Raw genomic sequence first — 54,171 nt, forward strand, 5'->3', positions numbered from 1 at the left:
GTGACGCTCACGCCGGAGCCGCGCGCGTCACCGAGGTCAACAACCTCGTCACCCGGTTCTTCGACGCGCAGAAGATGATGCGTCAGTTGCCGTCCTGGCCGGGTCGGCCGTCAGCTCGTGAGCTTCTCGATGATCAGCTCACGGGCCCGGCCGGCGTCGGCCTGACCGCGCGTCGCCTTCATGACCGCGCCGACCAGCGCGCCCGCCGCCGCGACCTTGCCGCCACGGATCTTGTCCGCGACGTCCGGGTTGGCGGCGATGACCTCGTCGATGACCGAGCCGAGCTGGCCCTCGTCGCTGACGACCTTCAGGCCGCGCTTCTCGACGACCTCGTCCGGCGTGCCCTCGCCGGCGAGCACGCCGTCGAAGACCTGCCGGGCCAGCTTGTCGTTGATGCTGCCCTCGGCGACGAGCGCGCTCACCCGCGCGACGCCGGCCGGGGTGACCGGCAGCGAGGCCAGGTCGACACCCTGCTCGGTGGCCCGCCGGGACAGCTCGTTCATCCACCACTTGCGGGCCGCGGCCGGGTCGGCGCCCGCGCGCACGGTGTCCTCGATCAGATCGAGCGCGCCGGCGTTGACGATGTCCTGCAGCTCCTTGTCGGCGACGCCCCACTCGTCCTGCACCCGGCGGCGGCGGGCGGCGGGCAGCTCCGGAAGGCCGGCGCGCAGCTGCTCGACCCACTCGCGCGACGGCGCCATCGGCACCAGGTCGGGCTCGGGGAAGTAGCGGTAGTCCTGCGCCTCCTCCTTGCTGCGCCCGCTCGTCGTCGTGCCGGTGGCCTCCTGGAAGTGCCGGGTCTCCTGGATCACCTTGCCGCCCGCGTCCAGGACGCCGGCCTGCCGCTCGATCTCGAACCGGACGGCGCGCTCGACGGAGCGCAGCGAGTTGACGTTCTTGGTCTCGGTGCGGGTGCCCCACTCGGACGCGCCCTTGGGCATCAGCGAGACGTTCACGTCGCAGCGCATCGAGCCCTGCTCCATGCGCACGTCCGAGACGCCGACCGCGCGTACGAGCTCACGCAGTTCGGTGGCGTACGCCCGCGCGACCAGCGGCGCCTTGTCGCCCGTCGCGACGATCGGCTTGGTCACGATCTCGACGAGCGGGATGCCGGCCCGGTTGTAGTCGACGAGAGAGTGGTCGGCCCCGTGGATCCGGCCGGTGGCACCGCCGACGTGCAGCGACTTGCCGGTGTCCTCCTCCATGTGGACCCGCTCGATCTCGATGCGGTACGTCTCCCCCTCGACCTCGACGTCGAGGTAGCCGTCGACGCAGAGCGGCTCGTCGTACTGCGAGATCTGGAAGTCCTTCGGCATGTCCGGATAGAAGTAGTTCTTCCGGGCGAAGCGGCACCACTCGACGATCGAGCAGTTCAGCGCCAGGCCGATCTTGATGATGCCCTCGATCGCGGAGCGGTTCGTGACCGGCAGCGACCCGGGCAGCCCCAGGCAGACGGGACAGACCTGGGTGTTCGGCTCCGCGCCGAACTCGGTCGCGCACCCGCAGAACATCTTCGTCTTCGTGCCCAGCTCGATGTGGGTCTCGATGCCCAGCACCGGCTCATATCTCGCCAGCGCCTCGTCGTACGGCACGAGCGTCGTCGTGTCAGCCATGCTGGTATCCCAGCCTCTCCAATGCTTCGATCATCTCGTCCCACCAGTCTCTGAAGGCGGGAACCCTTCGCAGTACGTCGATCTGGACGGTCGTGCCCACCCGGATCACATAGTCGCGTACGCCATGCTCACCGGTGGCCTTCCGGCCGGCGACCTGCCGAACGATCGCCTCGAACTCCTCTTTCGGCCGGAGTACGGAATGCACCCGCTCCGGTTCGAATCCGGGTTCGGGAAGCTTACGGACGCGCAGCGCGGTCCTGATCGCCTCAGGATCGGCCAGGAGCCACGCCTCGGTCTCCCGCACCGGAACCACGGGGACGAGCGGCTCCCGGTAGCCGGCCTCTTGCCAAGCCTCCCGCATCCGCTTGATCACCAGGTCGGACTTTCCCGGCGGAGCCCCATCGTGGTGGTACAGCGCGACGTCGAACGTCCCGAGCTCCGCCTCGATCGCCCGCACCACGGAGTCCGGGTGCTGGTTGCCGGCCTCGGGCAGGGATCGGATCTCCTGGACCTCGCCACAAGCCGGGAAGCGTTCCCGGCACATGTCCTGCAGAGCGCGCTGCAGCACCACCGGAAGGAACCAGTCGTCGGACGGCCCCTCGCGTACGAGGACACAGCTAAGGCTACGCATCAGACCGGTTCCTCGACTCCGGCCCGAAAGCGGCGAAGCTCGGAATCGGTGATCCGCGCCCAGCGCTCGCCGGAGCCGGTCACCGGGCCACCTGGCTCGCGGATCCAACGCACCCGCGTCACGTGGCTCGCCACTCCGCCTTCCAGGACGGTCGTCGTGTCGAGGAAGACGATCCGGTCTCGCTCGACCACGTCAAGGATCACCGGTGAATGACTCGTCACCAAAGCCTGCCTGAGCGACGCGAGCTGGAAGGCGCCGGGCCGTAGCTCATCGTTGGGATCCGCTCGGATATCGCTCACCAACTCCTGGATCAACGCCAGGAGATGCCGCAGGCGTTCGGGGAACACGCCGTTCTCCGGTTCTTCCACCGCCACTAGGCCAGCTCCCGGATCATGCAGAGCCGCCAAGATAGCGAGCATCCGGAGAGTCCCGTCAGAAGCGAACTCCGCGCCGACCGGGCCGGTGTACGGGGAGGAGAATTCCAGCCTGACGTCTCTTCGTCGCTCGTCCTCGACGATCTCGAACCCGCTGACCTCACGAACCAGTCCGACAAGATGCGTCTCGATGTCGGCGACCACCCCGAGGGGGCGGTTCTCGCCTCCCGTCCGCCGGCTCAACCAGCGAAGGAAGTTCGGCAGGTGGCGTCCGTGTACGTCCATGAACTCCGGGCCACCCATCTCGCTGGACGCACGAAGCGCGCCGGCCTCAAGATGGAGAGTCCGAATGTAGAGGAGTTCCGCCTCGACCCTACCGACGATCTCATCGTCCACGGGGTCCTCGCCCCGATGCGAAAGCAGCAGGGAAAGGACGGACGACTCTCGTGCGGCTGCGGCGGCACGCCTTTCGATCACTCTGGGCCGCGCCTCGTAGGAGAGATACGCTTCCTGCCACTTTTCAGCCGCGCCGAACCTGACCGGCCACGTATCCGCCCGAAGGTCCAGCGAGATGAGGCGTTGGGCGTCCGCAACCAGACCTTCCAGCCGACCGGGTGGTGCTCCCCACGAGAGCTCCAGCTCGTACCGCCAGCGACTCGGTAGAGCGTCACCCCAAAAGGGCGAGGGCTGGAAAACGAATTCGGCGGCGAATCGGATCTTTTCGCAGCGAGATCTGTCCCCGCGCTGCCGGAACAGTCCACGCGCGTCACCGCGTACGGCCGCGACCGCATCGTCGAGCCCTTCCGTGGCCGCGAGCGCGAAGAACGTCAGTGCCTCGACGAGGTTGGACTTGCCGCTGGCGTTGGTGCCGATGATGGCGAGGAACGGCGGCAGGTCCAGGCTGAAGTCCGAGAAGGACTTGAAGCCGTCGATCTCGATGCGGGTGATCATGCCGCCGTTCCTCCCCCCTACAGTTCGGGGGCCTTGGCCAGGAGCGGGCCGCCCCAGCGGTCCTGCAGGGCCCGCTCGACGGCGGCGCCGACACGGTAGACCCGGTCGTCGGCGAGGACCGGCGCCATGATCTGCAGACCGACCGGCAGGGAGTCCTCGTCCGCCAGGCCGCACGGCACCGAGATCGCGGCGTTGCCGGCGAGGTTGGACGGGATCGTGCACAGGTCGGCGAGGTACATCGCCATCGGGTCGTCGGCGCGCTCGCCGATCGGGAACGCGGTCGTCGGCGTCGTCGGCGAGATCAGCACGTCCACCTGCTCGAACGCGGCGTCGAAGTCGCGCGCGATCAGCGTGCGGACCTGCTGGGCCTTGCCGTAGTAGGCGTCGTAGTAGCCGCTGGACAGGGCGTAGGTGCCGAGCATGATCCGGCGCTTGACCTCCGGCCCGAAGCCCGCGGCGCGGGTGAGCGCCATGACCTCCTCGGCCGAGCGGGTCTCGTCGTCGCCGACGCGCAGGCCGTAGCGCATGCCGTCGAACCGGGCCAGGTTGGACGAGCACTCCGACGGCGCGATCAGGTAGTACGCCGGCAGGGCGTAGGTGAAGTGCGGGCAGGACACCTCGACGACCTTGGCGCCGAGCGACTCGAGCAGCTCGACCGCCTCGTGGAACCGCGCCAGCACTCCCGGCTGGTAGCCCTCGCCGCCGAACTCCTTGACGACGCCGACGCGCAGGCCGGCGACCTCGGCGCGGCGCGCCGCCTCGACGACGGGCGGCACCGGCTGGTCGATCGAGGTGGAGTCCATCGGGTCGTGCCCGGAGAACACCTCGTGCAGGAGCGCGGCGTCCAGCACCGTACGGGCCAGCGGGCCCGGCGTGTCGAGCGAGGACGCGAACGCGATCAGGCCGTACCGGGAGGACCCGCCGTAGGTCGGCTTCATGCCGACGAGGCCGGTGACCGCGGCGGGCTGGCGAATCGAGCCGCCGGTGTCGGTGCCGGTCGCCAGGGGCGCCTCGTACGCGGCGACGGCCGCGGAGGAGCCACCGGACGAGCCGCCGGGGATCGTGTTCAGGTCCCACGGGTTGTGCGTGGCGCCGAACGCGCTGTTCTCCGTCGAGGAGCCCATCGCGAACTCGTCCATGTTGGTCTTGCCGAGGATGACCAGCCCGGCCTCGCGCAGCCGCCGCGTGACGGTCGCGTCGTACGGCGGACGCCAGCCCTCCAGGATCTTGGAGGAGGCGGTCGTCGGCATGTCGGTGGTCGTGAAGACGTCCTTGTGCGCGATCGGCACTCCGGCCAGCGGGCCCAGCGCCTCCCCCGCCGCGCGGCGCTCGTCGACCGTGCGGGCCTGCGCGAGCGCGGTCTCCGGGTCGACGTGCAGGAACGCGTTGACGGAGTCCTCGACGGCGGCGATCCGGTCGAGGTGCGCCTGGGTGACCTCGACCGCCGACGCCTCGCCGGAGGAGATCAGCCCGGCCAGCTCGGCCGCGGTCTTCTTGATGATTTCCATGCTCACGCCTCCTCGTCGAGAATCCGCGGGACCTTGAAACGCTGCTCCTCTGCGGCGGGCGCGCCGGACAGCGCCTGGTCGGGCGTGAGCGAGGGCCGCACTTCGTCGGTGCGGAAGACGTTGGTCAGCGGCAGCGCGTGCGAGGTCGGCGGGATGTCCTCGGCGGCGACCTCCTGGACGCGCGCGACCGCGGAGATGATGTCATCGAGCTGGGTGGCGAGGTGGTCGAGCTCGTCCTCGCGCAGCGCCAGCCGGGACAGCCGGGCGAGGTGCGCGACCTCATCGCGGGTGATGGCTCCGCCGCCGCGGGCCTGGCCCGCGGCGGCGGAGCCTTGGGCGGCGTGCTCGTTAAGCATGTCGAAACCGTTTCTGCGATCGATGGGTTCTCAGCCATCCTAGAGGGCGGCTGGAACCGGCCACGACCGGTTAACAAGCGGTTTACGCAGGCCTGGTGAGGAGGCGCCTCAGAGCGCGGCGCCCTCAGGCGCCTGGAGCTTCGTGACGTGCTCGCGCAGCCAGTCGGTCGCCTCCGCCGCGGTCATCGGCGGCTGGAAGTGGTAGCCCTGGCCGGCGTCGCAGCCCAGGTTGCGCAGGAGGTGCTCGGTCTCGGGGTTCTCGACGCCCTCGGCGACCGAGCGCAGGCCGAGCGTGCGGGCCAGATCGATGATCGACCGGACGATGATGGCGTCGTCGCCCGCCTCGCGGAGCCGGCTGACGAAGGAGGCATCGATCTTGATCTCCTCGACCGGCAGGCTCTTCAGCCGGACGAGCGAGGAGTAGCCGGTGCCGAAGTCGTCCAGGCTGAGCGGGATGCCCAGTGCGGCGAGCGCCTGGACGGTGTCGGCGGCGTAGGCCGGTTCGTTCATCAGGATCCGCTCGGTGATCTCCAGCTGCAGCGCCTGCGGCGGCACCTCGTGCCGGAGCAGCCCGGCCGCGATCATCTCGGTGAGCGCCGAGTCGAGCAGGTCACGGCCGGAGGCGTTGATGGCGACCTGGACGCGCAGCCCCGCCTTCCACCAGCGCGCGACCTGGGTCAGCGCGGCGTCGACCACGAAGTCGGTGATGCCGCGCATGAGGTAGGTCTGCTCGGCGATCGGCAGGAACTGCTCCGGGGTCAGCAGGCCCTTCTGCGGGTGCCGCCAGCGCAGCAGCGCCTCCATGCCGACCGGGCGGCCGTTGCCCAGGAACAGTTTGGGCTGGAAGAACAGCTCCAGCTCGCGGCGGTCGATGGCGCGGCGCAGCTGCCCCTGCCGGCCGAGGCGTTCGGGCGAGTTTCGGTCCCGATCGGGTGAATAGATCTCTACCCCGGTGCGGTTTTCCTTCGCCACGTACATCGCAACGTCGGCGCGCTGCAGCAGCAGTTCGAAGTCGGGCGCGTGGTCGGGGTGGAGCGCGATGCCGACGCTGGCCTCCAGGTCGAACGACATCCCGTCGAGGCGCACCGGTTCGTTCAGCGCGGCCCGGAGCCGCGCCGCGACCTCGCGGGCGCCGCGTGCGTCACGCACGGTGGGCAGCAGCACCGCGAACTCGTCGCCGCCGAGCCGCGCGACCAGGTCACCGGGCCGCACGCTGTGGGTGAGACGGTGCGCGACGAGCTGCAGGAGGCGGTCGCCGGTCGGGTGCCCGAGCGTGTCGTTGACCTCCTTGAACCGATCCAGGTCGAGGAGGAACAGGCCGACCCGCCGGGGCGGCTCGTGGTCCCGGCCCCGCGCGGTGAGGGCCCGCTCGGCCTCGTGGCGCGCCTGTGCAAGCGCTTCCTCGGTGCGCATGATGAGGAGCTTGCGGTTGGGCAGGCCGGTGAGGCCGTCGTGCAGGGCCTGGTACTCGCGGCTGACCGACACCGAGGCGTTGATGTAGACCGCGATGAACGGCAGGACGAACAGCGGGACGAACGCCGCCGACCAGCTCATCACCACGACGACCAGCGGCGCCAGCCCGAGCAGCGCGCTGTGCACGAGGAGTTGCAGGCCGAGGTTCCAGCGCATGGTCTTGAGCACGGAGGTGCGCTCGTGCAGCGCGATCGCGGCGTTGACCAGCACGAGGTTGACCAGGAAGTACGCGACCCCGGCCAGCAGCGTGGTCGGCAGGTCGAGGGCGTGCGGCGTCCACGGGTGCGTCGGCGACGCCGTGACGCCGGACATCAGCAGCACCAGCCCCGCCGCGGCGAAGCTCAGGGTGTACTGCCCGACGTTGAAGGCGGTGCGGTGCAGGGCCCGCCGGCGCAGCATGCCGGTCGCCACCGTGGCGATGGCGTGCAGGAGCAGCGCGGTCGGCAGACCGGCGTAGATCAGCGTGGCGAAGGTGAAGGTCGTGGAGACCGTCGCGCCGGTGGTCTCGGTGGAGCCCGGCGTGATGATCGGCTTGAGCTCGCCGGACACGATCAGCAACGCCAGGATCCAGAAGAGCGGGGCGCCGACCAGCGTCCGAAGGTCGCCGACGCTCAGGTAGGCGAGCGAGGTGGCAAGGGCCGCGACGCCGACCACCGTGACACAGACGACGTAGCTCCACAACGGAGAGCCACGCCGCGGGACCGTGTCCCGCGTGTTATTCGGGTCCTTCATCACGTCCTCGGGGGGTTACACCCAAACCTTGCGTTTTGGGGGGAGGCGATGGTGTTTGGACGGACACAAGTAGTGCTGAGGGGAGACTACGACGTCCGAGCAACTTCGCGGAACCGATTGCGCACGTTGCGTTACGCCTACACCCGGCCGCCGAACCACCCCTCAGTAATCAATCGATACCGTACAGTATCGCCTCGCAGGTCAGCATGACCAGATTCTGGGGACAATCACTCCTCTCCGACGGTCGCGATTTCCGTGGCCGCATCCGGCCCCTTCTCCAGCAGCACCTGGAAACCCGCCTCGTCCAGCAGCGGAACCCCCAGCTTGACCGCCTTGTCGTACTTCGACCCCGGGCTCTCCCCGTAGACGACGAACCCGGTCTTCTTCGACACCGAGCTGGACACCTTGCCGCCGAGATTCTGCACGGCCTCGGTCGCGGAGTCGCGGCTGAAGCCCTCCAGCGACCCGGTGATGACGACGGTCACGCCCTCCAGCGGCCGCGGCCCCTCCGCGGCGCCCTCGTCCTCCATCCGCACGCCCGCCCGGCGCCACTTCTCGACGATCTCGCGGTGCCAGTCGACGGCGAACCACTCCTTGACCGACGCCGCGATCGTCGGGCCGACGTCCTCGACCGCCGTCAGCTCCTCCTCCGACGCCTCGGCGATCCGGTCCAGCGAACGGAACTCCCGCGCCAGCGCCTGCGCGGCCGTCGGCCCGACGTGCCGGATCGACAGCGCGACCAGCACCCGCCACAGCGGCTGCTTCTTGGCCTTCTCCAGCTCCTCGAAGAGCTTCTCGACCGTCTTCTTCGGCTCACCGGACTTGTTCGCGAAGAAGGTGACGACCTTCTCCTCGCCCGTCTTCTCGTCGATCTTCGGAAGGCCGGTGCGCTGCTCGCGGACCACCGACTTGATCGGCAGCAGCTGCTCGACGGTCAGGTGGAACAGGTCGCCCTCGTTCTTGACCGGCGGGTCCGCCGGCTCCAGCGGCTGGGTGAGCGCGGTCGCCGCGACGTAACCGAGCGCCTCGATGTCGAGCGCGCCCCGGCCGGCCACGAAGTAGAGCCGCTCCCGGAGCTGCGCCGGGCACTCCTTGGCGTTCGGGCAGCGGATGTCGACGTCGCCCTCCTTCTGCGCGCGCAGCTCGGTGCCGCACTCCGGGCACACGCTCGGCATGACGAACTCCCGCTCGGTGCCGTCGCGCAGGCCGTCCACCGGGCCGACGATCTCCGGGATGACGTCGCCCGCCTTGCGCAGGACGACCATGTCGCCGATCCGCACGCCCTTGCGCTTGACCTCGTCGGCGTTGTGCAACGTGGCGTACGCGACCGTGGAGCCCGCCACCTTGATCGGCTCCATCACGCCGTACGGTGTCACCCGCCCGGTGCGCCCGACCCCGACCTTGATGTCGAGGAGCCGGGTGTTGACCTCCTCCGGCGGGTACTTGAACGCGATCGCCCAGCGCGGCCACCGGCTGGTCGAACCCAGCCGCCGCTGCAGCGCGAGCTGGTCGACCTTGACCACGACGCCGTCGATCTCGTACGCGGGCTCGTGCCGGTGCTCGCCGTAGTACTCGATGAACTCCCGTACGTCGTCGAGGCCGTCGACGACCTTGTACCGGTCGCTGACCGGCAGCCCGAACGACCGCATGATCTCGTAGGAGTCCGACTGGCTGTCCGGCTGCCTGCCACCGCGCCACGCGCCGAACCCGTGCACGATCATGCTCAGCGGACGCCGCGCCGTGACCCGCGGGTCCTTCTGCCGCAGCGAGCCGGCCGCGGCGTTGCGCGGGTTGGCGAACGGCGCCCTGCCCGCCTCGACCAGCCCCTCGTTCAGCTTCTCGAACGCCTCGACCGGCAGGTAGACCTCGCCGCGCACCTCCAGCAGCTCCGGAACGTCGTCGCCCTCGAGCTGGAGCGGCACGGCGTCGATCGTGCGGATGTTGTTGGTGACGTCCTCACCCGTACGCCCGTCGCCGCGCGTCGCGCCGCGGACGAGCCGGCCGTTCTCGTACGTCAGGTTGACCGCCAGCCCGTCGATCTTCAGCTCGCACAGGAAGTTGGCGACGGAGCCGACCTCCTTCTCCGCGCGGGTCAGCCACGCCGACAGGTCATCGGTGCTGAAGGCGTTGTCCAGGCTCTGCATCCGCTCGAGGTGCTCGACCGTCGCGAAGTCGGTCGTGATCGGCGCGCCGACCTTCTGCGTCGGCGAGTCCGGCGTGACGAGCTCGGGATGCTCGTCCTCGATCGCACGGATTTCCCGCATCAGCCGGTCGTAGTCCGCGTCGCTGATCGTCGGGGAGTCGAGGACGTAATAGCGGTAGTTGGCCTCGTCGAGCTCCTGAGCCAGCTCCGCATGACGCTGCTGAACCGCGTCGGGTACGCCTGTCGCCACGTGTCTCTCCCTGCCTGCGACTGCCACTGTCTCTTAGTGTCTCGCGTGCCACCGACACTTCTGACCTGCGGCTCGGGGGCAGGCGCGGCTCCGCGGGCGGCCTTCGTCCGCCTCCGCGGCGCGCGCTCCCCTTAGAAGATCGCGTGGCCGAGCGCGACCAGGATCGCGGCGGCGAAGCACAGCACCGTCATGCCGGCGAGCGCGGCGAACGACCAGCCGAGCAGGGGCAACAGTGTCCCCCAGGGACGCGGGTTCGAGCGGATAGGCACGCCGGGCTCCAGCCGGACCCGCCTGGGGAGGACGCACAGCACCAGCAGCGCGAGAGCGGCGAGGCTCCCGATCCCGAAGACCCCTGCGAGACCCAATGCGGCGTTCGACAGGCAGCCGTCAACCGGTCCGCTCGCCGTGGAGCTCCGTCGTGGCCTCCAGGTAGGCGTCGGCGGCGCGCGCGAAATAGTCGAAGAGGACGGCCCGCTCCTCGGGCGAGTAGCCCTGGACGATGGCGCCGATCTTCTGACGGGCCGGGGCCAGAGCCTCGTCGAGACCGCCGGGGCCGGCGACGAGTTCGACGATGACCTTGCGGCGGTCGTCCGGGGCGGGGACGCGACGCACGTAACCGGCCTGCTCCAGGCGGTCGATCAGCCGGGTGGTGGGCCCGGTGGTCAGGCCGGTGCGGCGACCAAGCTCGCCGGGCGTCATGGAGCCGCCCAGCTCCAGGATGTTCAGCGCGTACAGGTCGGTCGCGCCCAGGTCGACGGCCTTGGCGCTGGCCTGGCCGTGCAGCAGCACGGCGCTGAGATAGCGCCGGTACACCGCTCCCGCGTCCTCGGATGTTGACACGTCCCATGCCCCTCTCTCATCTCTTCCCCAGAGAAGATAAGTCTCTGGAGAAGTAAGTTCTCAAGAGAAGTTACCACGAGGGAGTTTGGACCATGGACTCTTCCACCGCCGCCGTCGCCGCCGTCCTGGACCGTCTCACCGCCGCCTGGAACGCCGGCGACGGGCCCGCCTACGGCGCGGAGTTCACCGCCGACGCCACCTACATCACCTACGTCGGCACGCTCTACATCGGCGGCACGGAGATCGGCACCGCCCACCAGGCCCTGTTCGGGAGCTTCCTCAAGGGCACCCGGCTCGCGAGCGAGATCGTCGACATCCGCTTCACCGGCCCCGACACCGCCGTCGTCATCACCCGCGGCGACGTCCACAAGGGGCGGCGCCCCGGCAGGCGCCACAAGATCCAGACCTACACCCTGGTCCGTCAGGAGACCGGGGACTGGAAGGTCGCCGCCTTCCAGAACACCAAGCACAAGGCCCTCATGGAGGCCATCTCCTTCAAGACCCAGCCCGCGACCAGGCCCGCCGCCTGACCACACCGCACCCGACCGGAGACCTGTCCCCCCGGACGCCGGGGGATCTCGTCCTGAGGTCGGCAGCGCACTGCCACCCGCGCACGGGTCACCGCCGCCTGAGTATTCGCCCTCGTTTCGGCGTCCGATCCGCCGGCGGTGCCTCCTCACTCGTCGCGGGCGGTGTGGCGCCGGCGAGGCGCAGGATCGCGGTCAGGCCGTCGCCGCCTCCGGGCCAGTGGTGTTCGACCGCTTCCGGGCCGGCGTGGCGGATGACCGAGCGCAGCGCGAGGACGACGATGATGGCGTCGTCGGCGTACCCGATGATCGGGATGAAGTCGGGTACCAGGTCGATCGGGAGCAGCAGGTAGGCCAACAGCAGCCACAGCCGGATGCGTACGCCGCGGGGCAGGGTGGGATCGGCGGCCAGGCGTTTGAGCAGGCGTATCAGGTCGGGCAGCATCCGCAGGGCTTCGCGCAGCACCGTCAGGTCGAAGCGACCCTTGGTGATCCACAGGGCGGAGATGACCACGAGCCACAGCGCGGCGAGCCCGGCCACGACCGCGATCACTATGTCCCAGAGCATGATGGCGTCCTCAGTGCCGGCCGGTGAGGAGGCCGTGGACCTCTCGGACGGCATAGAACACCAGTACGTAGCCGGCGAGGGGATCGGCCCACCACCAGCCGGCCGCGGCGTTCAGAACCAGCCCGGTCAGGACCGCACCGGCCAGGACCGCGTCGACGAGCGTGACGTGGCCCTCCGCGGACAGGACCGGGCTGCCCAGGGCCGCGCCGGTGCGGGCCTTTCCGTAGGCGAGGGCGGCGATGGCCGCGGCGGCCAGGACCGCGACGCCGGCCACGTTCCAGCCGAGCGTGAGGTACTCCAGCGCGAAACCGCGCCGCAGCAGACGGGCCAGGTCCGCGGGGACCGGCGGCGGCGCGTTCATGACCGGCAGTCTGCCAGCGCCGACCTGCTCATCTCCACTGCCGCAGGACGGCGCAAGGAGACGAATCTGCGCCGTGATCCCCGGGCCAGCCTCACCGTCTTCGACCGGAACGACCCGCTGCGGTACGCCGAGGTGCGCGGCACGGCCGTGATCACCGAGGACGTCGGCAGGCGGCCGGCCGTCGAGCCGGCCGAGCAGTACGAGGGGTCCGGCGCCGACCAGGAGTACCTCGACCTGCCGCCAGAGGTGATCCGCGTGGTCGTCCGCATCACCCCGCACCGGGTGGTCGGCACCGCCACCGACTGACCCGCGCGGGCCGTCAGAAGATGAGCGCGAGCAGGTGGCCGAGAAGAGCGGACAGGGCGGCCAACACCAACGAGGCGCCGAACAACGGGACGAAGATGGACAACAGCGTTCCCCAGGGCTGGGGGTTCTGCCGCAGCCGCTTCAAGCCGCCGACCTTGATGTTCTTCGGCGCCACGCAGAGCACGACGAGCAGGAACGCGGCGAGGGCGACGATGCCGAAGGCGGTCGCGAGGTTCGTCCCGGCGTTCGCCGCACCCGGCCGGAGGTACCCGCCGTCGGGCTTGCGACGCACCGTGACGGGCCTGCCGACCTCGATCCGGGCGTCGCGGACCCGAGCCGACCGGTCGACCGATCCGCCCTTGGCCGGCACGAACGTCCCCGTGCAGACGTGCGAGCCGTCCTTGCCGGATCCAGTGGTGTGGCACCGTACGGCCGTGAACGTGCCCTGGGTTCCGGACAGCCCGGACGAGTAGCGGAAGTCGTCCAACGGGAAGGTCACCAGCCAGCCCGCCAGGGCGAGGACTCCCACCGCGACGAGCACGCCGACCGAGACGAGCAACACGCTCAGCGGAGACCCCGCCGTGGCGTGCCTGATCCGCTTCTCCCTGGTCGCGGGCCGCTTTCGCCGGGTGGCGGGCCTGGTCGTCTTCCGCTCCCCCGCCGCGGCGCTCTTCTTACGCCCGCCCGCGGCAGTGCTCCTTTTCCGCCCGGCGGCGGGCCGGCTCTTCGCCCCGGCGGCGGAGCCGCGCTTCTTCTCCCCGTCGGCGGGCTCTTCCTCGGCGTCCCGTACCGCTCGCGACGGCGCCATGGCAGCTACCTCTCCCTGTTCTGTTGTGATCCGGCCGAACCTTCGTCGTCTGGGACGCGCGGTCGGTTCCGCTCAGTCCTCGGCGGTCTCGGCCAGCACCCGCGCCGCCTCGCCGCAGTGCTTCAACGCGGCCCGTACGTAGCCGGGGCTCGCGCCGGCCAGGCCACACGCGGGGGTGACGACGACGCCCTCGGCCAGGACCCGCGGGGAGAAGCCGAGACGCCGCCACAGCTCCTGGACGCGACCCAGCGACTGCTTCGGCGTCGGCAGGCGGGTGTCCGTGCCGGGAACGATGCCGAGGAGGAACCCGGCGCCCGCCTCGACGGCCTCGCCGATCGCGTCCTCGTCCGCGCCGCGCAGGGACGCGGCGTCGACCGAGATCGCCTTCGCGCCCGCGCCCCGCAGCAGGCCGTACGGGGTGCGCGGAGCGCAGGAGTGCACGATCGGGAAGGCGTCCGTCGCCTCGATCACCCGTCGCAGACCGTCCTCGGCCAGCGGGGCCTCGACGGCGGGGAGCCGCGAGAACCCGCTCGCGGTCGGCACGGTTCCGGCCAGGACACCGGGCAGGCCGGGCTCGTCGAGTTGCAGCAGGATCGTCGCGCGCGGGAGCCTGCGGCGTACGTCGGCGACGTGCGCGGCGACGCCCTCGGCGAGCGAGGCGATCAGGTCGCGTACGGCCCCGGGGTCGCGGAGCGCTCGGTCGCCGTGCCTGAGCTCGATCGAGGCGGCGAGGGTCCACGGCCCGGTGATCTGGATCTTGAACGGTCCCTCGTAATCCCCCGCCTGCTCTTCCAGAGTGTCGAGGTCGCGGGCGAGCATGCTGTGGGCGCGGATCGTGTCCCGGCCCGGCCGGTCGGCGAACCTCCACCCCGACGGCTGCAGCGCGACGGCCAGTTCGACGAGCAGTCCGGCGGCACGTCCGATCATGTCCGCGCCGGGCCCGCGCGCGGGCAGCTCCGGGAGGTACGGCAGGTCGGGAAGCTGGTCGAGGACGATCCGCAGCGCCTCGGCGGGATCGTCGCCGGGGTGGGAGCCGACACCGGTCGCGGTCCCGATGGTCCACGGAAGATCAGGCACAGCAGAAGCCTAGAGCCTGAAGACCGGATCTTCGGCCGCCGCCGACCGCGCGTCAGGCGGGCAGCGGCTGGAGGAGGCGGGCGGGGGTGACCTCCTCGGTGTGGATGACGACGTCGAACCAGGTCCGCAGCGATCCGCCCGCCATGAAGTAGGCCGCGTCGTCCGCCGGGTCGTAGAACGGACCGATCAGCCGCGTCTTGGTGGCCGCGTCGAGCCGCCGGTGTACGGGCTCGGGCTGCGGCTCGCGGAGGTCCAGAACGTATCCCGCCCGGCCGGAGACGGCCTCGCTCAGCACCGAGTCGACGAACTGCGCGCTCGGCCGGGGAAGGGGCACGCCGATCGAGCCGTGCCCCACGGTCAGCCCGATCGACCGATAGTCCTGGCCCATTCGTTCCCGCAGGTGACCGCCCATGTTCCGATGAGTCTGGGGCGGTGCGGCCTGGGAGATCGTACGGGGGTCTCCGACGGCGGTGTGCGCCGTCCCTCCCCAGTACACGATCTTGTCGCCGGTGCGTTCCCGCCACCAGGCGACGCCCTCGGCCAGCGTCCGCTCGAGCCCGGCGAGGCCGTCGAGCGGTGTCACGTCCTGCGCCGTCCGGTCCGGAGCCTCGGCGAAGCGCACCGGGTCGTCCGGGTGCCGGCGGTTGTACGACCTCATCCAGCGGACGGCGTCAAGGATCTCCTCCGTCCGCCAGAACGCCCGCGCCCCGGCCAGCATCGCGCGCGGATCCCCGTCGCCGGTGGCGATGTAGGCGGCCAGCCCGAGCCGTACGGGGTCGTCGCCTTCCAGGGCCAGCGAAACTGCGGTTGAGGTCAAGCGGAGACGCTCTACAACCGGTACGCCGCCTCCTCGCCGACCGGCGCCGGCGGCGCCGTCGACTCGATCGCCTGCTTCATCTCGATCGCGCCGCGTTCGACCCGGATCCGGATCTCGGGTTCGAGCGCGTGCGGCAGCACGTCGGTGGTCCAGATGAGCCGGCCCGCCCTGTCCCCCTCGGGTCGGACCTCGAAGGAGGCGTGGTGGTGCTCGGTCGGCGGCCGCGCGCCCTCGACGACGGAGTAGGCCAGGCGGCGCGCTCCGTCGTCGATGGCGACGATCAGCTCACGGATCACGTGCCCGTCGGGGAAGGTCAGGAACCGCTGGTCGCCCTCGAGGCGGGTCCCGGCCACCCGGCCGGGCAGGAGGCGCTCGTGCACGGCACCGACGTCGCGGATGACGTCCCAGATGTGGTCGGGAGACGCGTCGATGACGATCTCGTGGCGGATGGAGGCCACGCCGGCTCCTCGCGGTAGGAAGGACAGGTCGCGATCAAGGTAGTGCCTCGACGTGCTCGCGCCCCCTCGGCACCGCCCCGCGGGCTTGACCTTGCCGCTGCGTCAACCCTTCATTCTGGCGGTCATGAGCCTCCCACCGACAAGACCTGCGATCCGCGTGCAGGGCCTGGAGAAGTCTTACAAGGAGCTACGTGTGCTGCGCGGCGTGGACTTCGACGTGGAGCGTGGCAGCGTTTTCGCCCTGCTCGGCTCGAACGGAGCGGGCAAGACCACGATTATCAGAATCCTCTCCACACTGCTGAAGGCGGACGCGGGCACGGTCGACGTGAACGGTTTCGACGTCGCCGCGCAGCCGGCCAAGGTGCGGGAGTCCTTCAACCTCACCGGGCAGTTCGCCGCCGTCGACGAGATCCTCACCGGGCGGGAGAACCTCGTACTGGTCGCGAAGCTACGGCATCTCAAGAACCCCGGCGCGGTGGCGGACACCCTGCTGCGACGTTTCGCGCTGACCGATGCGGCCACGCGGAAGGTGGCGACGTATTCGGGTGGCATGCGTCGCCGCCTCGACATCGCGATGAGCCTCATCGGCGACCCGCCGGTGATCTTCCTCGACGAGCCGACGACCGGGCTGGACCCGCAGGCGCGCGTCGAGGTGTGGCGAACCGTGAAGGAACTCGCCGAGTACGGCACGACGGTGCTGTTGACGACCCAGTATCTCGACGAGGCGGAAGAGCTCGCGGACCGGATCGCGATCCTGCACAAGGGCCGGATCATCGTCAACGGCACCCTGGACGAGCTGCGGAGGCTCCTGCCGCCCGCCAAGGTCGAATACGTCGAGAAGCAGCCCACTTTGGAGGATGTCTTCTTCGCCGTCGTCGGCGAGAACGGGAAGAACGACGAGAACGGCATCGCCGACCAGGGTGACGAAGACCGATGACCACGCACTTCTTCAGCGACACGGCCGTCCTCACCGGGCGTTCCCTCAAGCACGTCACGCGCAGCGTGGACACCATCATCACCACCGCGATCGTCCCGGTGGCCATGATGCTGATGTTCGTCTACGTGTTCGGCGGCGCGATCCAGCACGGGTCGGGCACCTACGTGTCCTACATGCTGCCCGGCATCCTGCTCATCACGATCGCGTCGGGCATCTCCTACACCGCGTTCCGGCTGTTCACGGACATGCAGGCCGGCATCTTCGAGCGCTTCCAGTCCATGCCGATCGTCCGCTCCGGCGTGCTGTGGGCGCACGTGCTGACCTCGCTGATCGCCAACCTCATCTCGCTCGCGATCGTCGTTGGCGTCGCCTTCCTCATGGGCTTCCGCACCGGGGCGACCGTGGGCGCCTGGCTCGCGGTCGCCGGCATCCTGATCCTGTTCACCCTCGCGCTGACGTGGATCGCCGTCATCCCGGGCCTCACCGCGAGCAGCGTGTCCGGTGCGAGCGCCTTCTCCTACCCGCTCATCTTCCTGCCGTTCATCAGTTCCGCGTTCGTGCCCACCGGCACGATGCCCGGCCCGGTGCGCTGGTTCGCCGACCACCAGCCGGTCACGCCGATCGTGAACACGATCCGCGACCTGTTCGCCCGGCACCCGGTCGGCGCCGACATCTGGACCGCCCTCGCCTGGTGCGTCGGCATCCTCGTTGTCGCCTACCTCGTCGCCGGCATCTCCTACCGTCGCAAAATCTCCTGAGGCGGCGTCGACCGGATCTGCGCGAGTCGAGGCAGGATCACAGCATGCTGACGATCGGTCAACTGGCGGCGTATGCCGGCGTCACGGCGCGGGCGGTGCGGCACTACCACCAGATCGGCCTGCTGCCCGAGCCGGAGCGGGACGCTTCGGGTTACCGGCGGTACGGCGCGAAGGCCGTCGTGGCCCTCATCAAGATCCGTACCCTCGCCAACGCCGGCGTGCCGCTGTCTCAGATCGGTCAGATGCTCGAAGCCGACGCTTCGACCTTCGCCGAAGCGGTCCGAAGGATCGACGGCCACCTGCGCGACGAGATCGAACGGCTGGAGACCAGCCGCGAGCAGATCGCGCAGCTCGCCGCCGGGGACAGTCTGGCGCTCCCACCCGAGGTGGTCTTCTATCTCGATCGGCTTCGGGAGATCGGGGTGTCAGAGCGGATGGTGGAGGCCGAGCGGGACGGGTGGATCCTGGTCGCGGCGCGCTGGCCCGAGCGTGTCCGCGAGTTCATGCCCGGGAAACTCGCGCAGCTCGATGACCCGCGACTCGTTCGGCTCTATGAGGTCCTGTCGGAGCTCGTGGAAAACGACGAAGGCGACGACGATCCCCGTCTGCGGGAAGCCGCCGACCTCATGGCCGACATGGCCGAGCAGGCATACACCTCCGGCGAGATCAACTTCGGCGAGATGGCGTACGACGATCTGTCGTTCGACCTCCTGGACGCACTCGCCGTCGAGTCCGACCCGCGGGCGCAGCGGATGCTGGACCTGATGCGCGAACGTGGCTGGGACGGTTGGACCCGGTTGGAGCGGCTGTCGGAGCCGCCCGACCCGCACTAGCGGGTTCAGGCGGCGGTCAGGTTTGGAAGCGCGTTCGCGCCCACGTAGTCGCGGAAGAGGACGATCCGGCCGTCGCGGATCCGGAAGACCTGGATGGAGGGCACTTCGATCGTCGCGCCCGTGGTGGTGAGCCGTACGACCGAGACCAGCTCGAGGATCACCACCTCGGGGTCCGAGGTCCGATGGACCTGCACGGTGCGCAGGTCGATGATCTCGACCGGCATCTGGTCGGCGCGCGCCGAGAACTCCCGGATCGTCTCCCGGCCCTCCAGCCGAGCCGGAAAGCCGTCGACCGCGAACGGCATCTCCAGCACCGCGTCCTCCGCGAAGAGATCGGCGAACTTCGCCAAGTCGCCGGCGACGAGCAGACGCCGACGCCGCTCCAGGACCTCCAGTGGGTCGTGCATGCCAGGCCTCCCATTGAACGATTGTTGAACGAATGGTTCAACGACTGTAGAACGAACCTGGCCCGTCGTTCAACCGCCGTAGAATGATTCGTGTGAGCAGCCGGGCCGAACAACGACGCAACACCGAGGCCCGGATCCTGGCGCAGGCCCGCCGGCTGTTCGCCGAGACCGGTTACGACCGGACCACGATCCGTGCCGTGGCGACGGCCGCCGAAGTGGACCCGGGCCTGGTCATGCACTACTTCGGCAGCAAGGAAAAACTCTTCGCACGGGTCACCGAGGGCGGGACTCCCCCGATTCCCGGCGGCACTCCAGAAGAGGTTTCCGAGCAACTACTCGATCTTCTGCGCAGTTCGCTGGCGGACGAACCCGTCGAGTCGCTGGCCATCCTGCGGTCGATGCTCACCCATCCCGAGGCCGCCCACGAGGTACGGGTCGCGTCCCGCGACCACCGGGACCCGATCAGCGAGGCCATCCCCGACGACCAGGCCGACCTGCGCGCGGCCGTGGTCAGCGCGGTCCTGATCGGCCTTGCCGTCGGCCGACACCTGATCAAGCTCGACCACCTGGCCGACGCCGACCCGGATCAGATCGTCGAGCTCCTGCGCCCCTCGATCCGCTCCCTCACCAAAGCCGACGACTGACCGACACCGACGTCCGCGAAGTCTCGGTGAAACGGGGGTCGGTTCGCCTTGGGAAAGGGGCGAAATCCTGCAACCCGGGCGGTCGCGGTCGAGTTTTCCGAGACTTCTGGACGTGGCGGAACTTGGGCCGCCGTCAACGCCCCAGATCGCCGTCGCCGGCGGCACCGAAATCCTCGGCGTTACGGGAAGGGCCGGGAGCGATGCCACCTCGACGCACTCGGTCGCCCCTCAGCCTCCGGTGGTCTAGCTGCTTTTACGCCATATGGTCATCGACCATCGCTCGAGAGCCGTGTCACTTCGACGCAGTCGGTGGTTCCCCCAGCGCCGGTGCTGTAGCTGCTCTTACATCAAGCCATCATAGATTCTCAATCTCGTCGCCGGAGATCTCTGCGACTTCGACGCATTCGGTCGTTCCTCCGCCACCGGTGGTGTAGCTGCTCTTACGCCATACCGTCATAGGTCCTCAGCCATCCTCATCAAGAGGTCGCGGGTCTGGTCCTCATTCAACGCCTGCGCGGCGATTCGGTCGAATCGGATGGCCACGCTAACGGCCTCCGCCTGGTCGTCGATCACCCTGCCGACGTCAAGCGTCGTCCCGGCGAACGCAGCCAGACGCCGACCGGGAAGCTCGAAGAACCAGAACCAGCCGTCGATGCCGATATGCGGCGCAGCCGTGAGCGGGACGACACGAAGGGAGACCTGCGGCAGCCTGCTGCATTCGATCAGGTGATGGAACTGAGCTTTCATGACTGCCGGGTCGCCCATCGGTCGTAATGCGGCCTCGTCGAGGACGGCCCAGATGAGGGGCGGCTCAGGACGGCGCTCCAGGATCGCCGCCTGGTGGCTCATTCGTCGCGCAAGGGCGGCATCGAGGTCATCGATCAGCCCCGCGCCGTGGCCGACGGATAGAAGTCCACGGGCGTAATCCTCCGTCTGAAAGGGAAGCGGGACGAAGCTGTTGTAGAAGATCTTGAGCTGATCCGATCCGCGTTGGTAGCGGTCGACCAAGGCGGGCCAGTCGGGGTTGTGGCTTAGGCGGGCGAAGCGGCGGAGGCGGAGGAAGAGGCCACCCGTGTCCCAGGCCTTGTCGAGACGGTCGGCCTGGATGCGGGTGAGCTTGTTGCGGCCCGCTTCGGCGTTTGAAACCCCGTGTTTGTTGACGCCGATGATGTGCCCGACCTCGGTCTGCGACATTCCGCGCTTCTGGCGCTCGTAGCGCAGGTGGAACGCGATGGCGTTCCAGAGGGACTCGTCGGGGTCGAGGTTCTCGGCCGCGGTCATCGCTGCCTCCGGGGGGTTCGAAGGTCGATTTGAATCTTCCGTGTCACTCTGTCCACCGCCTGGGGACATCACCCCGGCGCGGACGGCGGCAAGGTCGTCTGGGCGCGCTTCACGACGCCGGCTCGGCCGTGACGCCCGGCGCACGCCTCCGGCGACGGTAGTAGTGCACGGTCAGCAGGCCGAGCAGCGGCCCCCAGGCGACCAGCGGACCGTACGCGACGACGAACACGACGGACTGCCATCCGTGCACGACGAGGCCGGTGCGGTGCGAACCGTCGATCATCCGGCCGAGACCCGACATGAGCAGGGCGTACGGGAAGATCAGTAGCGCGACGGCGCCGAGGCCCGCCGGAATCACGGCGGCGAGGGTCGGCACCCGCCGGCCGCCGAGTCCGGGGATCCAGCGCGGCACCGTCTCACCCCATTCGCCGACCAGCCCGAAGGCCAGGTAGGCCAGCGCTTCGCTGACGACGCTGAGCGCGACCACGTACCAGAGACCGTTGAACACCACGGCTCCGTGGCCCGGGACGGGTGCCGTGGACCGTTCGAGCAGGGGGACGTGGAAGGTGATCGCCGCGATCCGCCAGGTACAGGAGGGCAGGACGGTCAGCGTCGTCGCGTACGCCGCCCACACCGCCCATCGGGGAACCCCGGCCGCCGTCCGGCCGTGCAGCCGCGCCAGGGCGCGGTGAACCGTGGAACGTCCGGGTGCGGGGGCGGCGTGCGCGCTCATCGCGGTCCTCCTGCGGGCGAGTGTCTGCGTGTCATCACCCCAAGATCGCAAGCGGTCCCGTACCCGCACCTCCCTCACGAAGGGGATAACGTCCACCTCGCGAGGGAGCGGCCCTGGGCCGCCGGTCAGGGTTCGGGATGCAGCATCAGGAGTACGGCACGGTTGCGCGTCCCACGGCCCTGGTAGACGTGCGGACTCGCCGCGTCGAAGCGGATGGAGTCGCCCGTCTCCAGCTCCGCGGCCGCGTCGGCGGGACCGGTGGTGACGCTCCCCTCCGTCACGACGAGGCACTCCTCCACGCCGGGCAGGTGGGCGTCCGAGTGCTGCTCGGCGCCGGCGACCTCGATGTCGTACACCTCGACGGTGCCGCGGATCCTGATGCGGTGGAGCAGCCGGGCGCCGACGGCGTCGCCTTCGGCGCGCGGCCGGTCGTCCGTCGCCCGTACGACCTCGACGGCCGAGGCGGGTGCCTCCAGCAGCTCGCCGAGCGGCACCTTCAGCGCCGTGGCCAGCGCCCACAGCGTGCTCAGCGTGGGGTTGGCCTGACCCAGCTCGATGCCGTGCAGCGTCGTCTTGCCGATCCCGCCGGCCGCCGCGAGATCCGCCAGGGAGATGCCCGCCGCGGTGCGCAGCCTCCGCAGGTTGCCGCCGACCACTTGCCCTACGTCCATGCGTATCAGCATAGTGGTATGCCCGTACCGGCATAGCGAACGGAGATCATGCATGACCGTCACCAGGCTCCGCGACATTCCCGGGATCGGCGTGGACGTCGTCGGGGACGCCGCCGACGCCGTCGCCGACCCGGGGTTCCTGCGGCTGGAGAACCTCGACACCGACCTCAGGCCGCCCGCCGTCGCCCTCGGCGTCACCCGCGCGGCCGTCGACGACGACGCGGCCAACAGCTATCTGCCCTTCCAGGGACATCGATCGCTCCGGGCGGCGGCCGCCGCGCACGTGGGCCGGATCGCCGGGCGCGCGTACGATCCGGCCACCGAGTGCGTCAGCGTGGCGGGCGGACTGAACGGCGTCCTCAACACGCTGCTGGCCACGGTCGAGCCGGGCCAGGAGGTCGTGCTGTGCGACCCCGTCTACGCCGGATTGGTGAACCGGGTGCGCCTCGCGGGCGGGGTGACGCGCTTCGTCCCGGCCGAGGCCACGACGGAGGGCTGGTCCGTCGACCCCGAGCGGCTCGCGGCGGCCGTGGGCCCGCGGACCGCGGCGGTCCTGATGATGAGCCCGGCCATGCCGACCGGCCTCGTGCTCGACGACCGGCACTGGGCGGCGCTCGCGGACGCATGCGAGCGCCACGGCGCCTGGCTGATCTACGACGCGGCCATGGAGCGCATCCGGTTCGACGGCCGGCCGCCGAGCCATCCGGCGTCCCACGAGGGGCTGGCGCGGCGGACCATCACCGTGGGGTCGGCCTCGAAGGAACTGCGGATGATCGGCTGGCGGGTCGGCTGGGTCGTCGGCCCCGCCGACATCCTCGCCGACGTCCGGCTGGTCGGCCTGACGAACGTCGTCTGCCAGGTCGGCCTCGCCCAGGACGCGGTCGCCGCCGCGCTGGACGCACCGGACGCCGACGCCGACGTGGCCGCCGCGACTGCCGAGTGGGGGCGGCGCTGCGACACGGTGCTGCGGGAGCTCGCCGCGTACCCGGTCGTCCGACCGCAGGGCGGCTGGTCGCTGCTCATCGACACCGATCCCCTGGAGCTGAGCCCGGCCGACCTGTCCCGGCGCCTGTTCGACCGGGCGAAGGTGGCGGCCACGCCCATGGACGGCTGGGGCCCGAGCGGGAACCGGTACCTGCGGCTGGTGTTCGCGAACGAGCCGGTCGACCGTCTCACGGGTCTCGGCGACCGGTTCCGCCGAGCGCTCGGCTGACCGTCAGGCGATGAGCTCGGCCATCCTGTCGAGGCGGCGCAGCGTCTCGTCGGCGGGCTTGGTCGGCAGGAACAGCAGGATCTCGTCCACCTCGGCGGCGATCAGCCCGTCGACGACCTCCCGCCTCGCGGGTGTGGCGTACACGTGGACCGGCACGTGGCGGCCGGCGCGCTCGCGCAGTTCCTTCACACCCTTCGCGAGGGCGTCGGTGTCCCCGGCGATGGGCAGCCATCCGTCGCCGTACTCCAGGACCCGGTCGAACGTCTTCGGTCCCCAGCCGCCGACGAGGATCGGCGGGGTCCGTACCGGCTTCGGCCAGGAGTACGTCGGGTCGAAGTCGACGTACTCGCCGTGGAACTCGGCCTCGTCCTTGGCCCAGAGCTCCTTCATGGCGAGCACCCGCTCGCGCATGAGCGCCATCCGGGTCTTCGGATCGGTGCCGTGGTGGCGCATCTCCTCGCGGTTCCAGCCGCCGCCGATGCCGAGCGCGGCGCGCCCGCCGGAGACCAGGTCCAGCGAGGCGACCTCCTTGGCGAACACGATCGGATCGCGCTGCGGGATCAGCGCGATGCCGGTGCCCAGCGTCAGCCGCTCGGTGACGACGGCCGCCGCGGTGAGCGCGACGATCGGGTCCAGCGTGCGGTAGTAGACGCGCGGCAGGTCACCGCCGCCCGGGTACGGCGTCTCGCGGCTCACTGGGATGTGCGTGTGCTCGGCGACGTACAGCGACGCGAACCCGCGTTCCTCCAGCGCCCGGCCGAGCTCGGCCGGTCCGATGCCCTCATCGGTCACGAAGGTCGATACACCGAATCTCATTCTCCCGAGCCTACGCGCCCACCGATCGCGGAGGTCTGCCGTAAGCGAGGAGGGATGAAGAGGGCCCGGCACGACGGCCGGGCCCTCACTTGTCACGACAGGATGGCGCAGGCGGTCACGACCGGCCGCTCTCCTGGCCTCCGGACCGGCCCGACTGGCCGGATCCGCCGCTATGGGTGCCCCTGGACTGACCCGACCGGCCGCTCCCCAGGCGGATCGTCTCCTGGTGCAGGGGGTGGCGGCCGACCTTCCGCTCGTTGTCCGACACGCTGATCATCTCCTCTTCGTTGGGTCCCGCACGGCGTGCGGGACTTCTTGGTGAGGACCGTCTGGGGCGGGCTGGAGTCGGCAACTCCCGATGTGGCCGCGGGTGCCTGCACACCATCTACTTTCCTCACGGGAAAGTAGATGGTACTTTCCCATCAGGAAAGTACGTCGCACGGGAGGAAGCATGACTCCAGAAGACGCTCTGCGCGAGATCCGGGACCGCGAGGACCAGACCACCGACGCCGCTCTCGGCCCGGTGCCGAGGTGGTTCGTCCTCAGCGGCGCCATCCTGCTCTGTGTGGCGGCCGCCATCCCCGATTACGTGTCCGGCCCCCTGCCCTACCAGGCCGTCCCGATCGCACTCCTCGTCGTACTCGGCGTGATCTCCAACCGGTCACGCCGCGCCCGCCTGCGCCGCGCCCGCTACACGAACAGGTCGGTGCTGTTCGTGCTGCTGATGATGGCGGCCGTGATCACCGTCTTCATCGGGCTGTACGTCGCCGCCTCACTGGCGGATTGGGCGTACCCCTCAACCATCGGAGCGGTCGGCATGGCACTGACGTGGGCCCTGATGGCGCCGTGGTTGAATCGGGCGATGAAGGCGACGCTGCGCCGGGAGCTCTGATGGAGGAAGGCTTCGACGAGTTCATCCACGTACCGGCGCGGCTGTCGATCGTGGCGCTCCTGGCCCCGGCCGAGTGGGTGGAGTTCCGGTTCCTCCGCGAGACCATCGGCACCAGCGACTCCGCCCTGTCCAAGCAGATCACCGCTCTGCAGGACGCCGGCTACGTCACCATCCGCAAGGAACGCTCGGGCACCGCCCGCCGGACCCTCATCCGGCTCACCGACCAGGGGCGCACCGCGTTCGCCGCCCACGCCGCGGCGCTGGAGCGCATCGTCGCGGCGGCCCGCTCGCATACCTGAGAAAGGCTCAGGCGCCGGCCTGAACGGTGCTCGCCGAGAACGTCGCCGCGATCGTCGCGGAACCGAGCACCCGGTCGCCGTCGTACAGCACGGCCGCCTGGCCCTTGGCCACTCCGCGCGCCGGCGCGTGCAGCGAGATCCGCAGCACGTCCCCGACCGGCACCGCCGAGCAGTCGTACACCTCACCGTGCGCCCGCAACTGCACCGTGCAGTCGTACGGCGCGGTGAGCGGCTCGCCCAGCCAGACCGGACGCTCGCCGTGGATCTCGTGGACGTCCAGGGCCTCGCGCGGCCCGACCGTCACCGTGTTGGTCACCGGCGAGATGTCGAGGACGTAGCGCGGCCGGCCGTCGGGCGCCGGGCGGCCGAGCCGCAGCCCCTTACGCTGGCCGATCGTGTAGGCGTACGCGCCGTCGTGCTCGCCGAGGACCTCCCCCGACGCGTCCACGATCCGCCCCTTCTCCGCGCCGAGCCGGTCGGCCAGGAAGCCCTGGGTGTCGCCGTCGGCGATGAAGCAGATGTCGTGGCTGTCCGGCTTGTCGGCGACCGCCAGCCCGCGCCGCTCGGCCTCCCGGCGCACCTCCGCCTTGGTCGTGTCGCCGAGCGGGAACATGGCGTGCGCCAGCTGCTCGCGGGTGCAGACGGCCAGGACGTACGACTGGTCCTTGCCGAGGTCGACGCTGCGCCGCAGCACCCCGTCGGCCAGCCGGGCGTGGTGACCGGTGCAGACCGCGTCGAACCCGAGCGCGAGCGCCTTGTCCAGCAGCGCCTGGAACTTGATCTTCTCGTTGCAGCGCAGGCACGGGTTGGGCGTACGGCCCGCGGCGTACTCGGCGACGAAGTCCTGGACGACGTCGCGGTCGAACCGCTCGGCCATGTCCCACACGTAGAAGGGAATGCCGATCACGTCGGCCGCCCGGCGGGCGTCACGCGCGTCCTCGAGCGTGCAGCACCCCCGCGCGCCGGTGCGGTACGACTGCGGGTTGGACGAGAGCGCGAGGTGCACGCCGGTCACCTCGTGACCGGCCTCGGCGGCACGGGCGGCGGCCACTGCGGAGTCGACACCGCCCGACATGGCGGCGAGTACGCGAAGAGTCATGACCTACACGAGGGTACGCGCTCACCCCCACCCCCCGCTCAGCCGTCTCAGGCGATAGCCCCCGAGAGACGCGCGAAGCCGGGCTCCCGGCTGTGCGGGGGTTCCCGGCTTCACTTCCAGACCCCTATGAGGTCGGCTAGTCGTCATGGCTTCGCGGACCACGACACACTCGTCAAGCGTTCCGTACATGGGCGGTCACGTTCGGCGATTGAGGGCTCGATGGGAACGGGCAAGATCTGGGTGCGGAATCGGGCGTGATTAGGCTGGAGAGGTCATTGTCGGCCGTACGATTGGCCGCACCATGGGAATCTTCCGACGCTCTCCAGGTACGCCTTCGCCCAACGCCGCCATCGCCCGGTTCTGGGAGTGGTGGCCGGAGGCCCGGGAACGGCTGGACGACGGCGTCCCCGAGGCACTCGCCGAGCAGATCAGCGCGCACGTCGAGGCGATGCACCCCGACCTGGAGTGGGAGATCGGGCCGGGACCGAGCCTGACGGTGAGCGGCGGCGGGGTCGGCGAGCTGCGCGGGATCGCGGAGCGCTGGTTCCGGGCGGCGCCCGACGACGGCTGGCAGTACCGCCCGGCGCGGACGGCCGATCCGGCCATGCTGGAGGGCAAGCTTCAGCTCGAAGACCACGAGTTCGACCTGAGCTATGTGCGTATGGGTCTGCGCGCGGACGCCCGGCGGGCCCGCGTCGACATCACCGCCTACCACCCGGACTTCCTGTTCGTGCCGGAGGAGACGCAGCTCGCCCTCACGTACCGCGTGCTGGACTGGGCGCTGGGCGAGGACGACGTCGCCCGGTGGACCGGCGACGTCACGGTGGTGACCGATGAGCCGATGGACGCGCTGCCGCCGTCGATGCTGTCCGCAGTGGTCGAGCAGGTCGCGGCGCCGTTCGGCGACCCGGCGTGGCTGACCGGTGAGGGCCGCACCCCGCTGGGCCACGCGGCACGGGTGGCCGTGCGCTTCCCGCTGCACCGGCAGGACCACCCGCTGTGCGACCTGTACGTCGCGGTGGCGCTGCCGTACGCGAACGCGAATCCGGACCGGCTCCCGGTCGAGCCGTCGGCGTCGGCGCTCCGGGACTTCGAGAAGTCGATCGAGGCGATGGGCGAGCGTGTCCTGCTGGCCGCGCACGAGAGCGGCGACGGGAGGCGGGTGTTCCACCTGTACGTCGACCCGGAGTCCGGCGCGGTCGCCGAGCTCGACCAGCTCGCGGCGGCCTGGTCGGAGGGCCGGGCCAAGGTCTCGTCCCAGCCGGATCCGGCGTGGGAGGTCCTGGAGCCGTACCAGCCGTAAGGCTCTGGCCGCATCCGGCCATCTCCGGCTGCGTACGCGAGCGTAGGCGGGTGCGTCCCAGTAAGTCAGAATCCACCCGGGGGATCTGGCGTCAAGGGGGCGCGCATGGCCGACATGGTGTTCTTCACCGACAACTACCAGGACCGTTCGACGAACGAGGGCTACCAGTTCGAGTTTTACTGCGGGCGCTGCGGCAACGGCTACACCTCACCGTTCCAGCATTCCGTGACCGGCTTCGGCGGACGGCTGCTGCAGATGGGCGGTGACCTGCTCGGCGGTGAGGTCGGCAGCAAGGCGTCCAACCTGGGCTTCGACGCCCAGTGGCTGCGGAGCGGCGTACGCGGGTCGACGCGGGACAAGGCGCTCGCCAAGGCCGTGGAACAGATGAAGCCGAACTTCACCCAGTGCCACCGCTGCGGGCAGTGGGTCTGCAACCAGATCTGCTGGAACGCCGAGCGCGGGCTCTGCACGACGTGCGCGCCACGGCTCGATCAGGAGATCGCGGGGATGCAGGCGGCGGCCCAGGTCGACCAGCTACGGGGCAAGATCGCGGCGCAGGACTGGACGAAGGGCGTCGGATACCAGGAGCAGGCGACGGGGCTGTGCGACAGCTGTCACCAGGAGTCGGGCGGCGGGAAGTTCTGCCGGAACTGCGGCACGCCCCAGGCCGCCGCGCCGACGGCACTGAAGAAGTACTGCACGAACTGCGGTAACCAGCTCGGCGACGCGAAGTTCTGTTCGGGGTGCGGCTGGCCCGCGGGCTGACGGCAGGCCGCATCGGCCCGGCGGGCGCGGTCGGCGCGCGCTGCGGGAGGCCGGGTCCGGCGGCAGCGGTCCGGTGGGCGTGGGCGGGGGCTCTGCGGGAGGCCGGGTCGGGCGGGCGCGGTCGGGGCTCTGTGGGAGGCAGGGTCAGGCGGCGCCGGCGCGGCGGGCGCGCTCGATGACGGGGCCGATGACGTCGGCGACGGCGTCGATGTCGGCCTGCGTGCTCGTGTGGCCGAGGGAGAACCGCAGCGAGCCCCGTGCCCGCGGCAGGTCGGCGCCCATCGCGAGGAGCACGTGGCTGGGTTCGGCGACGCCGGCCGAGCACGCCGACCCGGTCGAGCACTCGACCTCCCGGGCGTCGAGCAGCATCAGCAGGGCGTCGCCCTCGCAGCCGGGGAAGGACAGGTGGGCGTTGCCGGGGAGGCGGTTCTCGGGGTCGCCGTTGAGGACGACGTCGGGCACGGCCGCGCGGACGCGCTCGATGAGGTCGTCGCGGAGCCGGGCCAGGCGCTCCGCCTCGGCGGTCCGCCGGGAGACGGCGAGGCGCATCGCGGTGGCGAAGCCGGCGATCGCGGCGGCGTCGAGGGTGCCGGACCGTACGTCGCGTTCCTGGCCGCCGCCGTGCAGGACGGGAACGGGGTCCAGGCCCTTGGCGAGCAGCAGGGCACCGGCGCCGACCGGCCCGCCGATCTTGTGCCCGGTGACGGTCATCGCGTCCGTGCCGAACGTGATGGGGAGCTGCGCGACCGCCTGGACGGCGTCGGTGTGGAACGGAATGCCGTGCTCGCGGGCGATCGCGGCGAGCTCGGCGATCGGCTGCACCGTGCCGATCTCGTTGTTGGCCCACATGACGCTGACGACCGCCACCGTGCCGGGGTCGCGGTCGATGGCGGCGCGCAGGGTGTCGGGCCGGACCCGGCCGTCGGCGTCGACGGCCAGGTGCTCGACGCTCGCCCCCTCGCGGTCGGCCAGCCACTGCGCCGAGTCGAGCACGGCGTGGTGCTCGATCGCGCTGACCAGCACGCGGGTCCGGGCCGGATCGGCGCTCCGGCGGGTCCAGAAGATCCCTTTGAGCGCTAGGTTGTCGGCCTCGGTGCCGCCGCTGGTGAAGACCACCTCGCTGGGCCGGGCGCCCAGCGACTCGGCGATGATCTCGCGCGACTCCTCGACGACGCGCCGGGCGCGGCGGCCGGAGGCGTGCAGCGAGGAGGGGTTGCCGATGCGCGCGAGCTCCGCGGTCATCGCCTCGATCGCCTCGGGCAGCATCGGCGTGGTCGCCGCGTGATCTAGGTACACCATCGCGGCATCAGCCTATCCGCGCCGCCGTCGGCGGGCCACGGCGGTGGGGCCGGACGCCCGGGACGGCGGCGCGGACGGGCGACGCACGGTGGCGGCGCCGCAGCGGTCAGAGGCTCAGGCCGCCGTCGCAGGTGAGGACCCTGCCGGTGACGAAGCCGGCGCCCATGAGGTAGCGGACCGCGTCGGCGACGTCCTCGGGGCGGCCGACCCGGCGGACGGGCGTCTGCTCGGCGTAGGCGGCGAACTGCGCGCGCCGCTGCTCCTCGGGCAGGAAGGACCACCAGGGGGTGTCGATCACACCGGGCGAGACCGCGTTGACGCGGATCGGCGCGAGCTCGGCGGCCAGCGGCGGCACGGCCCGCTCCAGCGCCCCGTTGACCGCCGCCAGGCCCGCCGTGCCGGGCATCGAGCCCTGGGCGCTGGCGGCGGTGATGAACGTGATCGACCCGTCCTCGGCGATCGTGTCGAGGGCCGCCTGCGCCGCGAGGAGGTGCGGGAAGAACTTGCCCTCGAAACCGGCCCGCAGGTCGTCCATCTTCAGGTCCCGCAGGGCACCCGCGCCGCTCGCCCCGCTCAGCGCGAGCACCAGGTGGTCGAACCGGCCGTGCCGTCCGAAGAACGCCCGGACGTCCTCCGCCGACCGTCCGTCCACCGCCTCCGCGACGGCGACCTTCTCCGCGACCGCCTTCAGCTTCTCCGGGTCGCGCCCGGTCACGAGCACCTCGTCACCGTTCGCGGCACAACTCTCGGCGATCGCCAGTCCGACACCCGACGTACCGCCCAGCACGACTACGCGCATCATCTCTCCAAGTTTCTAGACGCTTCGTCTCGAAATATATTCCGAGACGGTCCGTCTTGTAAAGTGGGGGCATGGTCGACGGCACGCGACGTCCCGGCCGCCCGCGGAGCGAGGCGGCCCGGCTGGCGATCCTCAAGGCGACGCACGACGAACTCCTCGAGCGCGGCTACGGCGGGCTGACGATGGAGGGGATCGCGGCGCGGGCGGGGGTCGGCAAGCAGACGATCTACCGGTGGTGGCGGTCCAAGGCGGACGTCGCGCTGGACTCGCTGCTCAACGTGGCGTCGGAGGGCATCCCGATCCCCGACGAGGGCGGCCTCGAAGCCGACCTGAGCGCCTTCCTCAGCCGCACGTTCGGGATGCAGGAGTCGGAGGGGCCGGTACTGAAGGGCCTGCTGGCCCAGTCACTGCTCGATCCGGAGTTCGCCGAGGCCTTCCGCGACCACTTCCTCGCCGGCCGCCGGGCCGCCCTGCGCACGGTGCTGAACCAGGCCGTGGCGCGCGGCGAGATCCCCGCCGACGCGGACCTCGGCCTGTTGCACGACGTGGTGTACGGCGTGCTCTGGTACCGCCTGCTGTTCCGCACCGCTCCGCTGGACGACGAGGCGGCGCGGGGCATCGCGTCACTTATCGCCGGGTCTGTCCGTAATTGGGAATAACTGTACCGTCCGGACGGTATAGTAAGACTGTCATGAAACGAGATGCCCTCCTCGATGCCGCCGAGGCCCTGCTGTGCGAGCAGGGCACCCAGGCGCTCACGCTGTCCGCGGTCGCCGAGCGCGCCCAGGTCAGCAAGGGCGGGCTGCTCTACCACTTCCCCAACAAGGAAGCCCTGATCAGAGGGCTGGTGGAGCGGCTGATCGAGGAGTTCGACGCGCTGATCGCCTCGTACGAGACCGGCGGCCCCGGGTCGTACACCCGCGCCTTCGTCGAGGCGAACTTCGCCGTCGTCATGGACCGCGACCAGTCGCGGCTGCTGCGACGATGGGCGACGGTCAGCGCGGCGGCGGCCGACCCGGCCCTGCTCGCCCAGATCCGCGAGGCGATGCACCGCTGGCACGACCGGGACCCCGCCGACGATCCGGATCCGATCGCCGCGCAGATCGCGCGGCTGGCGGCAGAGGGGCTCTGGGAGGTCGTGATGCACGACCCCGGCCTCTATGACGAGGCGCAGCTGGAGACGCTGCGCGAACGGCTGCTCGGCTCGCTCTAGCGGCCGACCGACCACGAACGACCACACCGGCACCCATCGGGGGTGCCGGTCCTTTCCGTGCGCACCACGGCAAAAAGAGAGAGGTGAAATCATGACGTCTCGCGTCCTCGTCCGGGCCCGCCTGGGCACCGTGCTGACGTTCGCCCTGGCCGGCATGCTCTGCGGAGTCTGGGTGTCACGGACGCCGGCCCTCGCGGACAAGTTCGGGATGAGGGAAGGCGACGTCGGGATGGCCATCCTCGTCTGGGGGATCGGCGCGATCATCGCGATGCAGGGGCTGCGGGGCGTCATGGCGCGGCTGGGCGGTACCGCGGTCCTGCGGGTCGCCGCGCCGCTGACGGCGATCAGCGTGGCGCTGGTCGGGCTGGCGCCCACCCGGCCGCTGCTGTTCGTCGCCGTCGCGCTGTTCGGCATGACGTTCGGCCTGACCGACATCGGGATGAACGCCCAGGGCAGCGCCGTGGAACGGTCCTACGGCCGGCCGGTCATGAACAGCATGCACGCCGGATGGTGCGCCGGCGGCATCTCCGGGGGCCTGATCGGCTCCTTCAGCGCCTCGGCCGGGCTGTCGTTCGGCGAGACGCTCGTCGGCGGGGCGATCATCGCCCTCCCCGTGACGGTCGTCCTGGGCCGTACGTACATCGACGACCGGGCGCCCGCGTCGAGCGGCCAGGGCCGCACGCGGCTGCCGCTCGTCGTCTACCTCATCGGCGCGCTGGCGTTCGTCGCCTTCATGATGGAGGGCACGATCGCGGACTGGAGCGGGCTCTTCCTCAACCGGGAGCTCGGCGCCACGCAGGCGGTGGCCGCCCTGGCCTACCCGCTGTTCGAGGCCGCCATGCTCGGCGGCCGGCTCGTCGGCGACCGCGTCCGCGCCCGGCTGGGCACCCGCCGGATGCTGACGTACGCGGGGCTGGGCACGGCGGCCGCCGTCTCGATCGTCGTCCTCGCCCCGGCGACGCCGTTCGCGCTCGTCGGGTTCGGGATGGCCGGGCTGATGGTCTGCACCGTGGTGCCGACGACGATCTCGGTGGCCGGCTCGGTGGTGCCCGGCCGGTCCGCCTCGGCGGTCGGCCAGGTCGGCGCGATGGGGTACGGCGGTCTCGTCCTGGGACCCGTGGTGATCGGCTTCCTGGCGGACGCCGCCTCGCTGCGGGTCGGGCTCGGCCTGGCGGTCGTGCTGGCGCTGCTGATCGCGGCCAGTGCCCGGTTCGTCCCGGCGCGCCGTTTCATGGTCGTGGCGACCGAGCGGGACGTGGAGCCCGAGAAGGTCCGCCTGGCGGCCTGACCGGCGCGCGGACTCGCCGAGACAGGGCGCGGTGAATGATTTACATCAGATAGCCGAAGATCGTAAGTTCTCTTCCAGAGCCTGAGGAGAGCCACATGATCCTTCGCCGCGTCCTGTCTCTCACGACCGCCGCGCTGCTCGGCGGCGCACTCGCCGCCGGGCCGCTGACCACCCCCGCCACCGCCCGTACCACGACCTCCTGCCCCGCCCCGGCCACCGCGAACCGCCAGTTGCGGGGCGTGTGGATCGCCTCCGTCACCAACATCGACTGGCCGTCCGCGCCCGGCCTGTCCGTCGCCCGGCAGCAGGCGGAATACGTCCGCCTGCTGGACAACGCCGTGGCCCGCCACCTGAACGCCGTGTTCGTGCAGGTACGGCCGACCGCCGACGCGTTCTGGCCCTCGCCGTACGAGCCGTGGTCGCAGTACCTGACCGGCACGCAGGGCAAGAACCCGGGGTACGACCCCCTCGCCTTCCTCGTACGGGAGGCGCACGCGCGCGGCCTGGAGTTCCACGCCTGGATGAACCCCTACCGGGTGTCGATGAAGGCCGACCCGAGCCTGCTGTCGCCGGACCACCCGGCCCGCCGCCATCCCGGCTGGACGCACCCTTACGCCGGCAAGCTCTACTACGACCCCGGCATCCCCGACGTCCGCCACTTCGTGGAGCGGGCGATGCTCGACGCGGTACGCCGCTACGACATCGACGGCGTTCACTTCGACGACTACTTCTACCCCTACCCGAGCGGCACTGCGGACTTCCCCGACGACGCGACGTTCGCCGAGTACGGCTCCGGGTTCACCGACAAGGCCGCGTGGCGGCGGCACAACATCGACCTGCTGATCCAGGAGATGGACCGCCGGATCCACGCCCTCAAGCCGTGGGTGAAGTTCGGGGTCAGTCCGTTCGGCATCTGGCGCAACAAGAGCTCCGACCCCGACGGCTCGGACACGAACGGACTGGAGTCCTACACCGCGATCTCGGCCGACACCCGCGGCTGGGTGAAGAAGCGGTGGATCGACTACCTCGCCCCGCAGATCTACTGGTACATCGGGTTCGCCGTCGCCGACTACGCCAAGCTCGTCCCCTGGTGGGCCCGCCAGGTCGACGGCACCGGCGTGCAGCTCTACATCGGCCAGGCCGACTACCGGGAGGGCGCCGCCGGGCAGGCCGCGCCCTGGCAGGACCCGGCGGAGCTGTCCCGGCACCTGACGTTCGACCAGGGCTACCCGCAGGTGGCCGGGGACATCCACTTCAGCGCCAAGGACATGGACGCCGACCGGCTCGGCGCGGTGAGCCGGATGGTCGCCGACCACTACGCCCGCCCGGCGCTGGTCCCGCTGATGCCGAGGCTCGGCGGACGCGCCCCGCACCGGCCGCACCCCGCCGTCGCGGGCTCCGCCGTGACCTGGCGGCCCGTCACGGGCGCGGCGCGGTACGCCGTCTACCGGTTCGACGGCCCGGCCGCCGCCCGATGCGGCGTCGGCGCCGCCTCGCGCATCGCCGTGACCGGCGGGACCTCCTTCACGGATCCCACCGCCGAGCCCGGCAGGAGCTACGTCTACCTCGTGACCGCCCTCGACCGGTTGTGGCACGAGAGCGCGGCGGCGAAGGCCCACCCCGCCTGAGCGAAGAAAGTGCGCTGCCGTGACCTCGGAAGGTCACGGCAGCGCCGTGCGGTTGCCGGCTTCGGCCCCGCGCGGACGGTCGTCCCGTGAGAAAGCTCACCGCAGTACATCAAACAGGGAGACCGAAAAATGACTTCTGTAACCGTTCGGCTGACGCGCCCCACCACCGGCGCCAAGATCATGGAAGCCGTCCAGGCGATCGCCGAGCAGAGCAACAGGGGTTTCTACTACAGGCACGACTGGGAGGACGGCGACGTCTACTACATCGGTCAGACGTCGCAGCACCCGGAGCACTGCCTGCTCGTCATCCCCACGCGGGACGAGGAGTTCGTGCGGCCGGACTCGGAGTACGACCGGGTGATCGTCACCGGCCGGAACAAGGCGGTGCGGGACACCGACTTCCGCTTCTCCGGCAACACGGCCGCCATCAGGGTCGCGCGCGAGTTCGGCGCGACCCTGGAGCGTCACCTGTCCGGCGAGAACGAGGCCGAGCCGCCGTCCGCGTGGCCGCAAGAGATCATCGTCTGTGCTCTCTGCGAACTGACCCCGACCTCGGTCAACGGCCGGAAGTCGTGCGACAAGCACGGGTTCAACCCGCCGACCCGCACGGTGAGGGTCACGCGCGTGGCCTGAGTCGGGGACCGGAAGCCGTCGGCACAACGGTGCCCGGCTCTGGCCGGGGTGACCCCTCAACAGGTGACGGTCATCGACCATCACCCCCGACCATCAAGGCTCCGGCACCAGCCGGAGCCTCCCCCCAAAGGGCCCGGCACCGCCGGGCCCTTCCTGCTGCTAACCGACGGTCGAGACCGTGACGTCCCCGGCCTTGACGAAGTAGGCGCGGTGGCCGAACTGGATCTCGTAGTACTTCGTCCCGTCCTTGTACACCACGTGCTTGGCGCTGTCGTAGGTGACGGAGTGGAAGTACTCACCGGTCTCGGTGCCGAGGAGGGCGTACTTCTGGCCGGCGGCGACCGTGTACTTCAGCGGCTCGGCGACCCGGTCCGCCGGCGGGGTGACGGAAAGCTTCGCCGGGTAGGCCATGCCCCAGATCTGCGCCCCCTTCTTCAGGGTGACGATCTGCCCCGGCGCGGCGACGGCCCTCCGAAGGGCCGTGGAGTTGTAGAACCACGCCTTCTGCCCGAGGTACCAGATCGCCGTCCAGCCCCCCTTCTTCTCGGCGACCGCGTAGATCTGGCCGGTCGACGCCCGCGAGGAGTGGTCGTAGACGCTCATCGTCGCCTTGCCGCTGCCGGGGTGCGCGCCGACGTCCTTGACCAGCGGGGCGGTCTTGCTCGGCGCGGAGCGCAGAATGATCGACGCGCCGCCGTGCGACGGGCACTTCGCCGTGGGGTGGGCGGAGTCACAGCCGGTGTAAGACCACTTGTTCTTGGCGTAGTCCGGCAGGATCATCACCCGGCTCCCGAGCGTGGCCGCGCCCTTCAGCGGCTTGCCGAGCAGGGAGAAGTAGTGCGCCCAGTCCCAGTACGGGCCCGGGTCCTGGTGCATCTCGGAGACGGCGCTCATGGCCCGGCCGGGCACGTTGTCATGGCCGAGGATGTGCCCCCGGTCCAGCGGGACGCCGTAGGTCGCGGCCAGGTGGGCGACCAGCTTCGCCGAGGCGCGGTACATCGCCTCGGTGAACCACGTGCCCTTGGCGACGTAGCCCTCGTGCTCGATGCCGATCGACTTCGAGTTGACGTACCAGTTCCCGGCGTGCCGGGGGACGTCCTTGACCCGCACATGCTGGGCGACGTGCCCGTCCTTCGACCGGATCGTGAAGTGCCACGCCAGGTAGGTCGGGTCCTGCACCGACTTCACCGCCGACGTGTACGACGACTCGGTGTCGTGGATGACGATGTAGTCGATCTTCTGCTGGGCGGGCCGGTTCGCCGTCTCGTGGTTGCCGTACTTGCTGGGGTCCTTCGAGTCCAGCTGCTTGTATGGCGCCGGAATCCACTCGCACTTCAGGCTCGCAGGGCAGTCGGTGGCCGCGGCCGTGGCGCTCACGCCCTGGGAGGCCGCCGGGGCGGCCTTCGGGTCGGCGGCGAGCGTGACCCGCTCGCCGTCGTCCGTGGTCCGGGTCTCGCCGGAGCGGATCACCGAGAAGACCTCGTCGGCGAACCAGGCGCTCCCGCCGTAGCGGGTGACGGCGGCGTACCACTGCGCCGGGTCGACGCCGAGCGGCTTGTGCGCGTCGCGCTGGTACTTCGCCAGCAGCGCCGCCCCGCCCGCGATATTGGCGGCCGGGTCGGTGCGCAGCTTCGCCGCGTCGACGCCGGTCAGCTTGGCCGCCTCCGGCAGGGTCTGGGGATCCGAGGAGGCGGCGGCGACCTGGGTCAGGTGCATCGGGCCGTACCCACCGCTCACGCTCGGCAGGCCGTCGTTGGCGTCCCAGCGCGACTCCAGGTACGACACTCCGAGCAGGACGCTCTCCGGCACCTTGTACCGCTTCGCCGCGGCGGCGTACGCCACCTGCCGCGTCTGCGAGGACGAGGACTGCAGACCCGCCGATGACGAGGACGAGGACTGCTGGACATAGACGGTGCCGGCGGCGAGGGCCGCCACCAGGGCGGCCCCCGCCCCTATCGCACGACGTCGGTTGGACATTCGACGCTTCCCCCAAGATCAAATCGACTCGGGGAAGAGTGCTCCGGCCCGTCAGCCCGCGTCAACCGAAACGTCAGAATTCGTCACTGTTCAGCGGACGCCGTAGGCGCGGATCACCGTCTGGTCGCCCAGTCCTGCGCCGTGCCCGGTTCGTCGCTGGTGGCACGACGTTCCCGGCGGCGTCGCGCAGGGTCGAGGTGCCCGTCATGTGCGCGTACGGACCGAGGTCGCTCTTCGCGTCGGCGGAGGACAGCATCGACATGATCAGCGCCGGTTCTCCGGGCCTTCGTTCCCTGGGTGTCCGGCACGTCGTCCGGCGTTTCAGGACCCTCTCCAGGCGACCGGGCCCTCCTTGTCGCGGGCCAGGAGGATGTAGCCGCCGGCCCGGGCGACCTCGTCGTAGTTCGCGTTGGGATGGAGGTGGTGGACGAGGTCGAGCGGATCCCCGTCGTCCGGCGACCGCAGCCGGAACGTGATGTAGTCCGGGATGACGCCCTTGGCGGCGCCGATCCAGTAGACCGTCGTGCGCCGGGTCAACCGGCTGATCGGCAGAACGTCGCTCTCGACGGTCGCGCCGTCCGGGATCTTCCGGAGCAGCCTCTTCACGGCGACGGTCCGGGCATCGACCCGGTACGTCCCCCAGTGCAGGAGCGTCCCCAGCGGAAGGGTCGTCGTGAGCGCGAGCGCGGCGACCGCCACCGCGGCCGGGAGCCGGGCCGCGTACTCCCGCGCCCAGCGCGGCCCGTCCGTACGCGCCCGGGTCCGCGCGAGCGCGTCGACGAGCGCCAGGAGGACGACCGGCATCAGCACGGCGCTGTAGTGCCAGTCCAGACCCCAGTAGTGGGCGTCCTGCGAGGCCAGGCGCCAGCCGATCGTCGGCACGGCGACGAGGAGGAGCGGGGACCGCAGCGCGTACAGGCCGCTGGTGGGAACCAGGATCCACAGCACGGTGCGGATCGCGATGCCGGGCGGCACGTGGCGGGCACCGGACACGCCATGGCCGGTCAGCTTCTGCCAGTACCCGTAGTCGCCGCCGTGGTTGAACGCCGGGATCATCACCAGGAGGGCGAGGACGGTGCACGCCACCCCGAACGCGACGAGCGCGACCGCGCACGGGAGGACCCGGGAGGCGGCGGGGTCCCGCCACGCCCGCAGGGCGACGACGAGGCCGACCGCCGCGGCCGTCAGCCCCATGTCCTCCTTGACGAGGACGAGCGGGAGCGCCCACGCCATCGCCGCCCACCACCGCCCGCGCAGGATCGCCTCCAGCGACAGGGCGAGCAGCGGCATCGCGAACGCGATCTCGTGGAAGTCGAACTCGATCGCGCGCTGGACGCCCCAGGACAGCCCGTAGGCGACGCCGATCGCCAGGCCCCGTCCGCGCCCGAGAAGGCGCGCCGCGACCCGGGTGATCGGGATGGCGGCGGACGCGAACAGCGCCGCCTGGACGACGAGCAGGGTGACCGGCGTCGGGAAGATCCGGTAGAGCGGTGCGAGCAGCGCGATGATCGGGCTGAAGTGATCGCCGAGGATGTTCACGCCGGGGCCCTTGATGTCCACGATCGGGGCGCGCAGGTGCGCGTAGCCGCGGACGGCCTGCTCGAAGATCCCCAGGTCCCAGGACAGCGTCGCCATGCGGCGATACCGCGTGAGCGACAACGCCGCGTACGCGAGGAGGAAGGCGCCCGCGAGCCGGTACGGATCCCAGCGAGGTTCCGCCCAGGAGCGGCGAACTGCCCGGACATAGGTGATCATTCCGCGAAATGTTACGGGGCGCCCGGACAGGTTCGGGGTGAGCGCACGCACTGCGCGGGCCGGTACCCGAGCGAGAGGAGAGAGGCTTGGAACCTCTCGACCACAGGAAGCGAAGATTCGCGGAGATCTACGCGGCCTGTCACGACCCCGTTCTCGGCTACGTCATGCGACGCACCGAGAACGGGCACGACGCCGCGGACATCCTCGCCGAGACCTTCCTGATCGCCTGGCGGCGGCTCGACGACGTACCCACCGGCGACGGGGCCCGTCCCTGGCTGTACGGCGTGGCGAGGCGGGTCCTCGCCAACCACCGCCGCGGGGAGCGGCGGCGCACGGCTCTCGGCGACCGGTTGCGCGCCGACCTGGGGGTCGCCGTCCAGGCGATCGAGGACCGCGAGGTGTCCGGCGCGGTCGCCGAGGCGTTCCGCAGCCTGTCCGAAGACGACCGGGAGCTGCTGTCGCTGGTCGGCTGGGAGGGCCTGGACGCCGGGCAGATCGCGACGGTCCTCGGCTGCTCGCGCAACGCCGTACGGATCCGGCTGCACCGCGCGCGCAAGCGGTTCGCCCGCGCGCTCGCGGACCGGGAGGCCAGAGAAGCCCGGGAGACCCGCGCGGAGACCCACCACCACGCGCGGATCGCGAAGGGGGAACACGCATGAACCACGAAGAGCTGATCGGGCGACTGGCGCCCGTCACGGACGAGGAGGCGGCCCACATGGTGAGCCCGAGGACCAAGAGCGACCTGGCCGAGCGGATCATGTCCACCGCCGTGCCGGAGAGACGACCGGCACGGCGCCGCCGGGCCCTGGTCATCGGCCTGCCGCTGGCCGCGGCGGGGGTCGCCGCGTCCGTCGTCGCCGCGTCCGTGCTGTCCGGTTCACCGTCCCCGCAGAGGCAGACGCCGCAGGCGGTGCGGAGCGTCTCGCCGAAGATCCAGTTGGCGGCGCTGACCTTCTCCACCCAGGGCCGGTACCTGATCGTGAAGGTCAAGGACCCGCTCGCCGATCCGGCGCGGTACCGGAAGGAGTTCGCCGCGCACGGGATGAACATCGACCTGAGGCTCGTCCCGGTGTCGCCGTCGATCGTCGGCACGGTGGTGATGTCGGAGTCAGAGGGCAACGCGGTCAAGGTGATCTCGGCGCGAGGCAAGTGCCGCACCGGGGGCGGCGGCGACTGCCCGGTCGGCTTGAAGATCCCGATCGACTACAAGGCACACTCGATGGAAGTGTTCGGACGGGCGGCCCGGCCCGGCGAGCATTACGACTCCACCGCCCCGGTCGACGCGCCGGGCGAGATGATGCACGGGCTGTCGTTCCGTGGCCGTACGGTCGCCGAGGTCCTGGCGATGCTGAAGAAGCGGCACGTCACCGTGCCGCAGTATCGATACCTGGCGGCGAACGGCGACAACCGGCCGTACCAGAACGGCGTGCCGCCGGCGAAGGTGAAGCCGGGATGGTTCGTGCACGACGCCGACCCCTGGGCACAGGGCCAGGTCCTGCTGTTCGTCGGCCCGACCCGGAAGGTGCACGAGGGCGCGGGCTCTCCGTTCCCGCCGGCTCCGGGCTCTCCGCGCCCGACGCCGACGGCGCACTGACGGACCCGGAGACGGCGACGCCCCGGCGGGAGATCCGCCGGGGCGTCGTCGCGCGCGAGGTCACTTGCGCTTGGTGATCTCCTCGGTGAGCTGCGGGGCGACCTGGAACAGGTCGCCCACGATGCCGTAGTCGACCAGCTCGAAGATCGGCGCGTCCGGGTCCTTGTTGATCGCGACGATCGTCTTGGAGGTCTGCATGCCGGCCCGGTGCTGGATGGCGCCGGAGATGCCGACCGCGACGTACAGCTGCGGTGACACCGTCTTGCCGGTCTGGCCCACCTGGAAGGTATGGGGGTACCAGCCGGCGTCGGTCGCGGCGCGCGAGGCGCCTACGGCCGCGCCGAGCGAGTCGGCCAGCTCCTCGATGAGCTTGAAGTTGTCGGCGCCGCCGACACCCCGGCCGCCGGAGACCACGATCGCGGCCTCGGTCAGCTCCGGGCGCTCGCCCTTCTCCTGCACGACCTTCTCGACGACCTTGGCCGCCTTGGCCGCGTCGGACAGCGTCACCGACACCTGCTCCTCGGCCGGCGTCGACGGCGCGGCCTCGGGGGCGGTGGAGTTCGGGCGGACCGCGATGATCGGCGTGCCCTTCGACACCTTGGCGTGCGAGACGATGGCGCCACCGAAGATCGAGTGCTCGCCGACGAAACCGTCCGCCACGTCGACGACGTCGGTGAGGACGCCGGACTCGGTCTTGACCGCGAGACGTCCCGCGATCTCCTTGCCCTCGCCCGTCGCGGCGACGAGGACCGCCGCCGGCGACGTGTCGGCGACGAGCTGCGCCAGGAGCTCGGCCTTCGGCGCGACGACGTAGGAGGTCAGCTCCTCGTCGGCGGCGACGTAGACCTTGGCCGCGCCGTACTCGGCGAGCTTGTCCTTGGCGCCCTCGTAGCCCGGGCCGATCCATACCGCCGCGGCGTCGCCGTGCCGGCGCGCGAGCGTCAGCAGCTCGAAGGTGACCTTCTTGACCTCTCCGTCGACATGGTCGACGAGGACGAGAATCTCCGCCATTTCCCCGCCTCTCAGATGAACTTCTTGGACGCGAGGAACTCGGCGACCTTCACGCCGCCGTCGCCCTCGTCCTTGACGATCTGGCCCTTCTCGCGCGGCGGCGCGCCGGCGAAGTCGACGACCTCGGTCGAGGCTCCGGCGAGCCCGACCTTGGCGGCGTCGATCTCGGCGTCGGCGACGGCGAGCTTCTCGACCGGCTTCTTCTTGGCCGCCATGATCCCCTTGAACGAGGGGTACCGCGGCTCGTTGATCTTCTCGACGACGCTGACGACGGCGGGAAGGCTCGCCTCGACACGGTCGAAACCGTAGTCCGTGAGCCGCTGCGCCTTGAGCGCCGAGCCGTCGATCTCCACCTTGTTGGCCAGCGTCACCTGGGGCACGCCGAGCCGCTCGGACAGCATCCCGGCCAGCAGGCCGGTACGGGCGTCGGTCGACTCCGAACCGAGGATGACGATGTCGAAGCCGATCTTCTTGAGCACCTGCGCGAGCGCGTAGGAGGTCGACAGCGCGTCCGAGCCGTGCAGCGCCTCGTCCGACACGTGAACGGCCTTGTCGGCGCCCATGGCCAGGGCCTTGCGGATCGACTCCGACGCCTTCTCGGGACCCATGGTGAGGACGGTCACCTCACCGCCGTGGGCCTCCTTGATGGTCAGGGCCTCCTCGACGGCGTACTCGTCGAGCTCGTTGATGACGCCATCGGCGGCCTCACGGTCGAGGGTCTTGTCGTCGGACCGCAGCTTGCGTTCGGTCGCCGTGTCGGGAACCTGCTTCACGCAGACGACGATGTTCATATGGTGTCCGCCCTCCCTGCACACTTCATCTACGCGCTCCTCCGGCACGACGGGCGCCGCCCCTGCGGGCGACGCGGGCTGACGCGTTGGACGCCCCAAGCCTGCCAAACGCCCGAAAGTGATTCGGCCCCGGGGCATCCACTCGCATCGCCCCCGATGTTACCCACGGGTAGCGACTCCGCAAAGTCCGTCTGCCCCGATCAAGGCACGATGACCGGCCACCATGCCGGGAACGGGATGCCGACCACCGCCAGCGCCAGCGCTCCGGCGGCCAGCACGGCCAGTGCCAGCCGGACCCGACGGTGTTCGGCGGCGTAGCGTGCGCGCACGAGCGCCGCCGCGACCGCGAGCACGCCGAGGGGCAGCGCCAGTGCCCGGTCGCGCGGCACGACCGACCACCAGGTGATCCCGAGCACCGCGCCGTACCCGACCAGCATGGCGAGGACCAGCGCCACCAGCCGCACCACCGTCTGCGCCGGAACCGCGACGAGAGCGGCGAGGACCGACCCCAGGCGGGCGAGCCGGCCGACCCGGGCGGCCGTCCGGCGGCGGGCGCGCGCGATGGCGTCCCAGGCGTAGCCCGCGGCACAGGCCGACAGGATCGTCGCGACGGCCAGGACCGGCAGGGCGTAGCAGGCGGCCGGAACGGCGAGCGCCGCCGTTCCCCGCAGCAGACGCGACGGCAGACCGCGGCGCCGGCCTTTGGAGCCGGACTCGACGGGCCGCTCCCCCACCGGGAATTCCTCCGGGCCTGGAGGCTCGCCCGCCATCGGGGCGGCGGGAGCGTCCGGGACGGCGGCCGCCTCGACGACCGGATCACCCGATGCCCGGTCCGCTTCCGGGAACCGGTCCGCTTCCCGGAACCGGTCCGCCGGAGCGGAACCGACCGGCGCCCGACCCGCCGAAGCCCGACCGTCCGGCGCCGGGCCGCCCCGGCCCCGACCGTCCGGAACCGGGCCGACTCGAGCCCGGCCGTCCGGTGCCGGGGCGGCCGTCGCCGGCGGTCGGCTGGGGACGGCGGTCGGCCGGGGCCGGTTCCGTACCGCGAGCTCCTCCAGGAGGTCGCCCGTGCCCGGACGCGACTGCGGGTCGAGCGCCAGCGCGGCCTCCAGCGTCGCCCGCAGCCCGCCCGGCACGCCGCGCAGGTCGTGCCGGCCGCGCAGCACGCGGGAGAAGATCGCCTGCGCCGGCCCCGGGCCGTACGGCGATCGGCCGGTGGCCGCGAACGCGACCGTGCCCGCCCAGGAGAAGACGTCGGCGGCCGGTCCGGCCCGCTCCCCGTCGAGGATCTCCGGGGCCAGGTAGCCGGGCGTGCCGATCGCCGTGCCGGTACGCGTCAGCCGGGTCGCGTCCAGCACGTGCGCGAGGCCGAAGTCGATGACGACCGGATCGCGGTCGACGAGGATCACGTTGGCCGGCTTGAGATCGCGGTGGACGACCCCGGCCGCGTGGATCACGTGCAGCGCGCGGGCCAGCCCGCGCGCCACCCTCAGCAGCCCCGCGCCCCGGATCGGGCCGTCGCGGCGCACGCACAGGTCCAGGGAGCGGCCCTGGACGTACCTGGTGACGACGTACGGACGGCGGCCGGTGAAGTCCGCGTCGACCACCTCGGCGACGTACGGGCTGCGGACCCGGCGCATCGTCGCGACCTCGCGTTCGAGGCGACGGCGGGCCAGCGGGTCGCGGGCGACGGCGGGGTGCAGGATCTTGACCGCGACCGTGCTGCCGTCCGGGGCCAGCGCGAGGTGCACCTCGCCCATGCCGCCGACACCGATCTCCTCGAGGAGCCGGTAGGGGCCGAGACTCTCGCGCAGGGACGTCATTGGGGGGATTCCGCGGTCGACGGGCTACCGCATGATCGTAAATCTTCGGCCCGGCGGGCCCCCGGTCACGACACGCGCTGTTGGATCGAGGTCTGGAACCGGGAGAGCTCCTGGGCGATGGTGTTCTCCAGCTCGTACATGGGGGCGAAGGTCGGCCTGAGCACGATCGCCGCGGCCAGGACGGCGAGTGTCACCACGCACAGGAGCGCTCCGATCACCGCGATGCGGCGCGGTCCCGAGGCGAGCGCGATGAACACCTGAACGAGATGCCGGCGCGGCACCCGGACGCCCGGCGCGGCCAGCAGGACGAACGCCGCGGCCCCGGCCCCCCAGGCCGCCGCGACCAGCGGCGCGACCTGGACGTCGACGGCCGCCGCCGCCATGATCGCCATCGGCACGACGACCGCGAACACCGCGGCGTAGGGCACGGTGAGCAACGTCCCCGCGACGCCGCGGATCAGGTCCAGCGGCGCGGTCAGCGGGCCGACCGTCAGCCGCAGCGGCGTCGCGGGATGCCGGCGCGCGTGCGCCTGCCCGGCCCGTAGGTACGACGCGCCCGCCAGCGCCAGCAGGAGCCCGAAGAACGGCGTGAGGACGGCGATCCCGAACACGCTCGCGACGACGAGATACGTGAAGAGCCGTGACCAGCCCTCGACGACGGCGTCGACGGTCTCCTGGGCCTCCAGCGGCGGGTCGGAGACCGCGCCGGATGTCTCATCCCACGTCATCGGTGCGCGGCGCGTGCCCCCGGCCATCGGGCCGGAGAGGAACGCCGTTCCCTCCTCGAAATGTCGCTGGGGTCCCCGCATCGGGCGGACGTGAAGGCGATGCCACACTACCGCGCCACGGGGTCCGACCGGCGCGACGCGGCCGACACGCCGCGCGTGTCCGCGAGCCCGTGGCTGCGTCGTCCGCCCCGAGCGGGGACGCACCGCGGGTGTCCGCGAACCCGTGCCGATGTCGTCCGCCCCGAGGGGACCCGCCGCGCGTCAGTGATTCAGGAGCGTGGCGATCCGGTCCGTGAGCTCGGCGATGGCACCGGCCCGGTCGCCGATCGGCCACCAGCGCGGTCGGGCCAGCCACCCGGCCGCGACCGCGAGCGAGGTGATCCCGGCCAGGCACAGGCCCACCGACGCGGCCTGCCGGGGCCGCTGGGCCACCGCCGACAGCAGCCGGACCAGCTGGCGGCGCGGCGCCATGACGCCGGGACCCGCGAGCGTCACGCAGGCGAACACCGCCGCGCTCCACCGGGCCACGGCGTCCGGCCAGGAGAGGGAGTGCGTGGCGGACCAGACGAGCAGCGCCAGGGCGGTCACCGCCGCCGCCACGCCCGCGTACAGCAGGGCGGGCACCAGCGCTCCGGTGGACCGGCTCAGCGACTCCGGCACGCGCAAGGGCGCCAGCGCGAGGTCCTCGGCCCCGCGGACCGGCGTCCGGCGGGAGCGGACGGCCGAGTCCCCCGCCCGCAGGTACCAGGCGCCCGCCACCACGACGGGGAGGCCGACGACGGGGGCCACGGGGCAGACCGCCACGGCCGTGAGGATCACCAGGTAGGCGAGCAGCTTGTACCAGCCGAGCGCCACACGCGGCGCCGGATGGGGCGGGAACGATCCGGACGGCGGGCCCGCCGGCGGCTCGGAAGCGCGCGCCGCCGCGAAGGGGCCGGAGGGCCGGGAGTTCGGCGGCGTCCCGGTGCGGCCCGCGGCGTCGGCGGACGGGCCCATGGCCGTCGCGCCGATGGGCGGTGGGGCGCCGAGGTCGAGCACCCGCACCCGGCCCGCCAGTTCCGCCGCGGCCGGCCTGGCCGCCGGGTCGCGGGCGAGGGCCATGCGCAGCAGCGGTTCGAGGGACGGCGGGACGCCGTCGAGGTCGGGGCTGCCGGTGAGGATGCGGGCCAGCACCGCCTCCAGCGAGCCGCCGCCGAACGGCGCGCGCCCGGTCGCGGCGAACGCGACGGTCGCCGCCCACCCGTAGACGTCGACCTCGGGGCCGGGCGGCTTGCCGTCGATGATCTCCGGCCCGAGGTAGCCCGGCGTACCGACGACCATTCCGGTCTGGGTGAGCCGGGTGGCGTCCATCCCGTGGGCGATGCCGAAGTCGATCACCACCGGCGCCCCGTCGACCATCATGACGTTGTTCGGCTTGAGGTCCCTGTGGACGACGCCCGCCCGGTGGATGGCGACCAGCGCCTCGGCGAGGCCGACCGCCACGCGCGCCAGCGGCCCGCCGGACAGCGGCCCGGCCGCCCGGACCACGCCGTCGAGCGGGTGGCCGTCGATGAAGCGGGTGACGATGTAGGGGCGTTCGGCCGCGACGTCGGCGTCGAGGACCTCGGCGACGTACGGGCTCCGCACCCGCCGCATCGTGTCGACCTCGCGGGCCAGCCGCCGCCGGAAGGTCGTGTCCTCGGTGTACTCCGTCCGCACGACCTTCAGGGCCACCTCGCGGCCGATGTCGTCGACCGCTCGATGGACGACGCCCATGCCTCCCTCGCCGAGGGTCGCCACGACCCGGTAGGGGCCGACCTTCTCCACCGGGGCGTCCTCCACTGGCATGGTTCGATCTTCCTTTGTCGGGTGCCGCCCGGGTCAGCCGCCGAGCAGGCTCCGGATTCCGGAGCGCACGTGAGCGAGGTTCCTCGTGAACGACCCGCCGGCGAACGGCCGCAGATCCGGCGTCTGGCTGAGCGCGAAGGACACGATCAGGAAGACGACGAATCCTATGACGGCCAGCGCGATCAGCGCCTGGTTGCGTCGCGGCAGCACGGCGCCCCAGAACCGGGCGAGCTGCCGGCGCGCGGGCTCGCTGCCCGGCCCCAGGCACTGCACGATCACGAACGCCGCCGCGCCCAGCGCGACCGCCCGCGGAATCGGCAGCGCGGACTTGGCGACCAGCCCGATCAGCAGCACGACGGTGCCGGCCATGATCGCCAGGGGGCTGACCAGCAGCATGCCCAGCGCCGCCCGGACCGCCGTGAACGGCGACTTGACGATCACCGCGGCCAGGTCGCCCGAGCGCGGTCCGCGCCGGGTGCGCTTGGAACTGAGCTCCTTGTGGCCGCGGTCGGCGGTCCGCAGGACGAGTAGGACGGCCAGCACGACGATCAACGCGATCGTGGGCGTCACGAGGGACAGCCCGACCCCGCCGACGAGGAGCAGCAGGCTGAGGAAGCGGTAGACGCCGTACGGCTTCGGCTCGTCCGGCCGCGGCGGCTTCGGCGGGGGCGGCGCGTATCCGGGCGCGTTCTCCCTGCCCTGCGGGCCGTACGGGGAACGGGTGTACGGCTGCGGGGGCGGCGCCGGTGGCAACTGGCCCACGAAGTCGCGCGGGCGGGCCGGGGCCGGGGCCGGCGGCGGTGGGGCCGAGACCGCGGTGAGCCGCTTGGTATGGGACGACGGCGGGTCCAGCCGGGTGGCGTCGACGTCGATGCGCCTGGTCAGCTCGACGAGGGCGTGCGCGGTGGGCCGCTCGGCCGGGTTGCGCGCCATCGCCGCCCGGACGACCGGGAGCAGCGCCTCGGGGACACCGTCCAGGTCCGGCCGCCCCTCCATGATCTTGTAGAAGATCGACTCGAACGTGCCGCCGCCGAACGGCGCCCGCCCGGTCGCGGCGTACGCGATCGTGCCGGCCCAGGCGTGGACGTCCGCGGGCGCGCCGGCGTCCTCGCCCTCGATGATCTCGGGCGCGAGGTAGCCGGGAGTGCCGATGACGAGCCCGGTCGCGGTCAGCCGGGTCGCATCGACGCCCTGCGCGATGCCGAAGTCGATGACGACCGGCTCGCCGTTCTCCAGGAACATGACGTTGCCCGGCTTCAGGTCCCGGTGCACGATGCCGGCGTCGTGAACGGCGGTCAGCGCGACGGCAAGCCCCGTCGCCAGCCGCTGCAGCGCCTCGCCGCGCAGCGGGCCGTCGTCCTGAACCGTCTGCTCCAGGGTCCGGCCGGGGACGAACTGGGTGACGACATAGGGCGGCTCGGCCGTGACGTCCGCGTCGACGATCTCCGCGACGTGCGGGTTGTGCACCCGGCGCATGGAGTCGACCTCGCGGGCCAGCCGCCGCAGGGCCGTCTGGTCGGAGGCGACGCCGGGCCGCAGGACCTTGACGGCGACCTTGCGGCCGAAGGGGTCGGTGGCGAGATGCACGACCCCCATCCCGCCTTCCCCGATCTTCTCGATCAGGCGGTATCGGCCGATGCTCTCGCCGGACGTCTCTACCCCCTCCATAGAAGCGTCACGATACCTGGGCATGTGTCACCTCACGGCCTCCCTGGCGGAACCGGTCACCAAGCCGGGACCGGCCGCCGCTCGGCCAGGCCGCCCGCCAGCCGGGACGCGGCCGGGCGCTCGGCCGGGTCGCGGGACAGGGCTCGGCGCAGCAGCGGCAGCAGCGCCTCGGGCACACCGTCCAGGTCGGCGGCCCCGCGCAGCACCCGGAAGCAGACGCCGTGCAGCGATCCGGCCCCGAACGGCGGCCGGCCCGTCGCCGCGAACGCCACGGTCGCGGCCCACGAGAAGACGTCGGACGCCTCGCTGCAGCGGCCGCCGTCGATCAGCTCGGGCGCGACGTAGCCCGGCGTCCCGGTCAGCACGCCCGGCTGCGTGGCCTCCTCGGTCCCGGCGTCCCGCGCGATGCCGAAGTCGATGATCTTGGGCACGCCGCCGAGCACCATGACGTTTCCGGGCTTGAGGTCCCGGTGCAGCACACCGGCGCCGTGCACGGCCGCCAGACCCCGCGCGAACCGCTCCGCGAAGCCCCGCAGCGCCTCCTCCCACAGCGGCCCGTACGTCGTCACCAGGTCCCGGAGAGGCACCCCCGGGACGAACTCGGTGACGAGGTGGGGACGGTCGCCGTCCAGGCAGGCGTCGAACACCTCGGCGACGTATGGGCTGCGCACCCGCGCCATCGTCCGGGCCTCGCGCGCCAGGCGACGGCGGACGGCCGGATCGTGCGCGAACTCACGCCGCGGCTCCTTCACCGCGACCGTCCGCCCGAACCGGTCCGTGGCGCGGTACACCACGGACGTGGCCCCCTCGCCGACCCGCTCCCGCAGCTCGTACGAGCCGAGTGGCGCAACTCCCGTCGCGTTCATGCCCGGTTTGACGCTGGATTCGCTCCAGAGGTTCCGAACGGTGCCGACCCGACGGTCGCCGGAGCTCAGCGGGCGAGGCCCTCGATGACCTCGGCCGAGGCGAGCGCGGCGAGCGCCGCGCCGGGCACGACCAGCTTGGAACGCCGCACCCCGCTGCCGACGACGACATGCGGGGTCTCGACGACGGCCCGGTCGACCAGGACCGGCCACTCGGCGGGCAGACCGAACGGCGTGATCCCGCCGTACTCCATGCCGGTCTCGGCCACGGCCTGGTCCTGCGGCGCGAACGACGTCTTCCGCGCGTCGAGCCGGCGCCGTACGACGCCGTTGACGTCGGCGCGCGTGGTCGCGAGCACCACGCACGCCGCGAGCCGCACCTCGCCGCCCCGCTTGGCGGCGACGATCACGCAGTTGGCCGACGCGTCGAGCGGAGTGCCGTACCGCTCGCAGAACGCGGCGGTGTCGGAGAGCTCCGGGTCGATCTCGGCCACCTGGAAGGCGTCCTCGCCCTTCCAGGCGCGGATCGCGTCCGCCACGGGCGCGGCGAGCAGATCGGTACGGTCAAGGGCGGGCTCGAGCGAAAGTCCCCACATGGCACGTCACCCTACCGACCGTGATCCGTGGCGCCGTCCGGTGTGGCAGGGCTCTCGGCCGTACGAGCCGACCCGTACGGCCGGCCCTCAGCCGTAGTGCTGGCCGGTACAGCCGACGCTGCCGCCGATCGAGGCCATGATGCCGAGCACCCCGAGGATGTCGGCGTAGTCGTCGGTCGTGAACTCGACCGACCGGGGGCCGAGCCGCTTGATGCCCGGGATCATGGCGCAGGACTCCGCCATCGCGGTGGACGCCCAGTCGATGCCCAGCGTGTACGGGGACGGCACCGTGTACGGGCGGCGGCGGCTCAGGTCCCCGAGGGCGCGGCCGGCCGCCTCCCGGATCAGGGCCTGCGCGCGGACGGGCGGCAGAATCTGCGCGGAGTAGCGGTCGATGCCCTTCTTCACCGCGACCGTCTCGACGTCGCCGAGCACCTCGCGGGCCTCCGCGCACGCCGCCTCGTCGCCCGCCACCAGCGCGACCGGCACGCCCATCGACCCGGCCAGCGCGGCGATCAGCCGGATCTCGCCGCAGATCTCGCCGTTCAGGTAGAGGTTCTGGATCTCATAGCCCATCCACGTGTGGTTGAGCACGCCGTGCGGCACGCCCGCGCGGGCGTGGTAGCCCACGAACATCGCCGCGTCGTGGCCGGTGTCGAGCCCCTGCCCCATGCGCAGCGGACGGTACGGCCCGCGGATCAGCGTGCACCGCTCGTCGATGAGGTCGGCGCGGATGTTCTTCGTGCTGCCGTGCGCGTCGGTGACGATCACCTCGTCCGCTCCGGCGTCGAACGCCCCGGCCACCGCGGCGTTCGCGTCGGCGGTCATCAGCTCGCAGCCGCGCTCGTAGCCGCGCCCGCCGGCCCGCATCTCATCCGGATCGGTGAGCCCGGACACGCCCTCCATGTCGACCGAGACGAACACCCGCACTGACGACTCCCTTCGCGAAGACGGCGCATCGACCGTACATCGTGAACGATCCGCGCCGGCTTCTCGGCCCGGCCGGCGCACCCGCCCCGGGGTTCACCGGACCCGCCAGAGACCTTCGTTCACCCGCACGCCGGGCACGCCCGGAACCGGCGCGGTGGCCTCGCGGAGGACGTACGCGCCGTCGTCGTCCTCCGGTTCCTCCAGCGACACGCGGAGGCGGCGGCCGTCCGCCAGGATGAGGGTCCACAGCCCCGGAGGTTCGGTGTCGCCGTAGAGGACGTGGGCGTCGAAGCGCGCCGCGAACCGCTCGGCGAACTCCCGGCGGCCGACCCGCCGCGCCAGCGACCCGGTGATCCCGAGGTCGAACACCAGCGCGAAGTCCCCGGCGACATCGTCGTAGGTACAGAACGCCGCGTACACGACGCCCTCCGGAACATCGCGCAGATCCTCGTTCACCCGGTCGGCGCGGCCGACGAACACCTCGTGCTCCCCGATCCGGAAGCACTCCCGGAGGAACGCCCGAAGCTCTCCCTCCCCGACCCGGCGGGTCGACAGCCCGTCGTAGCCCGTGGCCGCCGCGCTCGTCACGGTGCCGTCCGTCAGCCACCGGTGACCAGGCGGCGCAGCGCCTCGGCGGCACGGGCGTCCGCCTCGGCCTGGGCGATGAGCTCCTCGGTGAGGGCGCGTACCCACACGTCGAGCGTCACCTGGTCCCGGGACAGCACGACGCCGCGTACCTCATGGTGGATCTCGCCCGTCGGCCGCCCGCCGTTCCCGGCCGTGAGGAACAGCGTGCGCTCGCCGAGCCGGACGACGATCCGGTGGGCCCGCCCGTCGCGGCCGCGCAGCCGGTCGCCCAGGCTCCGCTCGTAGTCGACGGTCACGCAGCCGGGCGGCAGCGCGTCGGCGAGCGTGCCGGTCAGCACGCGGGCGTACGTCCCGAGGTCGGCGGTGTCGCGGCGCAGCGCGGCGGCCACCATGTCGAAGTCCATGGCCATCAGTGAATCAGCGGTCCAGCCCGAGCACCATCTGCGGCTTGGCGATGACGTGATCGGCGCGGAGCGGCCGGACGGCCGTGCCGATCGCGAAGAACTCCATCGTGTGGCCGCCCCACTGGTGGTGGAACTGGTCGAGGTAGACGCCGACGATGCCCTCGGCGTGCAGGGCCTGCGCCTCGGCCTGCATGCGGGTCATCGCCAGCTCCCGCGCGTCGTACAGCGCCTGGGTGAACTCCGGGATCTCGACGTTCTGCCCCATGCTGCCGAGCACCGAGCCGAGCCGGCGGTGCGCGACGTGGTACACGCAGGTGCCCATCACCATGCCCAGCGGCGCGTACCCGGCCTGGATCAGCGTCCAGAAGTCCTGGCCGTTCAGGTCGGAGGTGAACGGCTGGTTCTTGTTGTTCCGCCAGTTCTGGGAGGTGTCGTCGGCCTTGACCGCGGTGCCGATGGCGATGAACTCGGCGATGTCGCTGCCGAAGTCACGGAACTCCACGCGCAGCCGGACCCCGACGATGCCGTCCGCGCCGAGCTGGTCGGCCTCGGCCTCCATGCGGGTCATCGCCAGCTCCCGCGCGTGGTACATCGCGCCGGAGAGCTGGTCCAGCTCCATGTTCTTGCTCCACCGGCCGACCTGGATGCCGACGTGGTAGATCGAGCTGCCCAGCACCAGCCCCAGTGGGCGGAACCCGGCCTCCCGGACGAGCAGGAACTCGTTCACGGACAGATCGCTGGTGAACAGCCCGCCGGGCGCGCCCGGGCGCAGCTCGGCGAGCCGGGTCATCGCGTCGGCGGGAACTCCCTGAGCGACGGGATCGGTCATCTACTCACAACCTCATGATCGTCAACGGGCGGATCGGGCGATGGGCGGTGCGGAACTCGGCGATCGCGGTGCCGAGGACCGTGGTCTCGACGACGTGGTCGTGCTGGTGGTCGGCGACCCTGCACTCACGTTCGGTCACGCGCAGGTCGACCTCGGAGACGACGACCCCGTCGGCGCCGGTACGCCCCGCGTCGGCGAGGAGATGCGCGCGGGCCTCGTGCCGGGTCACCGACACCAACTCCGTCCAGCCGCCCACCTCCTGCGCGGGCGCGAACCTGCCGGTGGACCAGTTGACCCGCCAGTCGTCGTGGCGGACGCCGACGGAGGTGCCCATCACCAGGTCGACGGGAACCCAGCCGGTCTCGATGAGCTTCACGAACTCCTGGCCGCTGACATGAGACAGGAACACCCGGCCCGGTCGTACGGCGCCTGCGGCGCGGACGGCGGTGCCGAGCGCCTGGAACTCCAGGTGGTGCGCCGAGCCCTGGAACGGCGCGATCGTGAGGTGCACGGCCACGACGCCGTCCCCGCCCAGCGCCGCGCACTCGGCGGCCATCCGGCTCATCGCCGTGTGCCGGGCCCGGTAGAGCGTGTCGACGTACGCGCCGTAGCCGCCCCACGCGCCCTGCATCCCGGAGGTGATCGTCGCCGCGGAGCCGGAACCCAGGAAGGCGCGCCGGAAGCCACAGTCGATCGACGCGCGATACCACCAGGCGAGGTTGTGGACCGTGCTGCCCATCACCTGTCCGACCGGCTCGAATCCGACGGACCGCAGCCCGGCGAACTCGTTGACGGTCAGGCCGGAGGTCCAGGTGCCGGACGTGCGGGCCTGCCCGAGCCTCGCCTGCGCGGCGGGCGGCAGCGGCTCGCTCGGCACCCGGCCTCCTGACTCGTTCACGATCGTGTGACGTACGGCGAGGTCACCGGGTTCCGTCAGCGGCCGGTGAAGCGGGCCTTGCCCGGCCCCTCCTCGACGAAGCTGCGCATGCCGTTCTTCTGGTCCTCGGTGGCGAACAGGCCCGCGAACTGCAGCCGCTCGATCTCCAGCCCGGTGGCCAGGTCGGTCTCCAGGCCGGCGTCGATCGCCTGCTTGGCGGCGCGCAGCGCGATCGCCGGGCCCTCGGCGTACCGCGCGACCAGTTCGGTGGCGGCCGCGTACACCTGGTCGTCCGGGACGACCCGGTCCACCAGGCCGATCGCCAGGGCCTCCTCGGCGCCGACGTGCCGTCCGGTGAAGATCAGGTCCTTGGCGCGGGACGGGCCGATCAGCCGGGGCAGCCGCTGGGTGCCGCCGGCGCCGGGGATGACGCCGAGCTGGATCTCCGGCTGGCCGACCTTCGCCGACTCGCCGGCCACGCGGAAGTCGGCGCACAGCGCGAGCTCCAGGCCACCGCCGAGGGCGTAGCCCGTGATCGCGGCGACGACCGGCCTCCCGATCCGCGCCACGGCGTTCAACGCGTCCTGCAGTGCCCGGGCGTGCCCG

General features: G+C 71.4%; 59 protein-coding genes (1 of these 59 only partly in view). 18 read left to right on the forward strand and 41 right to left on the reverse strand.

Annotation, left to right across the window (positions count from 1 at the left end; all coding sequences use genetic code 11):
• Positions 1-110 precede the first annotated feature (110 nt).
• From gatB to AB0L00_RS40000, 9 genes are all read right to left on the reverse strand, one after another.
• Entirely contained in the window at positions 111-1,613 is a 1,503-nt protein-coding gene (gene gatB / locus AB0L00_RS39960; RefSeq protein ID WP_364442823.1) for an Asp-tRNA(Asn)/Glu-tRNA(Gln) amidotransferase subunit GatB, read from the reverse strand.
• Positions 1,606-2,244, reverse strand: a complete 639-nt coding sequence (locus tag AB0L00_RS39965; RefSeq protein WP_364442825.1) for a DUF4276 family protein — start codon at positions 2,242-2,244, stop codon at positions 1,606-1,608. Before AB0L00_RS39965 ends, gatB begins: the two co-directional genes overlap by 8 nt.
• Positions 2,244-3,569 carry an AAA family ATPase gene (locus AB0L00_RS39970; RefSeq protein ID WP_364442826.1) on the reverse strand — a complete coding sequence of 442 codons (1,326 nt, stop codon included), beginning with the start codon at positions 3,567-3,569 and terminating at the stop codon, positions 2,244-2,246. The genes AB0L00_RS39965 and AB0L00_RS39970 overlap by 1 nt, the downstream gene beginning before the upstream one ends.
• A gap of 17 nt (positions 3,570-3,586) precedes the next feature.
• The gene (gene gatA, locus AB0L00_RS39975) at positions 3,587-5,077 is read right to left on the reverse strand and encodes an Asp-tRNA(Asn)/Glu-tRNA(Gln) amidotransferase subunit GatA (RefSeq protein WP_364442827.1); all 1,491 of its coding nucleotides are present in this window, start codon (positions 5,075-5,077) and stop codon (positions 3,587-3,589) included.
• 2 nt (positions 5,078-5,079) lie between these two features.
• Positions 5,080-5,433 carry an Asp-tRNA(Asn)/Glu-tRNA(Gln) amidotransferase subunit GatC gene (gatC, locus tag AB0L00_RS39980; protein WP_364397217.1) on the reverse strand — a complete coding sequence of 118 codons (354 nt, stop codon included), beginning with the start codon at positions 5,431-5,433 and terminating at the stop codon, positions 5,080-5,082.
• 108 nt (positions 5,434-5,541) lie between these two features.
• The gene (locus AB0L00_RS39985) at positions 5,542-7,638 is read right to left on the reverse strand and encodes an EAL domain-containing protein (RefSeq protein WP_364442829.1); all 2,097 of its coding nucleotides are present in this window, start codon (positions 7,636-7,638) and stop codon (positions 5,542-5,544) included.
• Positions 7,639-7,865: 227 nt separating this feature from the next.
• Positions 7,866-10,031 carry an NAD-dependent DNA ligase LigA gene (gene ligA / locus AB0L00_RS39990; protein WP_364442830.1) on the reverse strand — a complete coding sequence of 722 codons (2,166 nt, stop codon included), beginning with the start codon at positions 10,029-10,031 and terminating at the stop codon, positions 7,866-7,868.
• 131 nt (positions 10,032-10,162) lie between these two features.
• Positions 10,163-10,396, reverse strand: a complete 234-nt coding sequence (locus tag AB0L00_RS39995) for a hypothetical protein (RefSeq protein ID WP_364442831.1) — start codon at positions 10,394-10,396, stop codon at positions 10,163-10,165.
• Positions 10,397-10,418: 22 nt separating this feature from the next.
• Positions 10,419-10,871: a MarR family transcriptional regulator gene (locus AB0L00_RS40000; RefSeq protein WP_364442832.1), complete on the reverse strand. Its 453-nt coding sequence runs from the start codon at positions 10,869-10,871 to the stop codon at positions 10,419-10,421.
• Between the two features lie 92 nt (positions 10,872-10,963).
• On the opposite strand from AB0L00_RS40000, the gene AB0L00_RS40005 reads away from it, so the two are divergent.
• Entirely contained in the window at positions 10,964-11,401 is a 438-nt protein-coding gene (locus tag AB0L00_RS40005) for an SgcJ/EcaC family oxidoreductase (RefSeq protein WP_364442833.1), read from the forward strand.
• A gap of 88 nt (positions 11,402-11,489) precedes the next feature.
• Here AB0L00_RS40005 and AB0L00_RS40010 read toward each other — a convergent pair whose 3' ends face one another.
• Together AB0L00_RS40010 and AB0L00_RS40015 are read right to left on the reverse strand one after the other, a co-directional pair.
• Positions 11,490-11,966 carry a DUF1232 domain-containing protein gene (locus AB0L00_RS40010; protein ID WP_364442834.1) on the reverse strand — a complete coding sequence of 159 codons (477 nt, stop codon included), beginning with the start codon at positions 11,964-11,966 and terminating at the stop codon, positions 11,490-11,492.
• A gap of 10 nt (positions 11,967-11,976) precedes the next feature.
• Positions 11,977-12,327, reverse strand: a complete 351-nt coding sequence (locus tag AB0L00_RS40015; RefSeq protein WP_364442931.1) for a hypothetical protein — start codon at positions 12,325-12,327, stop codon at positions 11,977-11,979.
• Positions 12,328-12,357: 30 nt separating this feature from the next.
• Between AB0L00_RS40015 and AB0L00_RS40020 the strand changes: the two genes are divergently transcribed.
• Positions 12,358-12,633, forward strand: a complete 276-nt coding sequence (locus tag AB0L00_RS40020) for a pyridoxamine 5'-phosphate oxidase family protein (RefSeq protein WP_364442927.1) — start codon at positions 12,358-12,360, stop codon at positions 12,631-12,633.
• A 13-nt stretch (positions 12,634-12,646) separates the two neighbouring features.
• Here the strand turns inward: AB0L00_RS40020 and AB0L00_RS40025 are convergent, their stop codons facing one another.
• From AB0L00_RS40025 to AB0L00_RS40040, 4 genes are all read right to left on the reverse strand, one after another.
• A complete protein-coding gene (locus tag AB0L00_RS40025) occupies positions 12,647-13,441 on the reverse strand; it encodes a hypothetical protein (protein WP_364442835.1) in 795 nt (264 codons plus the stop codon).
• A gap of 72 nt (positions 13,442-13,513) precedes the next feature.
• Positions 13,514-14,518, reverse strand: a complete 1,005-nt coding sequence (locus AB0L00_RS40030; RefSeq protein ID WP_364442836.1) for a methionine synthase — start codon at positions 14,516-14,518, stop codon at positions 13,514-13,516.
• A 52-nt stretch (positions 14,519-14,570) separates the two neighbouring features.
• Positions 14,571-15,335, reverse strand: coding sequence for an erythromycin esterase family protein (locus AB0L00_RS40035; protein ID WP_364442837.1), 765 nt, complete (start codon positions 15,333-15,335; stop codon positions 14,571-14,573).
• A gap of 11 nt (positions 15,336-15,346) precedes the next feature.
• The gene (locus tag AB0L00_RS40040; RefSeq protein WP_364442838.1) at positions 15,347-15,793 is read right to left on the reverse strand and encodes an SRPBCC family protein; all 447 of its coding nucleotides are present in this window, start codon (positions 15,791-15,793) and stop codon (positions 15,347-15,349) included.
• Positions 15,794-15,917: 124 nt separating this feature from the next.
• Between AB0L00_RS40040 and AB0L00_RS40045 the strand changes: the two genes are divergently transcribed.
• From AB0L00_RS40045 to AB0L00_RS40055, 3 genes are read left to right on the forward strand one after another with little or no spacing between them, the layout of a single operon-like run.
• Complete coding sequence (locus AB0L00_RS40045; protein ID WP_364442839.1) at positions 15,918-16,730, forward strand: ATP-binding cassette domain-containing protein; 813 nt, start codon at positions 15,918-15,920, stop codon at positions 16,728-16,730.
• Positions 16,727-17,488, forward strand: coding sequence for an ABC transporter permease (locus AB0L00_RS40050; protein WP_364442840.1), 762 nt, complete (start codon positions 16,727-16,729; stop codon positions 17,486-17,488). The genes AB0L00_RS40045 and AB0L00_RS40050 overlap by 4 nt, the downstream gene beginning before the upstream one ends.
• A gap of 44 nt (positions 17,489-17,532) precedes the next feature.
• Positions 17,533-18,321, forward strand: a complete 789-nt coding sequence (locus AB0L00_RS40055; RefSeq protein WP_364442842.1) for a MerR family transcriptional regulator — start codon at positions 17,533-17,535, stop codon at positions 18,319-18,321.
• Positions 18,322-18,326: 5 nt separating this feature from the next.
• Here AB0L00_RS40055 and AB0L00_RS40060 read toward each other — a convergent pair whose 3' ends face one another.
• On the reverse strand, positions 18,327-18,728 hold the full coding sequence (locus tag AB0L00_RS40060) for a nuclear transport factor 2 family protein (protein ID WP_364442844.1): 402 nt from the start codon (positions 18,726-18,728) through the stop codon (positions 18,327-18,329).
• 92 nt (positions 18,729-18,820) lie between these two features.
• Here AB0L00_RS40060 and AB0L00_RS40065 point away from each other — a divergent pair, with 92 nt between their 5' ends.
• Positions 18,821-19,372, forward strand: coding sequence for a TetR family transcriptional regulator (locus tag AB0L00_RS40065; protein ID WP_364442845.1), 552 nt, complete (start codon positions 18,821-18,823; stop codon positions 19,370-19,372).
• 355 nt (positions 19,373-19,727) lie between these two features.
• Here AB0L00_RS40065 and AB0L00_RS40070 read toward each other — a convergent pair whose 3' ends face one another.
• From AB0L00_RS40070 to AB0L00_RS40085, 4 genes are all read right to left on the reverse strand, one after another.
• Positions 19,728-19,829, reverse strand: a complete 102-nt coding sequence (locus AB0L00_RS40070) for a DUF397 domain-containing protein (RefSeq protein WP_364442846.1) — start codon at positions 19,827-19,829, stop codon at positions 19,728-19,730.
• Entirely contained in the window at positions 19,826-20,653 is an 828-nt protein-coding gene (locus AB0L00_RS40075) for a helix-turn-helix transcriptional regulator (protein ID WP_364442847.1), read from the reverse strand. Before AB0L00_RS40075 ends, AB0L00_RS40070 begins: the two co-directional genes overlap by 4 nt.
• Before the next feature lie 109 nt (positions 20,654-20,762).
• The gene (locus tag AB0L00_RS40080) at positions 20,763-21,386 is read right to left on the reverse strand and encodes a hypothetical protein (RefSeq protein ID WP_364442848.1); all 624 of its coding nucleotides are present in this window, start codon (positions 21,384-21,386) and stop codon (positions 20,763-20,765) included.
• A 125-nt stretch (positions 21,387-21,511) separates the two neighbouring features.
• On the reverse strand, positions 21,512-22,057 hold the full coding sequence (locus AB0L00_RS40085) for an XRE family transcriptional regulator (protein WP_364442849.1): 546 nt from the start codon (positions 22,055-22,057) through the stop codon (positions 21,512-21,514).
• A 52-nt stretch (positions 22,058-22,109) separates the two neighbouring features.
• On the opposite strand from AB0L00_RS40085, the gene AB0L00_RS40090 reads away from it, so the two are divergent.
• Positions 22,110-23,270 (forward strand): pyridoxal phosphate-dependent aminotransferase, encoded by a 1,161-nt coding sequence (locus AB0L00_RS40090; RefSeq protein ID WP_364442850.1) that lies wholly within the window; start codon positions 22,110-22,112, stop codon positions 23,268-23,270.
• Between the two features lie 3 nt (positions 23,271-23,273).
• Here AB0L00_RS40090 and AB0L00_RS40095 read toward each other — a convergent pair whose 3' ends face one another.
• Positions 23,274-24,086 (reverse strand): LLM class F420-dependent oxidoreductase, encoded by an 813-nt coding sequence (locus tag AB0L00_RS40095; RefSeq protein WP_364442851.1) that lies wholly within the window; start codon positions 24,084-24,086, stop codon positions 23,274-23,276.
• 115 nt (positions 24,087-24,201) lie between these two features.
• A complete protein-coding gene (locus tag AB0L00_RS40100; RefSeq protein ID WP_364442853.1) occupies positions 24,202-24,354 on the reverse strand; it encodes a hypothetical protein in 153 nt (50 codons plus the stop codon).
• Between the two features lie 183 nt (positions 24,355-24,537).
• On the opposite strand from AB0L00_RS40100, the gene AB0L00_RS40105 reads away from it, so the two are divergent.
• Together AB0L00_RS40105 and AB0L00_RS40110 are read left to right on the forward strand one after the other, a co-directional pair.
• A complete protein-coding gene (locus AB0L00_RS40105; RefSeq protein ID WP_364442855.1) occupies positions 24,538-24,978 on the forward strand; it encodes a hypothetical protein in 441 nt (146 codons plus the stop codon).
• Positions 24,978-25,277 (forward strand): transcriptional regulator, encoded by a 300-nt coding sequence (locus AB0L00_RS40110; protein ID WP_364442856.1) that lies wholly within the window; start codon positions 24,978-24,980, stop codon positions 25,275-25,277. The genes AB0L00_RS40105 and AB0L00_RS40110 overlap by 1 nt, the downstream gene beginning before the upstream one ends.
• Positions 25,278-25,284: 7 nt before the next feature.
• Here the strand turns inward: AB0L00_RS40110 and mnmA are convergent, their stop codons facing one another.
• A complete protein-coding gene (gene mnmA / locus AB0L00_RS40115) occupies positions 25,285-26,376 on the reverse strand; it encodes a tRNA 2-thiouridine(34) synthase MnmA (protein ID WP_364442858.1) in 1,092 nt (363 codons plus the stop codon).
• A 301-nt stretch (positions 26,377-26,677) separates the two neighbouring features.
• Here mnmA and AB0L00_RS40120 point away from each other — a divergent pair, with 301 nt between their 5' ends.
• Both AB0L00_RS40120 and AB0L00_RS40125 read left to right on the forward strand, forming a co-directional pair.
• Entirely contained in the window at positions 26,678-27,679 is a 1,002-nt protein-coding gene (locus AB0L00_RS40120; RefSeq protein ID WP_364442859.1) for a DUF695 domain-containing protein, read from the forward strand.
• Between the two features lie 105 nt (positions 27,680-27,784).
• Entirely contained in the window at positions 27,785-28,444 is a 660-nt protein-coding gene (locus AB0L00_RS40125; protein ID WP_364442861.1) for a hypothetical protein, read from the forward strand.
• Positions 28,445-28,588: 144 nt separating this feature from the next.
• Here AB0L00_RS40125 and AB0L00_RS40130 read toward each other — a convergent pair whose 3' ends face one another.
• Both AB0L00_RS40130 and AB0L00_RS40135 read right to left on the reverse strand, forming a co-directional pair.
• Positions 28,589-29,743: a cysteine desulfurase family protein gene (locus AB0L00_RS40130; RefSeq protein WP_364442862.1), complete on the reverse strand. Its 1,155-nt coding sequence runs from the start codon at positions 29,741-29,743 to the stop codon at positions 28,589-28,591.
• Between the two features lie 106 nt (positions 29,744-29,849).
• On the reverse strand, positions 29,850-30,545 hold the full coding sequence (locus AB0L00_RS40135) for an SDR family oxidoreductase (protein WP_364442863.1): 696 nt from the start codon (positions 30,543-30,545) through the stop codon (positions 29,850-29,852).
• A 68-nt stretch (positions 30,546-30,613) separates the two neighbouring features.
• Between AB0L00_RS40135 and AB0L00_RS40140 the strand changes: the two genes are divergently transcribed.
• The 5 genes from AB0L00_RS40140 (at position 30,614) to AB0L00_RS40160 (ending at position 35,304) form a co-directional block, all read left to right on the forward strand.
• The gene (locus tag AB0L00_RS40140) at positions 30,614-31,201 is read left to right on the forward strand and encodes a TetR/AcrR family transcriptional regulator (protein ID WP_364442864.1); all 588 of its coding nucleotides are present in this window, start codon (positions 30,614-30,616) and stop codon (positions 31,199-31,201) included.
• Positions 31,202-31,233: 32 nt separating this feature from the next.
• Positions 31,234-31,755 (forward strand): TetR/AcrR family transcriptional regulator, encoded by a 522-nt coding sequence (locus tag AB0L00_RS40145; protein ID WP_364442866.1) that lies wholly within the window; start codon positions 31,234-31,236, stop codon positions 31,753-31,755.
• 91 nt (positions 31,756-31,846) lie between these two features.
• Positions 31,847-33,043, forward strand: coding sequence for an MFS transporter (locus tag AB0L00_RS40150; protein ID WP_364442867.1), 1,197 nt, complete (start codon positions 31,847-31,849; stop codon positions 33,041-33,043).
• A 95-nt stretch (positions 33,044-33,138) separates the two neighbouring features.
• On the forward strand, positions 33,139-34,671 hold the full coding sequence (locus AB0L00_RS40155) for a family 10 glycosylhydrolase (protein WP_364442869.1): 1,533 nt from the start codon (positions 33,139-33,141) through the stop codon (positions 34,669-34,671).
• A gap of 129 nt (positions 34,672-34,800) precedes the next feature.
• On the forward strand, positions 34,801-35,304 hold the full coding sequence (locus AB0L00_RS40160) for a hypothetical protein (protein WP_364442871.1): 504 nt from the start codon (positions 34,801-34,803) through the stop codon (positions 35,302-35,304).
• 159 nt (positions 35,305-35,463) lie between these two features.
• Here AB0L00_RS40160 and AB0L00_RS40165 read toward each other — a convergent pair whose 3' ends face one another.
• Together AB0L00_RS40165 and AB0L00_RS40170 are read right to left on the reverse strand one after the other, a co-directional pair.
• Positions 35,464-37,281 carry an N-acetylmuramoyl-L-alanine amidase gene (locus AB0L00_RS40165; RefSeq protein ID WP_364442872.1) on the reverse strand — a complete coding sequence of 606 codons (1,818 nt, stop codon included), beginning with the start codon at positions 37,279-37,281 and terminating at the stop codon, positions 35,464-35,466.
• A gap of 321 nt (positions 37,282-37,602) precedes the next feature.
• On the reverse strand, positions 37,603-39,036 hold the full coding sequence (locus AB0L00_RS40170) for a DUF2079 domain-containing protein (protein ID WP_364442873.1): 1,434 nt from the start codon (positions 39,034-39,036) through the stop codon (positions 37,603-37,605).
• Positions 39,037-39,122: 86 nt separating this feature from the next.
• Here AB0L00_RS40170 and AB0L00_RS40175 point away from each other — a divergent pair, with 86 nt between their 5' ends.
• Together AB0L00_RS40175 and AB0L00_RS40180 are read left to right on the forward strand one after the other, a co-directional pair.
• A complete protein-coding gene (locus AB0L00_RS40175) occupies positions 39,123-39,695 on the forward strand; it encodes a sigma-70 family RNA polymerase sigma factor (RefSeq protein ID WP_364442874.1) in 573 nt (190 codons plus the stop codon).
• Entirely contained in the window at positions 39,692-40,630 is a 939-nt protein-coding gene (locus tag AB0L00_RS40180; RefSeq protein ID WP_364442876.1) for a hypothetical protein, read from the forward strand. The genes AB0L00_RS40175 and AB0L00_RS40180 overlap by 4 nt, the downstream gene beginning before the upstream one ends.
• Before the next feature lie 60 nt (positions 40,631-40,690).
• On the opposite strand, the gene AB0L00_RS40185 is transcribed toward AB0L00_RS40180, so the two are convergent.
• From AB0L00_RS40185 to AB0L00_RS40250, 14 genes are all read right to left on the reverse strand, one after another.
• Positions 40,691-41,641 carry an electron transfer flavoprotein subunit alpha/FixB family protein gene (locus AB0L00_RS40185; protein ID WP_345357197.1) on the reverse strand — a complete coding sequence of 317 codons (951 nt, stop codon included), beginning with the start codon at positions 41,639-41,641 and terminating at the stop codon, positions 40,691-40,693.
• Between the two features lie 11 nt (positions 41,642-41,652).
• Positions 41,653-42,432 (reverse strand): electron transfer flavoprotein subunit beta/FixA family protein, encoded by a 780-nt coding sequence (locus AB0L00_RS40190; protein WP_364442878.1) that lies wholly within the window; start codon positions 42,430-42,432, stop codon positions 41,653-41,655.
• A 200-nt stretch (positions 42,433-42,632) separates the two neighbouring features.
• Complete coding sequence (locus tag AB0L00_RS40195; RefSeq protein WP_364442880.1) at positions 42,633-44,255, reverse strand: serine/threonine-protein kinase; 1,623 nt, start codon at positions 44,253-44,255, stop codon at positions 42,633-42,635.
• A 65-nt stretch (positions 44,256-44,320) separates the two neighbouring features.
• Positions 44,321-45,064 (reverse strand): hypothetical protein, encoded by a 744-nt coding sequence (locus tag AB0L00_RS40200; protein ID WP_364442881.1) that lies wholly within the window; start codon positions 45,062-45,064, stop codon positions 44,321-44,323.
• Between the two features lie 180 nt (positions 45,065-45,244).
• Positions 45,245-46,810: a serine/threonine-protein kinase gene (locus AB0L00_RS40205; protein WP_364442883.1), complete on the reverse strand. Its 1,566-nt coding sequence runs from the start codon at positions 46,808-46,810 to the stop codon at positions 45,245-45,247.
• Between the two features lie 33 nt (positions 46,811-46,843).
• A complete protein-coding gene (locus AB0L00_RS40210; protein WP_364442884.1) occupies positions 46,844-48,478 on the reverse strand; it encodes a serine/threonine-protein kinase in 1,635 nt (544 codons plus the stop codon).
• 56 nt (positions 48,479-48,534) lie between these two features.
• Positions 48,535-49,344, reverse strand: coding sequence for a serine/threonine-protein kinase (locus tag AB0L00_RS40215; RefSeq protein WP_364442886.1), 810 nt, complete (start codon positions 49,342-49,344; stop codon positions 48,535-48,537).
• A gap of 65 nt (positions 49,345-49,409) precedes the next feature.
• Positions 49,410-49,937, reverse strand: coding sequence for a YbaK/EbsC family protein (locus tag AB0L00_RS40220; RefSeq protein WP_364442888.1), 528 nt, complete (start codon positions 49,935-49,937; stop codon positions 49,410-49,412).
• An 87-nt stretch (positions 49,938-50,024) separates the two neighbouring features.
• Complete coding sequence (locus AB0L00_RS40225; protein WP_364442890.1) at positions 50,025-50,867, reverse strand: M55 family metallopeptidase; 843 nt, start codon at positions 50,865-50,867, stop codon at positions 50,025-50,027.
• A gap of 93 nt (positions 50,868-50,960) precedes the next feature.
• The gene (locus AB0L00_RS40230) at positions 50,961-51,455 is read right to left on the reverse strand and encodes a hypothetical protein (protein WP_364442892.1); all 495 of its coding nucleotides are present in this window, start codon (positions 51,453-51,455) and stop codon (positions 50,961-50,963) included.
• A gap of 11 nt (positions 51,456-51,466) precedes the next feature.
• Positions 51,467-51,859 carry a hypothetical protein gene (locus tag AB0L00_RS40235; protein ID WP_345357171.1) on the reverse strand — a complete coding sequence of 131 codons (393 nt, stop codon included), beginning with the start codon at positions 51,857-51,859 and terminating at the stop codon, positions 51,467-51,469.
• A 13-nt stretch (positions 51,860-51,872) separates the two neighbouring features.
• Positions 51,873-52,688: a heavy metal-binding domain-containing protein gene (locus AB0L00_RS40240; RefSeq protein WP_364442893.1), complete on the reverse strand. Its 816-nt coding sequence runs from the start codon at positions 52,686-52,688 to the stop codon at positions 51,873-51,875.
• A gap of 4 nt (positions 52,689-52,692) precedes the next feature.
• Positions 52,693-53,586, reverse strand: a complete 894-nt coding sequence (locus AB0L00_RS40245) for a heavy metal-binding domain-containing protein (protein WP_364442895.1) — start codon at positions 53,584-53,586, stop codon at positions 52,693-52,695.
• A gap of 35 nt (positions 53,587-53,621) precedes the next feature.
• On the reverse strand, positions 53,622-54,171 hold the 3' portion of the coding sequence (locus tag AB0L00_RS40250; protein WP_364442896.1) for an enoyl-CoA hydratase-related protein. 230 nt of this gene lie beyond the right edge of the window; only the last 550 of its 780 coding nucleotides appear in the window; the start codon falls outside the window, past its right edge; the stop codon is at positions 53,622-53,624.

The sequence above is a fragment of the Actinoallomurus sp. NPDC052308 genome (assembly GCF_040679195.1).
GTDB lineage: Bacteria > Actinomycetota > Actinomycetes > Streptosporangiales > Streptosporangiaceae > Actinoallomurus > Actinoallomurus liliacearum.

What these genes read in the sequence shown, in the direction of transcription:
- AB0L00_RS40170 (WP_364442873.1), bottom strand. Translation starts at nt 39,036, where the DNA reads ATGATCACCTATGTCCGGGCAGTTCGCCGCTCCTGGGCGGAACCTCGC.
- AB0L00_RS39970 (WP_364442826.1), bottom strand. Translation starts at nt 3,569, where the DNA reads ATGATCACCCGCATCGAGATCGACGGCTTCAAGTCCTTCTCGGACTTC.
- AB0L00_RS40200 (WP_364442881.1), bottom strand. Translation starts at nt 45,064, where the DNA reads ATGCGGGGACCCCAGCGACATTTCGAGGAGGGAACGGCGTTCCTCTCC.
- AB0L00_RS40055 (WP_364442842.1), top strand. Translation starts at nt 17,533, where the DNA reads ATGCTGACGATCGGTCAACTGGCGGCGTATGCCGGCGTCACGGCGCGG.
- AB0L00_RS40155 (WP_364442869.1), top strand. Translation starts at nt 33,139, where the DNA reads ATGATCCTTCGCCGCGTCCTGTCTCTCACGACCGCCGCGCTGCTCGGC.
- AB0L00_RS40075 (WP_364442847.1), bottom strand. Translation starts at nt 20,653, where the DNA reads ATGACCGCGGCCGAGAACCTCGACCCCGACGAGTCCCTCTGGAACGCC.
- AB0L00_RS40120 (WP_364442859.1), top strand. Translation starts at nt 26,678, where the DNA reads ATGGGAATCTTCCGACGCTCTCCAGGTACGCCTTCGCCCAACGCCGCC.
- AB0L00_RS40025 (WP_364442835.1), bottom strand. Translation starts at nt 13,441, where the DNA reads ATGGCGCCGTCGCGAGCGGTACGGGACGCCGAGGAAGAGCCCGCCGAC.
- AB0L00_RS40070 (WP_364442846.1), bottom strand. Translation starts at nt 19,829, where the DNA reads ATGACGGTATGGCGTAAGAGCAGCTACACCACCGGTGGCGGAGGAACG.
- AB0L00_RS40160 (WP_364442871.1), top strand. Translation starts at nt 34,801, where the DNA reads ATGACTTCTGTAACCGTTCGGCTGACGCGCCCCACCACCGGCGCCAAG.
- gatB (WP_364442823.1), bottom strand. Translation starts at nt 1,613, where the DNA reads ATGGCTGACACGACGACGCTCGTGCCGTACGACGAGGCGCTGGCGAGA.
- AB0L00_RS40090 (WP_364442850.1), top strand. Translation starts at nt 22,110, where the DNA reads ATGACCGTCACCAGGCTCCGCGACATTCCCGGGATCGGCGTGGACGTC.
- AB0L00_RS40125 (WP_364442861.1), top strand. Translation starts at nt 27,785, where the DNA reads ATGGCCGACATGGTGTTCTTCACCGACAACTACCAGGACCGTTCGACG.
- AB0L00_RS40005 (WP_364442833.1), top strand. Translation starts at nt 10,964, where the DNA reads ATGGACTCTTCCACCGCCGCCGTCGCCGCCGTCCTGGACCGTCTCACC.
- AB0L00_RS40240 (WP_364442893.1), bottom strand. Translation starts at nt 52,688, where the DNA reads ATGACCGATCCCGTCGCTCAGGGAGTTCCCGCCGACGCGATGACCCGG.
- AB0L00_RS40145 (WP_364442866.1), top strand. Translation starts at nt 31,234, where the DNA reads ATGAAACGAGATGCCCTCCTCGATGCCGCCGAGGCCCTGCTGTGCGAG.
- AB0L00_RS40220 (WP_364442888.1), bottom strand. Translation starts at nt 49,937, where the DNA reads ATGTGGGGACTTTCGCTCGAGCCCGCCCTTGACCGTACCGATCTGCTC.
- AB0L00_RS40150 (WP_364442867.1), top strand. Translation starts at nt 31,847, where the DNA reads ATGACGTCTCGCGTCCTCGTCCGGGCCCGCCTGGGCACCGTGCTGACG.
- AB0L00_RS40135 (WP_364442863.1), bottom strand. Translation starts at nt 30,545, where the DNA reads ATGATGCGCGTAGTCGTGCTGGGCGGTACGTCGGGTGTCGGACTGGCG.
- AB0L00_RS40165 (WP_364442872.1), bottom strand. Translation starts at nt 37,281, where the DNA reads ATGTCCAACCGACGTCGTGCGATAGGGGCGGGGGCCGCCCTGGTGGCG.
- AB0L00_RS40015 (WP_364442931.1), bottom strand. Translation starts at nt 12,327, where the DNA reads ATGAACGCGCCGCCGCCGGTCCCCGCGGACCTGGCCCGTCTGCTGCGG.
- AB0L00_RS40105 (WP_364442855.1), top strand. Translation starts at nt 24,538, where the DNA reads ATGACTCCAGAAGACGCTCTGCGCGAGATCCGGGACCGCGAGGACCAG.
- AB0L00_RS40080 (WP_364442848.1), bottom strand. Translation starts at nt 21,386, where the DNA reads ATGAGCGCGCACGCCGCCCCCGCACCCGGACGTTCCACGGTTCACCGC.
- AB0L00_RS40110 (WP_364442856.1), top strand. Translation starts at nt 24,978, where the DNA reads ATGGAGGAAGGCTTCGACGAGTTCATCCACGTACCGGCGCGGCTGTCG.
- AB0L00_RS40085 (WP_364442849.1), bottom strand. Translation starts at nt 22,057, where the DNA reads ATGGACGTAGGGCAAGTGGTCGGCGGCAACCTGCGGAGGCTGCGCACC.
- AB0L00_RS40010 (WP_364442834.1), bottom strand. Translation starts at nt 11,966, where the DNA reads ATGCTCTGGGACATAGTGATCGCGGTCGTGGCCGGGCTCGCCGCGCTG.
- AB0L00_RS40210 (WP_364442884.1), bottom strand. Translation starts at nt 48,478, where the DNA reads ATGGAGGGGGTAGAGACGTCCGGCGAGAGCATCGGCCGATACCGCCTG.
- AB0L00_RS40185 (WP_345357197.1), bottom strand. Translation starts at nt 41,641, where the DNA reads ATGGCGGAGATTCTCGTCCTCGTCGACCATGTCGACGGAGAGGTCAAG.
- AB0L00_RS40195 (WP_364442880.1), bottom strand. Translation starts at nt 44,255, where the DNA reads ATGACGTCCCTGCGCGAGAGTCTCGGCCCCTACCGGCTCCTCGAGGAG.
- AB0L00_RS39965 (WP_364442825.1), bottom strand. Translation starts at nt 2,244, where the DNA reads ATGCGTAGCCTTAGCTGTGTCCTCGTACGCGAGGGGCCGTCCGACGAC.
- AB0L00_RS40095 (WP_364442851.1), bottom strand. Translation starts at nt 24,086, where the DNA reads ATGAGATTCGGTGTATCGACCTTCGTGACCGATGAGGGCATCGGACCG.
- gatA (WP_364442827.1), bottom strand. Translation starts at nt 5,077, where the DNA reads ATGGAAATCATCAAGAAGACCGCGGCCGAGCTGGCCGGGCTGATCTCC.
- gatC (WP_364397217.1), bottom strand. Translation starts at nt 5,433, where the DNA reads ATGCTTAACGAGCACGCCGCCCAAGGCTCCGCCGCCGCGGGCCAGGCC.
- AB0L00_RS40045 (WP_364442839.1), top strand. Translation starts at nt 15,918, where the DNA reads ATGAGCCTCCCACCGACAAGACCTGCGATCCGCGTGCAGGGCCTGGAG.
- AB0L00_RS40060 (WP_364442844.1), bottom strand. Translation starts at nt 18,728, where the DNA reads ATGCACGACCCACTGGAGGTCCTGGAGCGGCGTCGGCGTCTGCTCGTC.
- AB0L00_RS40190 (WP_364442878.1), bottom strand. Translation starts at nt 42,432, where the DNA reads ATGAACATCGTCGTCTGCGTGAAGCAGGTTCCCGACACGGCGACCGAA.
- AB0L00_RS40215 (WP_364442886.1), bottom strand. Translation starts at nt 49,344, where the DNA reads ATGAACGCGACGGGAGTTGCGCCACTCGGCTCGTACGAGCTGCGGGAG.
- AB0L00_RS40180 (WP_364442876.1), top strand. Translation starts at nt 39,692, where the DNA reads ATGAACCACGAAGAGCTGATCGGGCGACTGGCGCCCGTCACGGACGAG.
- AB0L00_RS40235 (WP_345357171.1), bottom strand. Translation starts at nt 51,859, where the DNA reads ATGGACTTCGACATGGTGGCCGCCGCGCTGCGCCGCGACACCGCCGAC.
- AB0L00_RS40205 (WP_364442883.1), bottom strand. Translation starts at nt 46,810, where the DNA reads ATGCCAGTGGAGGACGCCCCGGTGGAGAAGGTCGGCCCCTACCGGGTC.
- mnmA (WP_364442858.1), bottom strand. Translation starts at nt 26,376, where the DNA reads ATGACTCTTCGCGTACTCGCCGCCATGTCGGGCGGTGTCGACTCCGCA.
- AB0L00_RS39985 (WP_364442829.1), bottom strand. Translation starts at nt 7,638, where the DNA reads ATGAAGGACCCGAATAACACGCGGGACACGGTCCCGCGGCGTGGCTCT.
- AB0L00_RS40140 (WP_364442864.1), top strand. Translation starts at nt 30,614, where the DNA reads ATGGTCGACGGCACGCGACGTCCCGGCCGCCCGCGGAGCGAGGCGGCC.
- AB0L00_RS40050 (WP_364442840.1), top strand. Translation starts at nt 16,727, where the DNA reads ATGACCACGCACTTCTTCAGCGACACGGCCGTCCTCACCGGGCGTTCC.
- AB0L00_RS40130 (WP_364442862.1), bottom strand. Translation starts at nt 29,743, where the DNA reads ATGGTGTACCTAGATCACGCGGCGACCACGCCGATGCTGCCCGAGGCG.